Source organism: Acetoanaerobium noterae (assembly GCF_900168025.1).
Classification (GTDB): Bacteria; Bacillota; Clostridia; order Peptostreptococcales; family Filifactoraceae; genus Acetoanaerobium; species Acetoanaerobium noterae.
In genome coordinates this window covers 1-41,337 of record NZ_FUYN01000010.1, presented here as the reverse complement: position 1 = coordinate 41,337, position 41,337 = coordinate 1, and the positions used below count along the sequence as shown (strand labels likewise).

The following is a 41,337-nucleotide window of genomic DNA, read 5'->3' as shown; positions in this document are numbered from 1 at the left end:
GGGGTTCGATTCCCCTAGGGGTCACCATTAGTGGGCTCATAGCTCAGCTGGGAGAGCACCTGCCTTACAAGCAGGGGGTCACAGGTTCGAGCCCTGTTGGGCCCACCAAATTTAATATGCGGTCCGGTAGTTCAGTTGGTTAGAATGCCAGCCTGTCACGCTGGAGGTCGAGGGTTCGAGCCCCTTCCGGATCGCCATTTTAAAACTAAATAATAAGTACATGAAAAATGGTGTATGATAGTAGATAATGTGCTGGCGTGGCTCAACGGTAGAGCAGCTGACTTGTAATCAGCAGGTTGTAGGTTCGATTCCTATCGCCAGCTCCACATGCGGATGTGGCGGAATTGGCAGACGCACTAGACTTAGGATCTAGCGCCTTGTGCGTGGGGGTTCAAGTCCCTCCATCCGCACCATTTTTTTTGCGGAAGTGGCTCAGTGGTAGAGCATCGCCTTGCCAAGGCGAGGGTCGCGGGTTCGAGTCCCGTCTTCCGCTCCAGTTATGTGCCTGTAGCTCAGCTGGATAGAGCACCGCCCTTCTAAGGCGGGTGTCAGGGGTTCGACTCCCTTCAGGCACACCAATTTTTTGTTGGGGATTAGCCAAGTCGGTAAGGCACCAGACTTTGACTCTGGCATGCGTAGGTTCGAGTCCTGCATCCCCAGCCATACTCTGACCCATTAGCTCAGTCGGCAGAGCACCTGACTTTTAATCAGGGTGTCCCGCGTTCGAGTCGCGGATGGGTCACCACTTACTATTTTACATAGCTTAACATGGAGAGGTGTCCGAGCGGTTTAAGGAGCTGGTCTTGAAAACCAGTGATTCCGAAAGGGACCGTGGGTTCGAATCCCACCCTCTCCGCCATGTTAGCCCAGATAGCTCAGTCGGTAGAGCAGAGGACTGAAAATCCTCGTGTCGGTGGTTCGATTCCGCCTCTGGGCACCATTTGAGCTGATTTCAGCATTAGGGCGGCATAGCTCAGATGGCTAGAGCGTTCGGTTCATACCCGAAAGGTCACAGGTTCGACCCCTGTTGCCGCTACCAATTTAATATAGTATAATGACATTATCGAGGTGTAGCGCAGTTTGGTAGCGCACGTGGTTTGGGACCATGGGGCCGGGGGTTCGAGTCCCTCCACCTCGACCATATAGATTAAATTTTAATATGGTGGATATAGCTCAGTTGGTTAGAGCGCCAGATTGTGGCTCTGGAGGCCGTGGGTTCGAATCCCATTATTCACCCCAACAAAACGAGGCGGCATAGCCAAGTGGTAAGGCAGAGGACTGCAACTCCTTCACCCCCAGTTCAAATCTGGGTGCCGCCTCCACTATTTTTTTTTATAATGAATTATTTGTGCCCATAGCTCAGCCGGATAGAGTATTTGACTACGAATCAAAGGGTCGGGGGTTCGAATCCCTCTGGGCACACCACAGCAATATTTTCAGAGGCTATATATAGAAAAAAATATAAATTTAACAAATTTTTAACTCATATTAAAAACATTTAACCCTTTAGATTATTCTAAAGGGTTTTTTATTGCAGGGACAACAAAGCTCACCACATATTTAAGCAATACAGATAGCTTAAATATGTGGTGTTTTTGTTTAATTATAAATATTTTAAACATAAAGTTTGTATTATCATTGGGATTTGTATTATAATATAGGTTAATTGAAAATTTTACCTATTGAACTTTTAAGCTACTATTATAATGAAGAGGTGTTTATATATGAAGATAAAATTATTGACTGGAATGCTTATTTTTACACTTTTTTTATCTAATTTTGGAATAATATCATATGCAGATTCATATACAGCGACAAAGATTTTTTATCAACCGAAGATGCACAACCAAAATCATAATAAATTTTTAAACCAGCATAAGAAAACTCAAGTAGAAAAACTAATACATAGCTATCAGAATAATTTTGTGAGTGCCATAAATTCAGGAGATTTTTCGCTGGTATCATCGGATATTCTTCCAGGCAGTAAGATATGTACAGTTCAGAAATCAACTGTAAAGTCATACTCAGAAAGAGGAATAAAGGAACGTCTTATATCATATAAAATAAACTCCATGAGTGAGTTTGACAACGGAGATTTTAGAGTGGTAGTAAATGAAAAATTTTATATCCAAAAAGGTAATCAACCACTGGAATATAAGGAATTTGAAAATATATACAGAGTAGCTAAGACAAATAAAGGCTATAAGATGTCTCAGATATTATCAGTAAAAATACTAGACAGCAAAACAATAAAAAGTTGAAAGGACTAAGAGCATGACAAAAATCATCAATGTTAAAACTAGCAAGGATTCTTACCCTATATATATAGAACATGGCTTGAAGACAAATTGGGCATCATATATAAAACAGCTTTTACGAGGAGAAAAAGTTGCAATTATTACAGATAGCAATGTAGGTCCTTTATATGCGAATGAACTAAAAGCTTCGTTAGAAAATCTAAATATAAAAAGTTGTATTTTTACTATTTCTGCAGGAGAAAAAAGCAAATCTATTTCAAATTATGAAAATTTAGCAACTCAACTTATAGAATATAATATAACTAGAAGTGATTTGATAATAGCTCTTGGTGGAGGAGTAGTAGGAGATTTAACAGGTTTCGTTGCTTCAACATTACTTAGAGGAATAGATTTTATACAGATTCCAACATCTTTGCTTGCTCAAATCGACAGCAGTGTAGGTGGAAAGGTAGCAGTTAATCTTCCTATAGGGAAGAATCTTTTAGGAAGCTTTTATCATCCAAAAGCTGTACTTATTGACCCTGAAGTTTTGCAGACTTTGGATAAGAGAGTTTTATCCGATGGTATGGCAGAGGTAATAAAATATTCTTGTATAAAGAACGAAAGCTTTTTTAAGTTTTTAGAAGAATATGATTTGGATTCTATAAGTGGGCAATTTGACAAGCTGATTTCTACATGCTGCCAAATAAAAGCAGATATTGTCGAAAGAGATGAAAAGGAAAATGATGAAAGAATGTTGCTTAATTTTGGGCATACCTTTGGACATGTCATTGAAAGTAATTTTAATTATGAAGTTTATACTCATGGAGAAGCCGTGGGACTGGGAATGCTTTATATAGCAAGCTTAGGAGAAAGGCTAGGACTTACCAAGCTAGGCACTAGTGATAAAATTAAGACTCTAATGCTAAAATATAATCTTCCTATAGACTATCCTAAAATGGATATTGAGGCTGTGAAAGCGATAATTTCTCATGATAAAAAGTCACTAGGAGAAAAAATTAATACTATTTTTATAAGAAAAATAGGAGATTCGTTTATATATCCGGAAGATATAGATGCTTTAATAGAAAAATAACAGGTAGCTATTTATGATATAGAATATTGAACGAGCAAGTACTTAGATGTATTCTTGAGAAGTACCAGTATATATCATTAAAAAATTTAAATAGCTTTGTATACAGTATGAATAGAAAGGAAGTTGCAATGCCTAAAAAGACAGTAACAATTATTCCGAAAAAGCTTTCTGGAGAGATAAGTATACCACCTTCAAAAAGCATGAGTCATAGAGCTATAATAGCCGCATCCTTATCTGATGGGATGAGTAAGATAGCGAATGTGATTTTATCAGATGATATATTAGCAACGATTAATGCAATGAAGAATTTTGGAGTGGAAATAGAAGTTCAAGATAATGCAGGCCTAAGGAAAACAGTAATAATTAAAGGCAATAAAAACCTAGTTTATACAGGTAACGACATCTATTGCAATGAGTCTGGCTCTACTCTTAGATTTTTAATTCCTTTTGCAGGATTAATGGATGAAGAGGTTAAGTTTACAGGTAAAGGCAAGCTTGTAGAAAGACCTCTTGATGTATATTATGAGATTTTTGATAAACAAAATATATCCTATAGGAATGAAGAAAATAAACTGCCTCTAGTAATAAACGGAAAATTAATGGCAGGAGAATTTGAGCTTCGTGGGGATATAAGCTCTCAGTTTATAACTGGGCTTATGTTTGTGCTTCCACTATTAGATTCTGATTCAAAGATAATTATCACGACAGATTTAGAATCTAAAGGGTATGTTGATATGACAATTGATACGCTAAAAGCCTTTGGGATATTGATAGAAAATAAAGAGTATAAAGAATTTTATATAAAGGGAAATCAAGCTTACAAAGCTAGAGAATACAAAGTTGAGGGCGATTTTTCGCAAGCAGCATTTTGGATAGTAGCTGGAGCTATTGGAGATAAAATAGTATGCAATGATGTAAATCTAGAATCTCTTCAAGCAGATAAAAAAATTATAGATATAGCAAAAGCTATGGGAGCAGATATTAAAAAGCTTGAAGATGGACAACTTGAGGTAAACTCTGGGCATTTAAAATCAATGGTAATAGATGCTTCTCAGATTCCAGATATAATTCCAGCAATTTGTGTTATGGCATCTGTGAGTGAGGGAGAAACTAGAATCATCAATGCATCAAGACTTAGGATTAAGGAATCTGATAGAATCAAGTCTACAGTTAGTGAGTTATCAAAGCTAGGAGCAGATATTACAGAGCTTGAGGATTCTATTATTATAAATGGAAAAACTCAGCTTACTGGAGGAAAACTCAGTAGCTGGAATGATCATAGAATCGCTATGGCCATGGCTATAGCTTCTATAAGATGTCAATTTGAAGTAGAAATATCAGGAGCTGAAGCAGTTTCTAAATCCTATCCGCATTTTTGGGAAGACTTTAAAACGTTAGGAGCAGATATTAATGAGTACGACACTGGGAACTAAATTAAAACTTACTATATTTGGAGAATCGCATGGAGTTGCTATAGGCGGAGTAATAGATGGAATCCTGCCTGGGGTTAAGCTTGATATGAACTATATAGAAGCTGTTATGAAAAGAAGAATGCCAGGACAAAATGATATGTCCACACCTAGAAAAGAAGCTGATAAGGCTGAAATATTAAGTGGTGTTTTTAATGGAATTACAACTGGTGCTCCTATAGCTTTTGAAATTAGAAATTCAAATCAGCACTCGAGCGATTATGAAAAAACTAAAAATCTAATGAGACCAGGCCATGCAGATTATACAGGCTATATGAAATACAAAGGGTACAGTGATTATAGAGGAGGAGGACATTTCTCTGGAAGATTAACAGCTGTGCTTACTTTTGCTGGTGCTATAGCGAGCTATATACTAGAGGGAGCAAATATTTTTACTACGGCTCATGTACTAAGTATTGGAGAGGTTGTTGATGAAAATCTAAATTCCATGACAGGAAGTGCTCAGCTAAGAGATAAATTGAAGCAAATGGAACTACCAGTAATATCAGAGGAAAAAGAAATTCTCATGAGGAATCTAATTCAAGATGCAAAGGCAAACCACGATTCTATAGGAGGGGTAGTGGAGTGTGCCATAACTGGAGTGCCAGCTGGTATAGGAAGCCCATTTTTTGATTCTGTCGAGAGTAGATTATCTCATATGCTATTTTCTATTCCAGCTGTTAAAGGTATTGAATTTGGTGATGGATTTGAGATGAGTAAAGCAAGAGCATCTATGGTAAACGACGAGATGAGTATAACTGATGGGGAAGTAACACATAAATCAAATCACAATGGGGGAATTTTAGGTGGCATCACTAATGCTATGCCTATAATATTCAAAACGGCAATAAAGCCAACTCCATCTATAGCGATGAGCCAAAATACTATAGATATAAATAATTCCAGTGATGCAATAATTGAGATAAAGGGAAGACATGATCCTTGCATAGTACCTAGAGTGGTTCCTGTAATTGAGTCAGTATCAGCTTTTGTTATTTTGGATATGATGCTAGATGAAAATCCTGAGTACATCAAATCAAGGTGGAGCCTATGAAGAAAAACAATTTTGGATTAATAGGAAAAACTTTAGCTCACAGTATATCAGATGTACTTCATCAAGAGATTATGAAAGAAGCAGGTATAAAAGGTAGCTACGGCATGTTCGAAGTACAGCCTGAAAATCTAGAAAAAGTTATAGCTTCGATGAGAGTACTAAACTTAGCTGGTCTAAATGTAACTATCCCTTACAAGCAGGATATAATGAGATATCTAGATAAGATAGATCAAAAGGCAATCGAAATAGGGGCTGTAAATACAATTACTTTAAAAGAAAACAAAGCCATAGGAACAAACACAGATTACGATGGCTTTAAATTATGTCTTGATAAAGCAGGAATATCTATAAGCAAAAATGGATTTACTTTACTTGGAGCAGGAGGAGCTGCAAAGGCAGTTATAAAAGTACTGCAGGATGAAAAGGCTAGTAAGATAACACTTATAAGCAGAAATCCAGATAAAACCAAGCTGGAGTATCCAGATTTTGAAGTACTGGCTTATGAGGAAATCGATGAAATTAAGGATAAATACTGCCTTATAAACTGCACCCCAGTAGGAACCTATCCGAATATTGAAGAGTGTCCTATTAAAAAGGAAGCTATTAAAAAGTACAGCAATGTAGTTGATCTCATATACAATCCACAAAAAACCAAGCTACTTAAGCTAGCAGATGAGTATGGTATCAATAATATAAATGGGCTGTATATGTTAATAGGGCAAGCTCTAAAAGCACAGGAAATATGGGCAAGTAAGCAGAACGTGGATGTAAATGATAAAACGTCTTTAGTAGATAAAATATATGAAGATATAATCTTGAAATTCAATCTATAATTAAACGTAAATATAAATATAAACAACTCAAAATTTATAAGAAAATGACAAATAACAGTTAAACTTATAAATTGTATTTTATTTTCACCATAATTTTCTGATTATGGTGTTTTTTATTTGTATATTGGTATATATATTTATAATACTATATAAATTCGGATAAAAATTGGATTGCTCTTGCTGTGAAAAGAGGAAGTATTATGAGTAGTCAAACTATTTTATTTTTAACGGTGATTTTGCTATTGGCAGTAATAGCATATTTATTATTTAAAGCCAGTATAGAAAAGAAAAACAAAGAGCTTGAAGTAAATCAAATTATAAAGGAATTAGATAAAAAAGAGATGCAGTGCAAAACATTATTTAATAATTTATCCGAATTTGTATTCGTCATTCAAGACAATAAAATTATCCATGCTAATTTAAAGGTTATGGAGCAAACAGGATATAAAGAAAGCTTGAAAGGGCTTGAACTTGAGGAACTGGTTCATGATGAGGATATCAGCAAGCTGAAATTGATGCTGGATTCTCGCCTTATAAATGAGCTAGATAATCCAAAGATTCAGTTTAGATTTAAAAAATCTAGTGGAGAATTTATTTGGGTAGAAGCTTCGGCTGTACATCTTTTATGGGATGATAAGCCGAGCATATTGATGTTTTTATCCGATATAACAAATAGAAGAGTAACTGAAGATAAGCTATCATATATTTGCTACCATGACCAGCTCACTGGGCTTTTTAACCGAAGATTTTTTGAAGAGGAGTTAAAGCGCGTTGACACTCTTAGAAATTATCCTATAGCTATAGTCATGATAGATGTAAATGGGCTTAAGCTTATTAACGATGCTTTTGGACATGCAAGCGGAGATGAACTAATAAAAACTGTTTCAGATTTAATCCAAAAAGAGCTTAGAAGTGATGACATCGTTGCGAGAATAGGGGGAGATGAGTTTTCCTTAATAATGACAAAGGTAAATGAGCCAGATTTAATTTCTTTAAAATCCAGATTAGAGCATTCTACAAAATCGAGAACTATTCAGGACATACCTATATCAATAGCTATAGGGTACGCTCTAAAGCATGAAGAAACTATCCCTATTTCTCAAGTGCTAAACAGTGCTGATGTTATGATGTATCAAAATAAATTAGCTCAAAGAGCAGCTCTTAGAAAAGAAGCTATAGAAATTATCCTTCACAACCTAGAGAAAAAGTATCCAGAAGAACGAGAGCATGCAAAAAGAACCTCCTATATATGTAAATTACTAGGAAAACAGCTTGGCTTCTCTCAAACCCAGCTTCTTGAGCTTCTTACTCTTGGTTATTATCACGATATAGGGAAGATTGCACTTCAAGACAATATTTTAAATTACAAAGGCTCTCTAGATGCTCATCAGTGGGATAATATGAAGCGTCACCCTGAGACAGGCTATAGTATTCTTAGCTCATCTAATGAATTTGCACCTATAGCAGACTCAGTGCTTTCTCATCATGAGAGATGGGATGGAAGTGGATACCCTAAGGGACTAAGAGGGGATGAGATTCCATTTTATGCTAGGATTCTAGCCGTAGCAGAAGCCTATGATGCACTCACTAGAGATCAACCATACAGGAAGGCTGTAGATGATGAGGAAGCTCTAGAAATAATAAAAGACAATGCTGGCACGCAGTTTGATCCTAAAATAGTAAAGGCTCTAATAAGAGCTTTTATATAAGAATATATCAATAAAAAAATAGTAATATTAAGAACTCCGAGTAAAAGTATTAACAACTAGATATAATGGAGTATACTAAAATATCATCTGAATAAGATGGTATTTTTTTGCGAAAAAATCTGTAATTATTTTAAAACTTTTTAATCTTCTAATTCGTCTATTATTTAGAAGACAAAAAATAAATAAAAGGAATATTTAAAGATGAAAACAAAACTTAATCGCGATTATGTAACAAAATTCATCATAGAAAACAGGGAGGGATACTATAGATTAGCTTACACCTATGTAAAGAATCAGCAAGATTCCCTTGATATAGTCCAAGAAGCTATATGCAAAGCACTAGAATCACAGCATAAGTTGAAAAATCCAGATGGAATAAAGAGTTGGTTTTACAAAATAGTTGTTCATACTGCTTTAGATTTTTTAAGAAAATCAAATAAAATTGTTTTGACTGAGGATGAAATTCTAGAAGATATTGGAGGAAGTAGCTCTGATAATTATGAGGATACGGACTTAATGTCTGCTCTAGATAGGCTAAGCGACGAAAATAAAACTATAGTGGTTCTTAGATATTTTGAAGCCATGAAGCTTCAAGATATTGCTAGCATAATGAACATGCCTGAAAGTACAGTTAAAACTAAGCTTTATTCATCACTTAAAAAACTGCGCATAGAGCTTGAGTAGTAATAAGACTATCAAAGGAGAGATTAATAATGAATAGATTCAGAAATGAATATGAAAATATAGAGATACCAGATGAATTAGAATTTTTAGTAAGAACAACAATAAAGGAGCAGGAGAAAAAAATGAAAAGAAAAAATATAATAAATAAAAGTGTAATTGCGGCGGCTGTTGCAGGAGTTGTATTTGTAGGAAGCATAAATTTAAGCTCTGAGATTTCATATGCCTTATCAGAGGTTCCAGTTCTTGGCTCAATAGTTAGGGTACTTACATTTAAAACCTTTGAGCTGAAGGATAATAATTTTGATGCCGAGCTCAAAACTCCAGCCATTGAAGGCTTAGATTCCAACCTTGAAGCTATGCTAAATGAAAAATATTTAGATGAAAATCAAAAGCTTTATGATGATTTTATGAAGGAAATAGATGAGCTGAAGAAAGCTGATATGGAAGAGGCACATATGGGAATAGCTTCTGGATATGAAGTGAAAACTGATACTGATAAGCTTCTAGTAATAGGAAGATATGTTGTAAATACTGCAGGTTCATCATCTACTACTATAAAGTATGACACCATAGATAAACAAAATAAAGTATTGATTACCTTGCCAAGTCTATTTAAAGATGAAGCATATATAGATATAATCAGCGAGAATATAAAAGCTCAAATGAAAGAACAGATGAAGGATGAGAACAATATATACTGGCTAGAGGATGAAATGATGGGAGATGAAAATTTCTCTAAAATAGATAAAAACCAAAGCTTCTATATAACTAAAGATAATCAGCTGGTTATAGCATTTGATAAGTATGAGGTTGCCCCTGGGTATATGGGAAATCCTGAATTTATAATACCAAGTGAGCTTTTAAAGGATGTTCTTGTAAGTGATGAATATATAAAATAAGAACATTGCCCATTAAAGCAATCGGAGATTGCTTATGGGGCCCGGGAACCTTGTTGCATTCACAATAAGAACCCCACCCATTAAAGCAATCAGAGATTTTTTAATCTACAACAGAACCGTAAAAAACTGCAGATGCTTTTGGTCTGCAGTTTTTTATGTTTGAAAAATAGTTTAGGATATAGGGAAAGTTCAAAAAACTACAAGGTATTTTTTAACTTATCATAGTCTAATTTTTTCATAGGAAGAAAGACTTTTGTTATTTTGTCGACGAGCTCCTGAGAGGCATCAAACATGGCATCATCTAGAAAGTCTGGAACTATTTGCCAAGATAGACCATATTTATCTTTTAGCCATCCACATTGCTCGGCTTCCCTATCATTAGATAGCAGATTCCAATAATAATCTATTTCCTCTTGATTCTTGCATCTTACCATAAATGAAATAGCTTCATTAAAACTATAATCTACAGAATTTGCGTTATCCATAGCAGTTAGCTTCATAGAATCTAAGGCAAATTCGGCATAATTTATTTTTGCTTCTGGGGCAGAAGCTTCATTTTCATTATATCTGTTTATATAGATAGTTTCCGAGTTTGGGAACGAGTTCGTGTAAAAAGAAATAGCTTCCTCTGCTTTTCCGTTTACAGAGGATGAAAATAATAGATTAGGGGAGAGTTCTGCTTTATCAGTATCGGGATTATGAAATATCTGCCAGGATAAGCCATATTTATCTTGTAACCAGCCGTATCTTTCGCTGAAAAAATATTTATCAAGAGGCATAAGCTCTTTTCCGCCTTGTATAAGAGCTTCCCATATGGAGTTCACTTGCTCTATATTAGGAGTTTTGACCATCATAGATATGGAAGGATTAAATCTAAAATATGGTCCTCCACTTATTGCTTGAAATTCCTTGCCGCACAAATAAAAATCAATCAATTCGGCATCACCTGAAGGAGTATCTCTCAAAATTATACTTTTATTAATTTTTGAGTCAGGAAATATACTAGTGTAAAGCTCAGCAGCCTCTCTAGCTTCTTTGTCATACCATAAATGAATGAGTAGCTTATCCATAACAAAAAACCTCCTTTTCTTAAAGAATTTATTACCCAAATAATTTTGAATTAATGCATTATTTAATTTTAATTTATGGCTACGTGATATTAAATTATTATCGTGATAAAAAATTATTGCACTCTTATCTATACTCTAATATAATTTAGGTAGAACTAAATGAAATAAGAAATGCTTTCATAGAAAGGCGGATTATATGACTAGTCAAGAAATCTTAAAGCCATATATCATATTTACAAAATTTTTAGGAAATTTTCTTGGACCTAATTATGAAGTGGTGCTCCATGATGTTACGACTCCAGAAAAATCAGTAATTGCAATAGAAAATTCCCATGTTAGTGGACGAGGAATAGGAAGTCCTCTTACTGATTTATCACTCAAAATTTTACAGGACAAGCTATATTTAAAGCAGGATTATATATCAAACTACATAAGTATTACTGCTTCAGGAGACCAAGTGAAGTCTGCTACATACTTCATTAAAGATATTAATAATAATTTAATTGGTTTGCTATGCATAAACATGGATGCAAGTAAATTTTTGGATATGCAAGCGATAATAGATTCTTTTATGGGAGCTACAAGCGATTATTTTAATCTATGTGAAAAATCAAAGGAAAGAACAAATATTAAGCTAGCTGATACTGAGGCTAAGGCCAATGAAATAGAAAAAGCAAAGCCAAAAGTGATTGAAGAGAATCTTAGCACAACTACCTTAGAAGAGCTTACGACTACAATCATAAATCAAGTGCTGATTCAAACGGATATTGAGCCAGAGCGAATGTCACCCGATGAAAAAGTAGCTATAGTGGCTCAGCTACATGAAAAAGGAGTATTTCTTTTGAAGGGTAGCGTGATAGAGGTTGCAGAGCGACTAAAAACTTCAGAAGCAACTATATATAGATATCTAAAACAATTATCCAGATAATGAGGAGGATTTTTATGGAAAGCTATTGTAAACAGGATTATATCGATATTTTAAAAAAAGAGCTAGTACCAGCTATGGGATGTACTGAGCCTATAGCGCTTGCATATGCAGCGGCTAAGGCTAGAGAGGTTTTAGGAGAAGCTCCGAAGATTGTAGAAGCTTTTGTAAGCCCTAATATACTTAAAAACGGAATGGGAGTAGGCATCCCAGGAACTGGAATGATTGGCCTAGAAATTGCTACAGCTATAGGAATAGTAGGAGGAGATGCAAGTAAAGAATTAAATGTCCTTGCTGATATAACCTACGAAGATGTAAAGCAAAGTCAGCAGATGGTAGCAGAGCAAAAGATTAAAATAGGAGTAAAATCAGGTATAAATCCTGTATATATAGAAGTAAATGCAGTATCTGGAGAGTCTAATAGTAAGGTCATAATAGAAGAAAAGCATAACAATATAGTATACATAGAAAAAAATGGGCAAGAAATATTAGATAATCGTATCCAAAAGGACACTAAAGAAGAAAGTAAAGAAGTATCAGTAGAGAATAAAGCCGAATCTTCAAGCAAAGTTTCTATAAACCAAGATACAGGAAAAAGTCTTAAATTTTCCGTGGAGAGTATCTACGATTTTTCTGTAAATACGCCTCTTGAAGAGCTTAGCTTTGTTTATGATTTAACTATAACAAATAGCTTGATTTCAAATGAAGGAATGGAAAAAAACTACGGGCATAGAATTGGAAGAATAGTACAAAAAAACATAGACAATGGACTTCTAGCAGATGACTTGATGTCTTACGTAATCAAAAAATCTGCAGCAGGTGCTGATGCTAGGATGGGAGGCTGTATGCTTCCAGCAATGAGCAATTCAGGCAGTGGAAACCAAGGGATTACTTTATCTGTTCCAGTTATAGCCTGCGCTGAAAAGCTAGGGTCTGATAAAGAAAAACTAACTAGAGCTTTGGTATTAGCGAGTCTTATATCTATTTATATCAAATCTAATATGAAAAGACTATCTGCACTTTGTGGAGCTATGACTGCAGGAGCTTCAGCTTCTTGTGGAATGACTTATTTGTTAGGTGGGAATCTAGAGCAAGTTAAGTTCTCAGTTCAAAACATGATAGGAAATCTAACTGGAATAGTATGTGATGGGGCAAAGCCTAACTGTGCCATGAAGGTAGCTACTGGAGTAAGCGCGGCCGTAATATCAAGCCTTGCAGCTATGGACAACGTATCTTGTACTTCCTTAGAGGGAATAGTAGACGACAATGTTGACAAGAGCATTGCGAACCTTGGAAAAATCGCAGCTTATGGAATGGCAGATTTGGACAAAATGATGCTAGAGATAATGGTGGATAAAAAGAGAAGTTAGAATCGAATTTAAGATTTTATTTTTGCAAAAAATAGAACGCTCTGAAGCCATAATAAATTTGGTTTCGAGCGTTTTTTACTTAATTTATTCATTAGAATGTTTAGGCGCGCCTTGAATTGCCCAGATTACTTCGCAGGAGGCGTTATCTGGATTTCTATATTGGTATTTTGAGCCAGATTTTAAATAAATACTATCGCCTTCATTTAAAATATAAATAGTATCATCTAAAGAAAGCTCCATACGGCCTTTAATAACCAGAGCAATCTCGTCATAAGGATATTCATTGGATAAATAACCAAATTCACATTTTTTTTCCATTTTAACAATCAAAATTTGAAACTCATTTGATGAAACAGAGGCTAATTCATACTTAATATTTGATTTTCCAGAAATGATAATTTGATTTCTATCATCTTTTCTAAAAACTATCTCTTCCTTATTACTTTCATTTTTGCACTGCTGTAATAAATCTACAAGATGTACACCTAAAGCGTCGCATATCTTAGATAATGTTGCGAGTGTTGGGCTGTTAACATCACGCTCAATATTACTCCAAGCTGCAGGTGATAAATCTACACTTTTTGAAATATCTCGAATTGAAAGACCTTTTTCAACTCTTAGTTTTTTTAAATGTTTGCCAATATTCATTTCACACCTCATGTCCTTATAACTTTTATAGGTTGAAAACCATAATACTATACAAGCTATAAAAAAAATAGATATATTGTTAAAAAGTACTTGAAAGAGAATGATGTGTAAAGTATACTGTACAAAACTGAGAAAAACAACAACATACTAAACAAAACATTGAGTTAATTTGATAAAAATAAGGTGGTTGTTTAAATGAAATTGAACTATGTAAAAACTAGCCCGTCACAAAATATGACAATCTTAATAACGGATTATATTGACTCAAAGGATTATATTAAGGTAGCAAATTCTGTTATGCGTTATGAATCTTTATACGCAGAGCAAGTTGGATTTGTAGTACCACCAAAACACAATGATTCGTGTGTTGGTATTTGTATGGCTGGCGGAGAATTTTGTGGTAATGCACTTTTATCAGCTGCGGCCTATAGCAGATATAAAGGAATTTGCTTAGATGAAAATTTTTTTGTTAGTTCATCAGGTTCAAAAGATGCGTTAAAATGTAGGATAAATGTTTTAGACCTCCATAGATTTAAAGTATTTGGACAGGTACCAAATCCTCTAGATATACTCCCTATGGATATTAAAGTAGATAATAATATAATATCGGGTAATCTTGTAGTAATGAATGGTATCAGCCATTTTATAACTGATTATGCTGTTCGAAAAGAAGAATTTGACAAAATTATGAATCAGTTGATTAATTCAGTAGAATCAAGTGCTTTAGGAATTATTCCATTTAAATCAATTGACGAAACAAATTTTGAAATCAATCCATATGTATTTGTAAAAAATACTGGGTCTAGATATTTTGAAAGAGCATGTGGCTCTGGAAGCCTTTCTCTAGGGATTCATTTGAATAATTTTATGGGAATAAAACAGGCTAGAGTGCATCAAAGTGGTGGTATTATTGATGTCGAAATTTCTGACAAAAATTACATTTCAACTGAAGTTACAATAATTAGCGAAGGAACAGTATATATTTAGTAAAAAAATTGATCTTCTATTTTTATTAATAATATCAAAAATAGTTAAAATTGATTATTTCATAATTATTTTAATAAATTAGGGCAAAATAAAAAAGGTGCTAAAAATATATTTTTCTAGCACCTTTTTTGTCTATAATTTTCTATTAATCGCCTATTTTGTACATTTCTGGTTTCAGTTTACTAAACTTAGTAAGATAATGAATGCCTAAATCCTTTAACATCTGCTCAGCTATGTCAAAATCTGCACTTATGTGCTCATCCTTATGAGAGTCAGAGCCTAAAGTTATGATTTCTCCACCTAGCTCTTTGTAGCGTTTTAAGATGTCTCTTTGAGGATGAGTTTGATTTAATCCGTAGCGATAGCCAGAAGTGTTGATTTCTATGCCTCTCTCGCCTTTTATTATGGTTTTTAAAATCTCGTCTATTATATCAGCATAATCCTTGTAATATAGAGTTTTGTCATCGAATCCACCATATCTGTTTACATAATCCAAATGGCCAAAAACTCTATAGCAAGAGTGCATTTTAGCACATTCCAAAACATCCTCAAAATACTCTGTATAGCCTTTTACTTTGGATTTATTATCCCAAAATCTTCTTGCATATATATCGTGGCGCTTTACAGTATGGATTGAGCCAATAGCAAAATCAAAGGGATACTTAGCAAGGAGCTCCTCGATTTTAGAGCCTAAATGTGGCTGAAGCCCTATCTCTACACCAAATAAAATATTGATTTTATCTTGATATTTTTCCTTTAGAGCATAATAATCCTGTGAGTATAAATCGTAATTTACTACAAAAGGCAAATCTCTATCTGGATAATCGTAGTCTACATGATCAGTAAGAGCAATTTCTTCCATGCCTTTTTCTATTGCGGATAATACCATGGTTTCCATAGGTATAATGCAGTCATCTGAATAAGCAGTGTGAATATGATAGTCACGTTTAATCAAAATAATCGTCTCCTTAAATGGTTATTAATATATGAGTATCAATGTTGATTCATAATAAATTGAAAAATAATTTTGCATAACTAATATTATACTAGAAAATTGGAATTAGTTCTTTAAATTTATTGTAAATTGCAAGCAAACCTAAGTGTTAACTTTGATTGACACCGGTTTTGGGTTAATATATACTATTTTTAATATGAAAACTATGAGGAGGATTTGCCATGACTAAAGCAGTTGATATTAAAAAGCTTTATAGAGATACAGACGATTACATGGGAAAAGAAATCGTAATCCAAGGATGGATTAGAACACTTAGAGACTCTAAAAACTTTGGATTTATAGAAGTAAATGACGGAAGTTTTTTCAAAAACCTGCAAATTGTATTTGATGAAACTTTAGAAAATTTTAAGGATGTAGCAAAATTGCCTATAGCTACAGCTATAAAAGTAACTGGAGATTTAGTAAAAACAGAAGGAGCAAAACAGCCTTTTGAAATAAAAGCAAAATCAATAGTAGTAGAAGCGCCATCTAGCTCGGATTTTCCACTTCAAAAAAAGCGCCATACTTTTGAATACCTTAGAACTATAGCTCACCTTAGACCTAGAAGTAATGCTTTTTCTGCAGTGTTTAGAGTTCGTTCAGTAGCCGCTTATGCGATTCATAAGTTTTTCCAAGACAGAGGCTTTGTTTATGTACATACTCCAATAATAACTGGAAGTGATGCAGAAGGTGCTGGAGAAATGTTTAGAGTTACTACTTTAGACCTTAAGAATCCTCCTAAGAATGCAGATGGAAGCATTGACAATACTCAAGACTTCTTTGGAAAAGAAACTAACCTTACAGTTAGTGGACAGCTTGAGGGAGAAATATTTGCTCTTGCTTACAAAGATATCTATACCTTTGGACCAACATTTAGAGCAGAAAATTCTAACACATCTAGACATGCGGCTGAGTTTTGGATGATAGAGCCTGAGATAGCTTTTGCTGAGCTAGAGGATAACATGGAGCTAGCTGAAGACATGATTAAATACATCATCAGCTATGTACTGGAAAATGCACCTGAAGAGATGGAATTCTTCGGAAGCATAGTAGATAAAGACCTTCTTCCTAGACTACAAAATGTAGTAAGCAATGACTTTGGAAGAGTGACATATACTGAAGCTATTAAATTACTTCAGGAAAGTGGACACAATTTCGAATATCCAGTTTCATGGGGAATGGACCTTCAGACTGAGCATGAGAGATATATTACTGAGCAAATTTTCAAAAAACCAGTATTTGTTACTGATTATCCTAAAGAAATCAAAGCCTTCTATATGAGACTTAATGAAGATGAAAAAACTGTAGCAGCTATGGACTTACTAGTGCCTGGCATAGGGGAAATCATCGGAGGAAGTCAAAGGGAAGAAAGAGAAGACGTACTTGCTGGAAAAATCAGAGCAATGGGACTGAATGAAGAGGACTACTGGTGGTACCTTGAGCTTCGTAAATACGGTGGAGTAAAGCATGCTGGATATGGACTAGGATTTGAAAGAATGATAATGTATTTAACTGGTATGACAAATATCAGAGACGTTATACCTTTCCCTAGAACAGTTGGAACAGCAGAATTCTAATTAAAAAGCCTTATGAAAAGTCATTTTGTTTTGACTTCTCATAAGGCTTTTTTTAAAGACCCATAAGCAAACTTGCGGTAGAGAAATATACCATAAGTGCAAAGGTATCCACAATTGTAGTAACAAGAGGTGCTGCCATTATGGCAGGATCTAGCTTAAACTTTTTTGCGATAAGAGGAAGCATTCCTCCTACTACTTTTGCAAGCACTACTGTGGCAAATAAGCTTATGCATACTGTGAGAGAAACTATAAAATCAACTCTCTCCAGCAAATATATTCTTAGGAAATTAATAAAAGCAAGTACCAAGCCAACTACTATACTCACTCTGAATTCCTTCCATAAAATCTTAGGATAGTCAGCAATTTCGAGTTCGCCTAAAGCTAAACCACGTATGATAAGAGTGGATGACTGAGAACCTGAGTTTCCACCTGTATCCATGAGCATAGGAATAAATGAAGCAAGTATAACTACAGAGCTCAGTACACTTTCGTATTGCCTGATTATGATTCCGGTAAAAGTAGCGGATATCATCAGTACCAATAACCACATGATTCTTTGCTTAGCCAGAGAATATACAGATGAATCTAGATATTCCTCATCTGATGGTGCAAGAGCGTTCATTTTCGCAAAATCCTCTTCATTTTCCTCTTCTATTATGTCTAGTATGTCATCTATAGTTATAATTCCAACCAGCCTATTTTCACTATCAGTTACGGGCATGGAAAAATAATCGTACTTTTTAAACATAGAAGCGACATCCTCTTGGTCATCTAGGGTGTAGATATAAACGAAGCTTGTATCCATTATATCCTCGATTAAAAGGTTTTCATCGCTAAGCAGAATTTTTCTTATAGGGACTATGCCTTCTAGTTTTCTGTTTGAATCGATAACATAGAGTGTATCGATGGTTTCTTTGTCTACACCTGTTTTTCTTATGTGTGCGATAGCATCCATGACTGTCATTTCTTTTTTGATATCCACAAATTCAGTAGTCATAATACTGCCGGCAGAGTCATCTGGATAGCTAAGCAGAGAATTTATCATCTTACGCGTATCATCATCAGTGTTTTTAAGCACTTTTTTTACAATGTTTGCAGGCATCTCTTCTATGAAATCTACGGTATCGTCCATAAATAGCTTGTCTATGATTCCGGAAATTTCCTTGTCTGTTAGAGACTCTATAATATGAGCTCTATCTACCTTAGTCAGATACGAAAAGACTTCGGCCGCAGTGTCCTTTGGCAATATCCTAAAAAGGATAACTAGGTCGTCTCTATCCACGTCTTCAAGCAATGTAGCGATATCGACAACATTCATCTCAAGTAGTTCAGCTCTAGCATTTACAGGCTTTCCTGCCTTGATATAATCTAGAATTTTTTCCATTAAAAAACCTCCTTGAGCAACAGCCCAAGTAAAGATGAGTACTTGGGCCCTGCATATTCAATTTTATTTTTTGAAATAACCGTTCGGGTGACGGACTATGGTCCACAAGTACTCACCTGCCTTTTAATAGTATTTTATACCCTTAGCCATTATATACTGAAAGTGATATTCATTTCAAGAAAATGGAGTTAAAGAACTATAGAAAATTGAGATTTAAACGATATAATATATATTGAGTACATATACGAAAAAGTACAGGGAGATAATATCTATGGATATAAAAATAAAAAATTCTATTAACATAAATGGTTTTTCAGGGCCTAGCCAGAGCTATTATGAAACAAAAGAGCGATTTAAAGCAATTTTGGAAACAAAATTAAATATTCCCACTGTGGAGGTTCCTTCTTCATCGGGTGATTTAGGTGCAAATGATTTCATGATAGACTTGCTGTTTCAGCAAAGTAGAAGCCTAGGAGAGATTTCCAATTATGCTGCTCCTATTAACAACCCCTATGCAGACAAACTAGCAGAAAATGGATTAATAGCATCTTCAAATGTAAGAGAAAAAAGCAAGGTAAGTGCTTCCTACATAGATTCAAAGCTTCAAGGAACAGCTCTTGAAGGCTTAGGCTCAGCGTTTAAAAAGGCAGAAGAGGAACACGGAGTAAATGCACTCTTCCTGCTTGGGCTTGCTATTCACGAATCAAATTATGGAACTAGCAGAATAGCAAAAGATAAAAATAATCTTTTTGGTTTTCAGGCATATGACAATTCTCCATACAGTAGTGCAAAAGGCTTTAAGAGCTTTGATGAGAGCATAGATACTGTGGCAAAATACCTATCGGAAAATTATCTTCAACCAGATGGAAAATATTTTAATGGATATAGCATCAGTGCTATAGGGAAAAAATATGCTACAGACCCTAACTGGGCAAATGGCATAGAAAACAGAATAAAAAAATTAATTGGAATGTAACAAAATGCCTCCTATTTGTAAGTAATTTGTAATGCCTGAGGGTGATTCGGGAATTATAATTATGGTAGAAATCAAAATAGGAGGTGTTTTTTATGAAGAAATATAAAAAACTGATTGCACTTAGTATGATGACCGCGATGCTTACTTCACCAGCAATTTCATTTGCGGATTCAAATATGGCAGGTATGGATAACGGAGTGCTTGATTCAAAGCTCACAGTTCCAGCAGTTATAGAACAAAGAGAGCTTACAAAAAGAGATTTAGAGGCTATAGATTATGCTAAAGCCATAATGAAAGATTATTTTGGGACTGAATTAAAATCTGAGGATTATATATTGGATGTATTTTATTCTTCAGATTATAACGATGAACAGTTTCCAAAGGACAAGAACTTCAGAGAAAATATCTCTGTAAGCTTCATGCCGAAAAGTGAAAATGGAGGCGGAGGAGCTTACGTAGCTTATTATGAAGACAATAAAGAAATAATATCTGTATCAAATATGAATATAGATTATGAAGCTAAGAGAAAGATGACTAAAGAAAAAGGTCATGAAATAGCAAAGGAATTCTTAAAAGACAAGACCGACTTAGATTTATCACAGTTCACATATAAAGTATTTGAAGAATCACCATATAATCAGGAATATGTAATGGGAGATTACTACTATCAAAGAGTTCATGAAGGCATAGAGTACGATGGAGATTTCATATCAGTGACTGTTGATTTATCAACAGGAAAAGTGGTGTCTTTTTATCAGAACTATACTAAGAGCTTAAAATTTCCAGATGCTACTCCTAAGCTTACTGCAGAGGAAGCCTTAAAGATTGCTAAGGAAAAGTTTACATCTGAGCTAAAATATGTAACTTCACCTAGTGATGAAAAAAGAGCTATTCCTGTTTATATAATAGATACTGCTTTTGGAGATGCAGTAGATGCTCATACAAAGAATATATATTATTTCGGTGGACCAGTTACTATAGAAAAATTTAACATGACTCCTGATGAGGTTTCTAATCTTACTAAAGATATAAAACCTATTAAATTTAAAGCAGAAAACAAAGGTCAGGCGGTAGAGGCGGCGAATATGCTTCTTAAGGAAGTCTACGGCGTAGAGCTAACTCCTAAAGTAGAGTATAGCGAATATGACCCAAATAACGTATATGTAACCTATAAAGATACAAAGGCCAAGCTAGAATACTATGTAAGCATAAATATATCAGACAACAAAGCACTTTTCATGGGAAGAATGCCTATGTATATTGAAGGTATGCCTTATGATATGCCAACAAATCAAAAACCTGTAATAAACTATAAGCAAGCTTATGAAATGGCTATTAAGGAGCTTGCTAAAATAGCACCAGAGCAATTAAAACAAGTGGATTTTGAGCAGGTGAATTATGTTTATGACTCAAACCCTTACACTCCAGCTGAATACTACTTTACATTCCCAAGAAAAGTCGAATCAGCAGAGTTTCAAGAGCAGTTTATAGATATTAGAATCAATGGTGTTACTAAAACAGTAGAATCTATAGGAATATACTGGGATGACAAAAAAACCTTTGATTCTCTTGAAGGACTAATCAAGCCTGAGCAAGCAATGGAAAAATTCTTAAGTGACAAATCCATGCAGCTTAGATATACACTAGATTATAATCAAACTCAAAAAACAGGTGAACCTGTAATAAAACTAATATACTCACTTGTATCAAAGGATGGACATTATAGTGGAAGCTATATAGATGCAAAAACTGGAAAGTATATAGATTATCCAGTAATGTATGCAGAACCTGCTGTAGCCCCATAGAACTATAATTAAATAATATGCCTAAGACTAAAGCTATAATTTGGAAAAAGTTCAATTATTTTTACCAAATTATAGCTTTTTTTTCAAAAAAGAATTAAAATTAGATTATTACAAATCGATTAAAATTGATAATATAGAGTATTATAAATACTAACTGAGTATTATCAATATAGATACGTAATATTTAAGGATATGCTTAATATTGCAAAGGGAGTGTAGAATGAGAAAGGCAAGTCGCAGTGAAAGAAAACAGGCAGCTAGGATTCAAAGAAGAGAGAACATTAAGGAAGCTATGATTCATGGACCTAAGAAAACTAGAAGAAAATTAAGCCTAATAAATATCGTAACACTTTTTTCAATCATGCTTGTTTTTATGACTATGCTAGTACTTTCAAAAAGCGACGTGTTAAACACAGGCTCTTTTGCAGGAGCAAAAGTCGAAAAATATATGCTATACTCCTCAGAAAAAGCTTTCAAAACGGCTTATGAAGAAAAATTATTGCAGCAAAACCAAATTTATAAATACGACAAAGGCATAGAAGATGTTTTGAAATCTGGCTTGGAAATTTCATTTAAACAAAACAGTACTAAGAAAACCAATTCACTTATAGGGATATTCCAGGGAAAAGACAATCAAATAGAAAAAGTTGGTGTAATTGGAGTTTATCAAGAAGACAACGGACATTTCCCACTAGGGTTTAAAGAAAATGCAGTTTTACTTACCTCTATAGTAAATGAAATCAGCTATGAAGATGCTACAGCTTATTTGATGAGTAAGAATATAATTGACCATAACGGAAGTATAGTTTTAAAATCTGTAATATTTGAAGAAAATGGAAAAGAATATATATTTCATGTAGATGATACAAATAAATTCTTTTACACAATACAAGTTAAAAAGGCTCTGGTTGAGAATTAAGTAGAATATATATACTTTTATCTAGATGATTTATATAGTAAAATATAAATTGACATGTTCAGATAAAAAGGGTATAAATAGATTTGGACTTTGATAAAAAATAAAATTTAAAATATAGCATACAACTTTATAATAATAGATGATGTGGGACAATTAGAGTCCGGCAGGTTAAAAATGGATGAAAAAAGCGATTTATATTTGAAAAATCGAAAGGAATGAACAATTTGGCTCATATTCTAGTGAGAAAAAGCGGACCATTAAAGGGTAATGTAAAAATCAGTGGAGCAAAGAACGCAGTTCTTCCAGTAATAGCAGCTACACTTCTTGCAGACGGTGTATCTACAATTAAGGGAGTACCAGATTTAAGAGATGTGCATGTAATGAGTGATTTACTTCGTCACTTAGGTGCAAAGGTTGAGTTTAAAGATGAAACTTTGGTAGTTGATGCTACTAACATAAACAGCTATGATGCTCCATATGAGCTAGTTAGCAAAATGAGAGCTTCATTTTTGATTATGGGGCCACTACTTGCGAGATTTAACAGATCAAAAATTTCAATGCCAGGAGGATGTGCTATAGGCACAAGACCTATTGATTTACATCTAAAAGGCTTTAAAGCTATGAATGCACTTGTAGATATGGAGCATGGCTATGTAGAAGCACACACTAAAGGACTAGAGGGTCATAAGATTTATCTGGATTTCCCTTCTGTTGGAGCTACAGAAAACATAATGATGGCGGCAGCTCTTGCAGATGGCGTTACTGTTATTGAAAATGCTGCAGAAGAGCCAGAAATAGTAGATCTTTCTAACTTTATCAATGAAATGGGTGGTAAGGTTAAAGGAGCTGGAACAAAAACCATAAAAATAACTGGAGTAAAAGCCCTTCACGGCGCAGAGCATATAGTAATTCCTGACCGTATAGAAGCAGGAACCTACATGGTAGCTGCAGCTATTACCAAGGGTGATATTGTGCTGGAAAATGTTATTCCAGATCACCTTAGACCGGTAATGGCAAAGCTCATAGAAATGGGTTGCGTGGTAGAAGAAGGCGAATCTACTATAAGAGTTATTGGGCCGAAAAACATAATGCCTACAGATATCAAAACTATGCCTCATCCAGGTTTTCCTACAGATTTGCAGTCTCCATTTATGGCACTGCTTAGCATTGCTGAGGGGAATTCTATGGTTATAGAAACTGTATTTGAAAACAGATTTATGAATGTTCCTGAGCTAAACAGAATGGGAGCAGATATAAAAATAGAGGGAAAATCAGCAGTAATTCAAGGCGTAAAAAATCTTGAGGGCTCAAATGTTGTGGCTACAGATTTAAGAGCTGGAGCAGCGCTTATTCTTAGTGGAATGGTAGCAGAAGGGCAAACTAGAGTTACTGAAATTTATCATGTCGAAAGAGGATATGTAGATATAGTGAAGAAGCTTTCCTCATTAGGGGCAAATATTGAAAAAATAGAGGACTAATTCTTTCCAAATAATGTTAAAATGATTAGAGAATAATTTATTGATGAAAAGGAGAATATAGAAATGGGATTTTCGCCAGATATTGGAATAGATTTAGGTACCGCGTCAGTACTAGTATATGTAAAAGGCAAGGGTATAGTGCTTCAAGAGCCATCAGTTGTAGCTATAGACACTAGCACTAATAAGGTGCTTGCTGTTGGGGAAGAAGCTCAAAGGATGCTAGGTCGTACACCTGGAAATATAGTTGCAATTCGTCCATTAAAAGACGGAGTTATTTCTGATTACGATGTTACAGAAAAAATGCTAAAGCATTTCATAGAGAAAGTTACTGGAGGAGTAGGTCTATTTAGATTCTTCAAGCCTCAGATTATAGTTTGTGTACCATCAGGAGTAACAGAAGTTGAAAAAAGAGCAGTAATAGATGCTACTATGGAAGCAGGAGCTAGAGACGTATTCTTAATTGAAGAGCCGATAGCAGCAGCTATAGGAGCTGGAATAGAGATTTCTCAACCAAACGGAAGCATGGTAGTAGATATCGGGGGAGGAACCTCTGATGTTGCAGTTATATCTCTTGGAGGTATAGTTGTAAGTACATCTATCAAAATCGCTGGAGATAAGTTCGATGAGGCGATAGTGAAGTACATGAGAAAGAAACACAGCATATTAATCGGAGAGCGTACAGCTGAAGAAATCAAAATCAACATCGGTTCAGCTTTCCCAAGAGATAAAGAAGTAACTATGGATGTAAGAGGAAGAAACCTAGTTTCGGGACTTCCAGAAACAATCAAGGTATCTTCAGAAGAAACATTAGAAGCGCTTAGAGAAAGTGTAGCACAAATAGCTGATGCAGTTCACTATGTGCTTGAAAAAACACCACCGGAGCTATCAGCAGATATCAGTGACAAAGGAATCCTTATGACTGGTGGAGGGTCTCTTCTTTGGGGACTAGATAAGCTTATTGCTAAAAGAACGGGTATAAATGTATATATAGCAGACGATGCTATTTCTTGTGTTGCAAAAGGAACAGGAGAAGCACTTAATTCAATTAAGGTATTACAGCGTTCAACTAAAAAAAGGTACTAAAGAACTATAGGTAAATTCTATAGAAATGTCGATAAAGGTTACAGGGCTATATCCTGTAATGCATTAATCTGAATTTAATTAGATGATGTACATAAGGAGTCTATTAGCCTAGCTAATAGACTTTTTTTGTAAACTTGGAGGGAATTATGTTTAGAGGTATTTATACAGCTACAAATGGCATGAGAACGGACTCAAAAAGAATAGATGTAATTACAAGCAACATCGCAAACTCTCAAACTACGGCATTTAAAAAAGATGTTCTAGTTACGGAGTCTTTTCCAGAGCAGCTCATGGTAAAACTAAATGGAGTAGAAAATAATCTAAGACCTACTAGGCAGCTTGTAAATGTAGATCCTCCAGCAGATTTTCAGACAAACGATTCGATTGTATCAATAGAAATAACCTCGGGATATCTTAGAATGGAAGATAGACATGGCATAGGCTATCATAAATCTGCTAAAATAACTAGAGATGAGGAAGGTTATCTTAGAACAGCGCTGAGAGATTCAGACAGCAATACTCATGCGAAATTTGGAGCCTATCTTTTAGATGTAAATGGCAATCCTATTTCAGCGCCAGACGGTGCGATTACTCTACTTCCAAACGGCATACTGCAAGCAGGAGGACAAGACGTAGCTAGAATTATAACGGCTGTAAATGCTCAGGTTATAGGAACTATGAATGGTGGAGCACTAGCTGACAGGTCTATGATTAACTTTAATCAAGGTAATTTAGACCCTACAGAAAATCCTCTTCACGTAGCAATAGAGGGTAAAGGATTTTTCAAAATATTAGATATGCAGGACAATCAAGTAAAATATAGCAGAAATGGTGGCTTTTCTATTAATCCAGAAGGAATTTTAGTGGATTATAGTGGAAATGTAGTGCTTTCTGCCAGCGACAATGAAATTACAGTTCCAGAGGGAGCTTCAAAAATAGACATAGATAAATTTGGAAACATAGTGGCAACCATAGATGGCGAGCCAGAGGAAATAGATACACTTGGAGTAGTAAATATAGCAAATACTGAGAGCATGATAAAGCAAGGAGAAAGCTACCTTACCATGGCAGATGGCATCGAAGCCGATGAAACTGAGTTTGATGGACAGGTGCTCCAAGGATATTTAGAAGGCTCAAACGTAGATATCATATCAGAAATGGCTGAAATGATAAATTTGCTTAGAGGCTACGAAAGCGGTCAAAAAGTTATAAGGTCATATGATGACATAATGTCAAAAGCCGCAAATGAAATAGGTAAAATATAATATATACTTAGTATTAATGGGTTATAGTAATAAAGTTAAGGAAGTAAAATATCTATATAACTGAAAATAAATATGTATATTAGAGAGGAAGATAAATATGAGAGCACTTTGGACTGCGGCTAGTGGAATGAGAGCGCAACAGTTAAACATGGATACAATATCAAACAACCTTGCAAACGTAAATACTACAGGATTCAAAAAACAAAAAACAGAATTTAAGGATTTACTTTATACATCGATGAAAAGCGTATCAAATGACCCTGAGCTAGGAGAGCCTGTAAATCTCCAAATAGGTCATGGAGTAAGACCTGTTGCTACTTCTAGATTGTTCACAAATGGAAATCTAGAAAAAACTGAAAATCCTACAGACGTTGCTTTAGAAGGACCAGGATTTTTCGTAGTTGAGAATCCAACTGGCAATCCAGAGCAGCTGTTTACTAGAGATGGAAACTTTAAGTTTTCTGTAGACGGAGATGTTATGACTCTAGTTACTTCCCAGGGCTACACTGTACTATCTACAGACGATGACGTAATAGAAGTTGAATCTACTATGAGAAACTTCTCTATATCAGAGGAAGGCATGGTTACGGCTCAGGATGAAGCAGGAGAGATAGTAGAGCTAGGTCAGATTCAAATCGTTCAGTTTATTAATCCAGAAGGACTTCAGGCTATGGGAAACAACTTCTTCTCTCAGACTGCAAACTCAGGAGAGCCAGTAATAGAAGAAGATGAAAGTAAAGACACTAAACTATACCAAGGATTTTTAGAAACATCAAACGTTCAGCTAGTTGACGAGATGGTAAGAATGATTATGGCTCAAAGAGCTTACGAAATAAACTCAAAATCCATTCAGACAGCAGACGATATGATGCAGACAGTAAACTCACTTAAAAGATAGGAGGTAGATTATGGATATTAAGCCTTTTATACCTACTAACATCCCAGTAAGCTACAAGGATGAACAGATGAGCGAGATGGAAAAGGAAAAGCTTAAAAAGGTTGCTGGAGAGATGGAAGCGGAATTTCTAAAAATCATGCTCAAGCAGATGAAAGCCACTATTCCTGAAAATGAAGACGAAGAAAAAGCTCCAGGTAAGGATATCATGACGGATTTTATGCTAGAAAGATATGCGGAAGATGTGTCAAAAAATCAATCTATGGGTATAGCCAAAATGATATATGAGCAGTACACTAAGACCTACAAGAAATAAGAAGGATTATTAAGAATTATAAAGAAATAAGAAGAATTATTGAGAAATATAAAAAAAGAAATATAAAGAAAATTATAACAACTAAAAAAACCATTTAGATTTGTCTTTTTTATGAGATAATAATCTAAGTGGTTTTGTTTTATGTATACAAGCATTGAAATTAAAAACAGGATTATTTTCATGGTAGTAAAGATAATTTTGATTTTGTTCCTAATTTATAAAAAGTGACGGTGATAAAAATGGACTTTTGGACGATTTTTTCTCAAGTATTAGTGCTGTTTTTGCTGATATTAGTTGGATATATAGCAGGAAAACAGCAGATGATAACAAAGCATGGAGCTAAAGAAATTAGTACTCTAGTTTTATATATTACTCTTCCAGCTCTTATAATAAGAGCTATGCAGTTTGATTTTTCTATAGAGCTACTAGGTCAGAGCTTAAAGATGATAGGAATGGCTATAGCTGTTTATGCAGGTACGATTTCGCTTTCATATCTATTTGCAAAGCTACTTAGAGCAAAGGGTAAGGAAAAGGACGTATTTCAGACAGCTATGATATTTCCAAACGTAGGCTTTATGGGGTACCCTATAACCCAGGGACTTTACGGAACTCAAGGAATATTCTATACATCATTATTTAATATGCCTTTTGACCTTTTGATGTGGACAGTTGGAGTTCATATGCTGAGCAGATCATCTGATAGCTCAGCATCTAAGAAAAAAGGACTCGCAGCCTTACTTAATCCAGGAACAATAGCAGTAGCTATAGGCTTTACTTTGTTTATACTTTCAATTAAACTTCCTCCGATACTAGATAGTACGCTGTTATATTTAGCCTCAGCTACCACTCCTCTTGCCATGCTGGCAGTTGGAAGCACACTAGCTAGAACTAGAGTAGATGCAATTTTTGCAAACAAAAAACTGCTACTCACAGCAGTTATAAAAGTTGCAGTAATTCCAGCGATAATGATTGTTCTTTTTACGATATTAAAGCTAGATGGTTATTTTTTAAAGATTCCTATAATAATAACGGCTATGCCAGTAGCTGCGAATGTAGCTATATTTGCTACTCGCTATGAAAGTGACGAGCTTCTAGCATCTCAGCTTATATTTTTAACAACCTTAATGTCTCTAGTTACTATACCTCTCATAGCTCTGTTTTTAGGCTAGAGCATTATAGCGTGTGAGAGCATCATCATGATAAAGCCTGCTGTCATGTTTCCAAAAAATATGGCAGGAAGAGCATACTTCATACGGATATTTAAAATTGAAGCAAGTGCTGAGCCTGTGTAGGCTCCAGTAGAAGGCAGTGGAATAGCGACGAATACATAAATTCCGAGTATATTCGCTGCCTTTAGTTTTTTTGATTTTTTGTAGATATGGTTATTTAAAAAATCAGTAAACCATTTAAAAATGTTCTTCTCTTCCATAAATTCTAAAATTTTTCTAAAAAACAAAATGAGAAAAGGAGCAGGAAGTGTAGAGCCTGCAACAGAAACCCAGTAAGCTTCCCAAGGACTCATTCCAAGTCCTATACCTAGTGGAATAGCTCCCCTGAGCTCGATTAGAGGCACTGCTGCGAGCAAAAAAACGTAGACCTCGTGACTGAGGTTTACAAAAAAATCATTCATATATTTATCCTCCGATATACTCTAGTAGGTTTAGAGCAAGTTTTTAGTATCGCTATATTACAACATCTGTATTATATCATAGGAAGGCTAACTGAAACAGAACTGTAATCACTATGTAATTGTATCTTTTTTGCTTTTGACTTAAGATATAGTGCGAGAAGGTATAACTAAAACCATTAACAGATTTTTTGACATCAGAGTATGTCTTTTGTGTTATGAAGGAGATGTAAAACATGAAAAAACAATTTGCGGCTCTTATGCTAGCGATGCTAATGGGATTAACTCCAGCAGTATCCTTTGCAAATGTAATAGATGAATCCAGATATCAGATTCCACTAAGTCAAGGGGTAAATCTAAAAAAGGTATCTAGCTTTTACGAGTGGGGAGTCCAGAACGTAAATATACTTGAAGTAGACTTAAACAATCCATCTGTAAAGCTGGATGTCTTATTTAATAAAAGTGGCTTTATAAACAGAACAACACTTAGCAACATGGTAAATCAGGAGCAAGGCGTAGTTGCGGCGGTGAACGGTGATTTTTTCTCGATGTCTACCCCAGCATTTTCTATAGGGCCTATAGTAAAGGATGGGAAGCAGCTTTCAAGTCCTCATTATGAGCTTAATAAATACGCTTCCTTGCTAGTTGACTCTACAGGCAATGCACTTCTTGCCTACCTATATTCAAATGTTCAGGTAGAAAATAGCTCAAGAGGTATAAATGTAGATATCTCAGCAATAAATAAACCGAGTAAAGACTATGGAAACATAGTAATATACACTAAAGAATACACTCCTAACAGCCCAGGTGCTAACAAAACTTATTTTGACCTTACAGAGATAGTAGTAGAAAACGACATCGTAAGAGAGGTAAGATATGGTCAGCCTAGTGTGGCAATTCCTGAAAATGGCTACGTGATACTGGCAGCTGGAGCAAATAGCTTCGTGCTTCAAGGTGCGTTTACTCCAGGAGAAAAGGTCAAGCTAAAAACAGATATAAACTTAAATTACAACAATATAAAAACTGCAATAGGTGGGGGAACGATGCTTCTTAAAAATGGAGCAGAGACATCCATAACCCAGAGTGTAAGTGGAAAAAGCCAAAGAACAGCTCTAGGAATCACAGCAGATAAAAAAATGCTCATAGTAACTGTAGACGGCAGAAAATCTCCGTTTATAGGAATGGATGAAAAAGATATGCAAGCGTATATGAAAGCACTAGGTGCAAAGGATGCTATGATGCTAGATGGAGGAGGGTCCACACAGCTGATGGCAGACGGGAAAATTCAAAATACTATGGCATCTGCAGAAAGGTCACTTGTTAATGGGCTTACTATAAAAAATACTGCGCCAAAAGGTAGTATTTCTCAGATTGAAATTTCTGTGCTAAATGAAACTATCTTCCAAGGAGACAAGGTAGAGCTTGCTATAAGAGCTTTTGATGCTTCCAAAAATCCTATAGATATAACTACTCCTAGCTTTCAGGTTTTTGGAGAAGGCATATCAGGAAACTTTGATGGTAGATATTTCACTCCTACTTCATCAGGAAGTGGAAATATAGTAGCTTCATATGGAGGAGTTACTGGAAAAATTCCTGTAGAAATACTTAAGAAAAATGCACCTGATTCAAAAATGGTTCAGACTCTTCCCGCTTCAGGAACAGCAGCAGTATTTGGAAGCATGTCAGGTGGAGAGAGCATAATAGATCAGGCATTTAAGGCAAAGCTTGCTAGCTCAGCTAGCGCAAACCAAGCTGTAATGACTCTAGGTGCTGCGGATAACGCATTTTTAGGAGCGGTGTCAGCCCCAAAGGAAGCCTTTAATGGGGCATATAAATATAAAACCGCTGGAAACACAACATTTATTAGCGTAGACAACAGAAATGGCGGAGTATACAAGGTAAAAGGTCAATGGGACTATTTAAAAGGACTAATGTCAAAGAGTGCTGGGAATGTAGTTATAGTGCTTCAAGGCAGTGACAAGTCAGCAGATAGCATAGACCAAAATGCATTTGACAAAATCATTCAAAAAGAAGCAAAGACTAAGAATGTATATGTTGTATATTCAGGAAAGAGTTTTTCCTCTAGAGTAGATGGAAACGTAAGCTATATCAGTGTAGTAGACTATGCATCTATGCCAAAATCTAATATATATCAAGATATAAAATACCTTCAGTTTGCTGAAGCAGATGGAAAATTGGTATATGGATTCAAGCCTGTGCTTACTCCATAAAACTGATACAAAAATAGTAAAAAATATTTTTCAAAAACATATTGACATATGGTTTTCGCTAATATAAAATAAAATCCGTTGCACAATAAATGAATAAATTCTTGAACCTTATCAAGAGAGGTGGAGGGACTGGCCCTGTGAAACCCGGCAACCAGCACAGCAATGTGAGATGGTGCCAATTCCTGCGAGATATATTCTTGGCAGATGAGGTAACTTTAGTAGTTAAGCCTCTTCTGCGTATGTGTATGAAGAGGCTTTTTAATGCAAAAAAGTCTACATTATGTACGATGTGCCACCTTGGCATATACAAGTGATACGGTTTACAGCATTTAATGCTAGAGATGAGGAGGATTTATTAAATGAGAAGATTATTTACATCAGAATCTGTTACTGAGGGCCATCCAGATAAAATCTGTGACCAAATTTCAGATTCAATCCTAGACGCCCTATTAGTTCAAGACCCTAACTCACGTGTGGCGTGTGAGACAGCAGTTACTACAGGTCTTGTTATGGTAATTGGAGAAATAACTACAAACGCATACGTAGATATCCAAAAAGTAGTAAGAGAGACAGTTAAGGAAATCGGATACGATAGAGCAAAATATGGATTTGACTGCGAAACATGCGCAGTAATCAATGCTATAGACGAGCAAAGTGCAGACATCGCTATGGGTGTAGACGAAGCCCTAGAGCACAAAGAAGGAACTATGAAAGATGAAGTAGAAGCAGTAGGAGCTGGAGACCAAGGTATGATGTTTGGGTTTGCTTGTGACGAGACTCCAGAGTTCATGCCACTTCCTATTTCACTAGCTCACAAGCTAGCTAAAAGACTTTCAGATGTAAGAAAAGACAAGACTCTTGATTACTTAAGACCAGATGGAAAAACTCAAGTAACAGTAGAGTATGAAGATGACAAACCAGTAAGAATAGACACTATAGTAATCTCTACTCAGCACAACCCAGAAGTAACTAGAGAGCAAATCGAAAAAGACTTAATCGAAAACGTAATTAAGCCAATAGTAGATAGCAAGTTACTTGATGAAAACACTAAGTACCTTATCAACCCTACAGGAAGATTCGTAATCGGAGGACCTCAAGGAGATTCAGGACTTACAGGAAGAAAAATCATCGTAGATACTTACGGCGGATACGCTAGACACGGTGGAGGAGCTTTCTCAGGTAAAGACTCTACAAAGGTAGACCGCTCTGCAGCATACGCAGCTAGATGGGTTGCGAAAAACGTAGTAGCAGCAGGACTTGCTAAGAAATGCGAGATTCAGTTAGCTTATGCAATCGGTGTAGCTGAGCCTGTATCAGTACTAGTTGATACATTTGGAACAGGCATTATAGCTGATGAGAAGATTTCTGAAATCATTTCTAAAAACTTTGATCTTCGCCCAGGAGCTATAATTAGAGACCTAGGACTTAGAAGACCGATATTTAAGCAAACAGCAGCTTACGGACACTTTGGAAGAACAGATGTAAGCCTTCCTTGGGAAGAGCTAAACAAAGTAGACGACATTAAAAAAGACGCGGGACTATAAAGATATAATAAATTCAGTAATTTAAACGATAATAAGTTGTTTATGGAACTCAAAAGCTTATAAAAACAAAGGATTAGTACTCAGGGAAATCTGGATACTAATCCTTTTTTCATATCGTATGTTATAATAAATCATATTCAAAATACATTTGGAGTGTATGCTTATGCCTATAGAATTAAAAGGAAAAATTTCAGATATAATATTTCAAAACGATGAAAATGGCTACACTATAGCAAACCTAATCAGCGATGAGCTAGGAGAAGTTACAGTGGTAGGCTGTATGCCATCTGTCAGAGAGCTCGACAATATAAAGGTCAGTGGAGAGTGGAAGACTCACGATATATATGGCAGACAGTTTGGCGTTATGAGCTTTACTCATATGGCTATAGATTCGCTAGATGGAATCATAGCTTACCTAGCATCTGGAACGATAGAAGGCATAGGTCTTAAAATGGCACATAAAATCACAGATAAATTCGGGATAAAAGCTATAGAAATCCTAGAAACTAATCCTAATAGATACTTAGAAATAGAAGGCATAGGCAGAAAGAAACTCGATAAAATGATAAGCTCTCATATGGAAGGCAGACAGCTAAAATCTATAATAACAGCATTTTCGCCATATGGAATAAGTCCAGCCTACTGCATGAAAATCTATAAAAAATATGCAGATAAATCTATAGATATTGTCATGAACAATCCCTACGGTCTATGTAAGGATGTAAAAGGCATAGGGTTTAAAAAAGCTGATGAAATAGCAAAAAAATTAAATTCTGGACTTGATTCTTTAGAAAGAATAGAAGAAGGCATTAAATACCTGCTTCAAGAAGCCGCATATAGTGGACATACCTATATGCTAGCCCCTCAATTAGTATCAAAAGCCAAGGAACTTCTATTAATAGATGAAGAAGAAATTCTATCTTGCGTGAGTCAGATGGCTATAAATGGAGGAATAACTATAGAAGAAGTGGATACAGAGCAAAGAGTCTACTTGGATTCATATAACCTAGCAGAGACAAGAGCAGCTAGCAACCTAATAAAGCTAGCATATATGAACGAGCTTGGGAATCAAGAAAAAACCATAGAGCAATTAGAGCTAGAAGAAGATATGAAGCTGTCAGAGCTACAAAAAAAAGCTGTGACTATGGCACTTGAAAACAAAATGATGATATTAACTGGAGGTCCAGGAACTGGAAAAACGACTACTCTTAGCTTTATAATCAAAAGCTTTGAACAGATGAAGAAAAAAATTATCCTCTGCGCACCTACAGGAAGAGCAGCAAAGCGTATGTCTGAAGCAACCTTAAGACCAGCCTCTACGATTCATAGACTACTAGAGGCAGTATATAGTGAGGAAGCAGATGGTCTTATATTTCAAAAAGACGAAGACGACCCTATAGCTGCTGATGTAATAATAGTAGATGAGGTTTCTATGATGGATGTAATGCTCCTAGATAGCTTGCTTCTTGCTGTATCAGAGGACACTGCGGTTATATTTGTAGGAGATAAAGACCAGCTTCCATCAGTAGGAGCTGGAAGAGTCCTTCAGGATATGCTAGAGAGTAACACCATACCTAGTATAGAGCTTACAGAAGTATTCAGACAGGCAAAGCAAAGTATGATAATAGTCAATGCCCACAAAATAAATAAAGGGGAGCTTCCGATAACAGACCAAAAAAATACAGACTTCTTTTTTATGGCAAAAAAAACTCCATCTCAGATAGCAGAGCTAATAGTAGAGCTAGTTTCAGATAGACTGCCAAAGTACTATAAGCTTTCATCAAATAATATTCAGGTACTCTCACCTATGAGAAAATCAGAAGCTGGAGTACTTAATCTAAACCTGCTACTACAAGAAGCACTCAATCCAGCAAGGCAAGGAAAAAGAGAGCATAAAGCGGGAAATAGAACCTTTAGAACTGGCGATAGGGTAATGCATATAAAAAATAACTATGAAAAAACCTGGGAAAACTTAGATGAAAATATTTCTGGAGAAGGGATATTTAATGGGGATTTAGGATATATAGACTTCATAGAGCCTAGTGAAAAAAAACTCTATATTCAGTTTGACGATGGGAAAAGAGCGGAATATGACTTTACAGAGCTAGACCAGATAGAGCATGCATTTGCCACTACTGTTCATAAAAGCCAAGGCTCTGAGTTTGATTGCGTAGTCATGCCGATATCAGCTTTTCCTCCTATGCTCATGAGCAGGAAAATTCTCTACACAGCACTTACAAGAGCAAAAAAACTAGCAATACTAGTAGGGGACTCAAAATACCTAAAGGCTATGATATCCAATGTCTACGAGGAAAAAAGAAACACAGCGCTATCTGATAAGCTAAAAATTTATAAAGAAACAGGTATGCTACTGGAGGAGAATAATGGAGCTACTGTACCCTTCTAATATAAAATGCATCGGGTGTAACAGCATAATTCCAAAGACAAACATATACTCGCTTTGCAAGGCGTGTTTTCATAAAATAGATTTTTTAGATATAAACTGTATGTCATGTGGAGCCTCCTGTGATGAGGATTTTTGTGAAGCTTGCGAAGAAGAGACAAAGCTGAAGTCACCTATAGATAGAACCTATGCATGTACAGTATATGAAGGTGTAATGGAGACAATGATTCACGGTTTTAAATACAGCAGTAAAACCTATATAGCTAATGAATTTTCAGATATTCTTAAGGACAAATATAAATCTCTAAAGCTAGAGATGGGCTACATAACTACTATACCCTCCACAAAGAGAAGAATTCAAAAAAGAGGCTATAATCATACTGAGCTTCTTGCTAGTCAGCTTTCAAAAAAACTACATCTACCATACATCAAGCCTCTTATAAAAATAAAGGAAACAAAGCCTCTAGCAAGCTTAAATCCACTTGAGAGATTTTTGGAAATAAATGGTGCTTTTCAAATCGATGAGAAAACGTTAAACTTAGACTATAAAAGTATTTTACTAATTGACGATATCTTAACTACAGGAACTACAGCAGTGGAAGTAGCAAGGACTCTAAAAGAGACTTATCCTGAGTGTAAGATTTACCTATTAGTATTAGCAACTGCTAAAAAATAGAAAAGAATATATTTTGAATCTAGTGATTCTGATATTTAGAATCTGAATCAAATATAGTCTTGAAATTAATAAAATAAAAATCGTGAATCTGAAAGGAAGATAAATATGGAACTTAAAAATTGTGAAAAATGTGGGAGAAAATTTGGAGCTCTGGCCTCAGAGTCCCTATGTACAAAATGCTCAGCTGAAAACATTGAAAGCGACTTCAAAAAAGTAAGAGACTATCTATATGACAATCCTGGAGCAGACGTAAGAGAAGTATCTGAAGAAACAGGTGTATCTGAAAGGGTAATATTAAAGCTCTTAAAAGATGAAAGAATAGAAATAATAGATGATAGTAATGGACTTCTTTCTTGCGAGCGTTGCGGAGTCAGTATAAAATCTGGTAGGGTTTGCGATGATTGTAAAAATGAGCTTGCGAAAGATTTGATGGGAGCAGCAAAAACTTTAAGACCTGAAGAAAAAGCCCCTGATAAGTCACTAGATAAGAAAAAGGGAGGAAGCTTCCATATAAAGCAAAGACATTAATAGAATTAGAGTAATTGTAAAGAAACTTTAACTAAAACTCCTATTAAGACTTTGTTAATTCTTACGATATATATATTGTTAAGGCATACAAATTAAAATAAGGAGGGCTGACAATGAAGATATACAGCAGCACAGTCGTGCAAAACGTATACCAGGCATATGGTAAAAACAAAGTAGGTAAGACCCAAAAGTCTGGGGAAGTTGGCAGTCCCGGATTCGATATACAGATATCCAATCAAGGGAAAGACTACCAGCTAGCCATTGAAAAACTAAAGCAAATTCCAGATGTGAGAGCAGATAAAGTATCTGCTATAAAGCAAAGCATTGAAAATGGAACCTACACTATAGATAAGACAAAGCTTGCAAAATCTATCTATAGTGCAATAAGCACAAACGAAATAGGATAATGATAATATGACTACCTATCAAGAAATACTAGAGACATTACAAGTACAACTACAGCTAAATATTGAGCTTTTAAATCTTGCAAAAGAAAAAACTCAAATACTTAAAGACAACGACACATCCAGACTTATGGCGATTTCTCAGCAAGAAGAAAGACTAGTTAGATCAGTAATTGATGCTGAAAAAAAACGAGGTAAGCTCGTAGCAAAGCTTAACTGGGGAAAAGATAAACTTGAAAACCTAGTTGAAATGTCATTAAAGGACGCTCCTGAGCTATCTAGAGAAATTCAGATGACAGGAGAACAGTTAAAAGCTGTTCTTGAAGAGCTTGAGCTTATTAACAATTTAAATGATAAAATAATAGGATTTGTACTAGATCAAATAGAATTTACTAAAAATGTTCTATTATCAGATGATTCACCGACCACATATAAAAAAAGTAAGGGAAATTATGCATCTGAAGCTCAGAGATTAGATAAAAAGCTATTTGAAGATAAATTTTAATTTAGGAAGGACTCCTAAAATGCTTTTGATTTTCCATGACGGAGAGAAATCTCCGTTTTTTTATTGCCAAAATATAAACTTCTAGAAATTTATAATTATCAGAAGCTATACTTATTAATAAGCTTTATTTTACTCATTCTAAAACTATTTATAGAGAAATATACCTATTAAATAATTATAGGATGAATCCGATACATATATTGTGTTTACGAAATCAAAGCAAAAAATATGCTTAAAATATATGAGGTGAGATTATGAGATCTACATTTGCAGGACTTAGTATAGCAAGCTCGGGACTTTTTGCAGCGCAAAGAGCCCTAGATATAACAGGACATAATATAGCAAATACAAATACTAGAGGATATACACGACAAAGGCTAAACCAGTCCGCTCAAAATCCTATGGATATTCAAGGAGGTCAAGGACAGCTAGGATTAGGAGTAAAAATGCAATTTATCTCTCAGGTAAGAGATGAGATGCTTGATATTAAATATAGACAAGAGGTAAATACATTAGGAGAGTGGGAGGAAAAGTATAATTCTCTTACTCAAGTGGAATCTATATTCAATGAACCTAGTGACACAGGAATAAGAAAAATAATGGATGGTTTTTTTGAAGGAATAAATTCCCTTACAAAAGACCCATCAAACCCTACGAATAGATCTGTATTCTTGCAAAAGGCTATTGGATTAGCTCAGAATTTCAATGATATGTATTCAAGATTTGAAAAAATGGTTGTAGATTCAAATGAAGAAGTAGAAGCTTCTGTAAGAGCGATAAATTCTATGGCTACGCAGATTGCAAAGCTAAATAGACAAATCCTTGAGTCAGAGCTAGATGGAAGTAGAGCTAATGATTTAAGAGATGCTAGAAATTTACTTATAGATGATTTATCGAAATTAGTAGATTTAGAAGTTAAAAATGTTCCAATAAATGAGGGGAAATCTTCCACTCTTACTATATTAATTCAGGGGACTCCACTAGTTAATCACGTTGATACTAATGTTTTAGAATTAGTTCCTAAGCAGGACCATCCTATGTATACAGACGGTCAGCTTATGGACCCTCAAAGAGAAGACTTAAAAAATATAAAAGTAAGCAATATAAAATGGGCTTCAGGCTCTTCGCTTAATCAAAATAAGCTCGGAGGAACCATAGGTGGACAGCTACAACAAAGAGACGGATTTAAAGATGAGACAAAAGGAACTGCTTATTACATTAGATTTTTAAGTGAGTTTTCCAATGCTTTTGCAACAGAAATTAACAATATCCATAAAAATGGGTTTGCCTTAAATGGAGCAGGAGTGTCAGGTGAAGATTTATTTAAAGGAGATGGTACTGGATTCATAAGTGCATCTCAGATTAAAGTTAATCAAGTTTTACTAGATGATCCAACAAAATTGGCACTTGGACTTGGAGATGGATCTCCAGATAATAACAAAAATGCTCTTGAAATGCTTAATATAAGGAACAAAAAAGATTTTAAAATAGAAATGGTTTATGGGAATCCTCCTACCTCAACAGTGGTTTTAGGAGAAGGTACACCAGAGGATGTATTAAAAACTATGATAGCTTCTCTAGGTGTCGATGCTCAAGAAGCAAAGCGTATGTTTAATAATCAACAATACTTAACAGAAGAAGTAGATTCGTTTAGACTATCTGTTTCCGGAGTAAGCCAAGATGAAGAAATGTCAAACATGATTAAATTTCAGCATGCATATAATGCAGCTGCTCGTATGATAACAACAGTAGATGAGATGATAGATGTAATAATAAATAGAATGGGTAGAGTAGGCTTATAACCTAAAAAAATAAGAGGTGAGATATGAGAATAACAAACTCGATGATGATTATGAGAACTATGCGAGATCAAAATACTAACCTAAGTAAAATGAGTAAGTGGAATCATGATTTATCATCTTTAACAAACCTTCACAGACCATCAGATGACCCTATAAGAGTAGCTAGAACTCTTAGATTGGAATCGGACATAAATATGAGCCTTGAATATAAAGAAAATATTCAAGCTGCAAAGTCATGGCTTGAAAAAACTGAAACTACTATGAATGAAATAACTTCAGTTTATCAGAGAATAAGGGAACTTGCAGTTCAAGGCGCAAATGGAATATTAAAGCAAGAAGATACTCAAAAAGTAGCTGAAGAAATAAAGGAACTTAAAAATCATCTGATTCAAGTAGGAAATGACACATATATGGGAAGACAGATTTTTACTGGATTTAAAACTGATAAGAAATTGCTAAATGAAAACGGAAGCTATAATACCCCTGCAATAGATTTAAGCGCTACTGGATTGCCATCTGAGTTAATAGAATATAAAGTTGGAGATTCACAAACCCTAAGCGTAAACATAACAGGAGAGCGTATTTTTGGAGCGGAAGTTGATACAAATGCTGATGGGAACCCAGATATGCCAAAATTATTTGCAGACATAGATAAGCTTTTAGCAGCTTTAGACGCTGGAGATAACGAAGCAGCTTCATCGTCCTTAGAAGATATGGACAATCAACTAAAAACACTTCTTCAGGTAAGAGGAGAAGTAGGTGCAAAAGTTAACATGATAGATATAATGAGTGAAAGAATTACAGATGTAGGAATCAACCTTAAGGAATTACTTTCAAAGACTAAGGATACAGATGTAGCAGAAACTCAGATTCAATTAATTACAGCTGAAGCTGTTTATAAAGCGTCTTTGTCAGTTACAGCTAGAATCATTCAGCCTACACTTGTAGATTTCTTAAGATAATAGGTAACTAATCAGAGCTATATTTTCAAAAATGTAGCTCTTTTTTTAATTTTTATATTATAATCGAATTAAGTAAACCGTCTATATGGACAAAAGGGAGTGAAAATAGTGAAAATAAATACAAACTATTTTGGAGAACTAGAAGTAGATGAAAATGAAATATTAGAATTTGAAAAAGGAATGCTTGGATTTGAAGAACTAAAAAAGTTTGTAATAATAAAAGACAGCGAGATATTCATAGAGTGGCTTCAGAGCATAGAAGACACAACTTCATTTGCTATTATGGACCCATTTGTAGCGGATAACAATTACAGCTTTGAACTTCCAGAAAAAATAATGAAGCAGTTAGATATAATCGATAAAGAAGATGTGATGATTAGAACTGTAGTAATAATTCCAGAAGACATAACTAAAATAAGAACTAATCTACAAGCTCCAATAGTTATAAATGCGAAACTAAAAAAAGCTATGCAAATAATTCTTGATGACTCCTATCCCATAAGGTATGAATTTTATGATAAGGCGGGGGTGTAAAGATGCTAGTACTAAAAAGAAAAGCAGGAGAAAGTATAATAGTAGCAGACAATATTGAGATAAAAATAATAGAAGTAGAAGAAGGCAGAATAAAGATAGGAATAGATGCCCCTAAGGAAGTAAGCATAATAAGAAAAGAAGTACTAGAAGAAACAAAATCAGAAAATAAAACTGCATCTCTGAGCAAAAACATTGATAAATCAGCACTTACAAAAATACTAAAAAATAAAAAATAAAAATTTATAATTTTTTAGAAAAACTATAAAGTAATCAAAATTTACTTCGATATATGTATTGTAAGTGATAATCTAAACGGCCGAAAGATATATCACATAATCCAATTACCAAATAAAACTTAATCAGGCATGGATGCCGATTAACAAAATTTCAAGGAGGAATATAAGATGATAATTAATCACAATATGATGGCTATGAATTCACACAGAG

37 protein-coding genes, 15 tRNA genes and 1 riboswitch are annotated in these 41,337 nt (G+C 35.0%); of the genes, 47 read left to right on the top strand and 5 right to left on the bottom strand.

Going from position 1 to position 41,337, the window contains the following annotated elements; genetic code table 11:
• Positions 1-32 precede the first annotated feature (32 nt).
• From B5X47_RS13140 to B5X47_RS13030, 23 genes are all read left to right on the top strand, one after another.
• Positions 33-108: transfer RNA gene (locus tag B5X47_RS13140), tRNA-Val, on the top strand.
• A gap of 12 nt (positions 109-120) precedes the next feature.
• A tRNA-Asp gene (locus B5X47_RS13135) sits at positions 121-197 on the top strand.
• Between the two features lie 54 nt (positions 198-251).
• A tRNA-Thr gene (locus tag B5X47_RS13130) sits at positions 252-326 on the top strand.
• A 3-nt stretch (positions 327-329) separates the two neighbouring features.
• A tRNA-Leu gene (locus B5X47_RS13125) sits at positions 330-413 on the top strand.
• Positions 414-421: 8 nt separating this feature from the next.
• Positions 422-496 (top strand) — tRNA-Gly (locus B5X47_RS13120).
• A gap of 5 nt (positions 497-501) precedes the next feature.
• Positions 502-578 (top strand) — tRNA-Arg (locus B5X47_RS13115).
• 9 nt (positions 579-587) lie between these two features.
• A tRNA-Gln gene (locus tag B5X47_RS13110) sits at positions 588-663 on the top strand.
• 6 nt (positions 664-669) lie between these two features.
• Positions 670-745 (top strand) — tRNA-Lys (locus tag B5X47_RS13105).
• Positions 746-770: 25 nt separating this feature from the next.
• Positions 771-859 (top strand) — tRNA-Ser (locus tag B5X47_RS13100).
• Between the two features lie 5 nt (positions 860-864).
• Positions 865-940, top strand: a tRNA-Phe gene (locus B5X47_RS13095).
• A gap of 22 nt (positions 941-962) precedes the next feature.
• Positions 963-1,039 (top strand) — tRNA-Met (locus tag B5X47_RS13090).
• A gap of 25 nt (positions 1,040-1,064) precedes the next feature.
• Positions 1,065-1,141, top strand: a tRNA-Pro gene (locus B5X47_RS13085).
• 21 nt (positions 1,142-1,162) lie between these two features.
• Positions 1,163-1,239: transfer RNA gene (locus tag B5X47_RS13080), tRNA-His, on the top strand.
• 9 nt (positions 1,240-1,248) lie between these two features.
• Positions 1,249-1,322, top strand: a tRNA-Cys gene (locus tag B5X47_RS13075).
• A 26-nt stretch (positions 1,323-1,348) separates the two neighbouring features.
• A tRNA-Arg gene (locus B5X47_RS13070) sits at positions 1,349-1,425 on the top strand.
• A 299-nt stretch (positions 1,426-1,724) separates the two neighbouring features.
• Positions 1,725-2,261, top strand: coding sequence for a TcaA NTF2-like domain-containing protein (locus tag B5X47_RS13065; RefSeq protein WP_079590718.1), 537 nt, complete (start codon positions 1,725-1,727; stop codon positions 2,259-2,261).
• Positions 2,262-2,274: 13 nt separating this feature from the next.
• Positions 2,275-3,333, top strand: coding sequence for a 3-dehydroquinate synthase (gene aroB / locus B5X47_RS13060; RefSeq protein WP_079590716.1), 1,059 nt, complete (start codon positions 2,275-2,277; stop codon positions 3,331-3,333).
• Positions 3,334-3,359: 26 nt separating this feature from the next.
• A complete protein-coding gene (aroA, locus tag B5X47_RS13055) occupies positions 3,360-4,766 on the top strand; it encodes a 3-phosphoshikimate 1-carboxyvinyltransferase (protein ID WP_330395782.1) in 1,407 nt (468 codons plus the stop codon).
• Positions 4,744-5,856, top strand: coding sequence for a chorismate synthase (gene aroC / locus B5X47_RS13050; RefSeq protein ID WP_079590712.1), 1,113 nt, complete (start codon positions 4,744-4,746; stop codon positions 5,854-5,856). Before aroA ends, aroC begins: the two co-directional genes overlap by 23 nt.
• Positions 5,853-6,689 (top strand): shikimate dehydrogenase, encoded by an 837-nt coding sequence (gene aroE / locus B5X47_RS13045; RefSeq protein ID WP_079590710.1) that lies wholly within the window; start codon positions 5,853-5,855, stop codon positions 6,687-6,689. Before aroC ends, aroE begins: the two co-directional genes overlap by 4 nt.
• Before the next feature lie 200 nt (positions 6,690-6,889).
• A complete protein-coding gene (locus tag B5X47_RS13040; protein WP_079590708.1) occupies positions 6,890-8,398 on the top strand; it encodes an HD domain-containing phosphohydrolase in 1,509 nt (502 codons plus the stop codon).
• A 201-nt stretch (positions 8,399-8,599) separates the two neighbouring features.
• The gene (locus B5X47_RS13035) at positions 8,600-9,082 is read left to right on the top strand and encodes a sigma-70 family RNA polymerase sigma factor (RefSeq protein WP_079590706.1); all 483 of its coding nucleotides are present in this window, start codon (positions 8,600-8,602) and stop codon (positions 9,080-9,082) included.
• A gap of 29 nt (positions 9,083-9,111) precedes the next feature.
• The gene (locus B5X47_RS13030) at positions 9,112-9,981 is read left to right on the top strand and encodes an anti-sigma-V factor RsiV (protein ID WP_079590704.1); all 870 of its coding nucleotides are present in this window, start codon (positions 9,112-9,114) and stop codon (positions 9,979-9,981) included.
• Between the two features lie 197 nt (positions 9,982-10,178).
• Here the strand turns inward: B5X47_RS13030 and B5X47_RS13025 are convergent, their stop codons facing one another.
• Positions 10,179-11,051 carry a VOC family protein gene (locus B5X47_RS13025; RefSeq protein WP_079590702.1) on the bottom strand — a complete coding sequence of 291 codons (873 nt, stop codon included), beginning with the start codon at positions 11,049-11,051 and terminating at the stop codon, positions 10,179-10,181.
• Between the two features lie 196 nt (positions 11,052-11,247).
• On the opposite strand from B5X47_RS13025, the gene B5X47_RS13020 reads away from it, so the two are divergent.
• Both B5X47_RS13020 and B5X47_RS13015 read left to right on the top strand, forming a co-directional pair.
• Positions 11,248-11,979 carry a helix-turn-helix transcriptional regulator gene (locus tag B5X47_RS13020; protein WP_079590700.1) on the top strand — a complete coding sequence of 244 codons (732 nt, stop codon included), beginning with the start codon at positions 11,248-11,250 and terminating at the stop codon, positions 11,977-11,979.
• A 14-nt stretch (positions 11,980-11,993) separates the two neighbouring features.
• Positions 11,994-13,346, top strand: coding sequence for an L-cysteine desulfidase family protein (locus tag B5X47_RS13015; RefSeq protein WP_159446487.1), 1,353 nt, complete (start codon positions 11,994-11,996; stop codon positions 13,344-13,346).
• Positions 13,347-13,430: 84 nt separating this feature from the next.
• Here B5X47_RS13015 and B5X47_RS13010 read toward each other — a convergent pair whose 3' ends face one another.
• Positions 13,431-13,994, bottom strand: a complete 564-nt coding sequence (locus tag B5X47_RS13010; protein ID WP_159446486.1) for a helix-turn-helix domain-containing protein — start codon at positions 13,992-13,994, stop codon at positions 13,431-13,433.
• A 195-nt stretch (positions 13,995-14,189) separates the two neighbouring features.
• Between B5X47_RS13010 and B5X47_RS13005 the strand changes: the two genes are divergently transcribed.
• Positions 14,190-14,981: a hypothetical protein gene (locus B5X47_RS13005; RefSeq protein ID WP_079590694.1), complete on the top strand. Its 792-nt coding sequence runs from the start codon at positions 14,190-14,192 to the stop codon at positions 14,979-14,981.
• A 145-nt stretch (positions 14,982-15,126) separates the two neighbouring features.
• On the opposite strand, the gene B5X47_RS13000 is transcribed toward B5X47_RS13005, so the two are convergent.
• A complete protein-coding gene (locus tag B5X47_RS13000) occupies positions 15,127-15,936 on the bottom strand; it encodes a histidinol-phosphatase HisJ family protein (protein WP_159446485.1) in 810 nt (269 codons plus the stop codon).
• Positions 15,937-16,157: 221 nt separating this feature from the next.
• On the opposite strand from B5X47_RS13000, the gene asnS reads away from it, so the two are divergent.
• On the top strand, positions 16,158-17,552 hold the full coding sequence (asnS, locus tag B5X47_RS12995) for an asparagine--tRNA ligase (protein WP_079590690.1): 1,395 nt from the start codon (positions 16,158-16,160) through the stop codon (positions 17,550-17,552).
• A gap of 52 nt (positions 17,553-17,604) precedes the next feature.
• Here asnS and mgtE read toward each other — a convergent pair whose 3' ends face one another.
• The gene (gene mgtE, locus B5X47_RS12990) at positions 17,605-18,936 is read right to left on the bottom strand and encodes a magnesium transporter (RefSeq protein WP_079590688.1); all 1,332 of its coding nucleotides are present in this window, start codon (positions 18,934-18,936) and stop codon (positions 17,605-17,607) included.
• A 271-nt stretch (positions 18,937-19,207) separates the two neighbouring features.
• Here mgtE and B5X47_RS12985 point away from each other — a divergent pair, with 271 nt between their 5' ends.
• The 9 genes from B5X47_RS12985 to B5X47_RS12945 all read left to right on the top strand — a co-directional run bounded on the left by B5X47_RS12985 (position 19,208) and on the right by B5X47_RS12945 (position 28,842).
• A complete protein-coding gene (locus B5X47_RS12985) occupies positions 19,208-19,912 on the top strand; it encodes a glucosaminidase domain-containing protein (protein WP_079590686.1) in 705 nt (234 codons plus the stop codon).
• 92 nt (positions 19,913-20,004) lie between these two features.
• Positions 20,005-21,717 (top strand): YcdB/YcdC domain-containing protein, encoded by a 1,713-nt coding sequence (locus tag B5X47_RS12980; RefSeq protein ID WP_079590684.1) that lies wholly within the window; start codon positions 20,005-20,007, stop codon positions 21,715-21,717.
• A gap of 220 nt (positions 21,718-21,937) precedes the next feature.
• The gene (locus B5X47_RS12975; RefSeq protein WP_079590682.1) at positions 21,938-22,636 is read left to right on the top strand and encodes a hypothetical protein; all 699 of its coding nucleotides are present in this window, start codon (positions 21,938-21,940) and stop codon (positions 22,634-22,636) included.
• 224 nt (positions 22,637-22,860) lie between these two features.
• On the top strand, positions 22,861-24,114 hold the full coding sequence (murA, locus tag B5X47_RS12970) for a UDP-N-acetylglucosamine 1-carboxyvinyltransferase (RefSeq protein WP_143215832.1): 1,254 nt from the start codon (positions 22,861-22,863) through the stop codon (positions 24,112-24,114).
• A gap of 63 nt (positions 24,115-24,177) precedes the next feature.
• Positions 24,178-25,197, top strand: a complete 1,020-nt coding sequence (mreB, locus tag B5X47_RS12965) for a rod shape-determining protein (RefSeq protein ID WP_079590678.1) — start codon at positions 24,178-24,180, stop codon at positions 25,195-25,197.
• Between the two features lie 146 nt (positions 25,198-25,343).
• Positions 25,344-26,462, top strand: a complete 1,119-nt coding sequence (locus tag B5X47_RS12960; RefSeq protein WP_079590676.1) for a flagellar hook-basal body protein — start codon at positions 25,344-25,346, stop codon at positions 26,460-26,462.
• Between the two features lie 97 nt (positions 26,463-26,559).
• On the top strand, positions 26,560-27,360 hold the full coding sequence (flgG, locus tag B5X47_RS12955; RefSeq protein ID WP_079590674.1) for a flagellar basal-body rod protein FlgG: 801 nt from the start codon (positions 26,560-26,562) through the stop codon (positions 27,358-27,360).
• A 10-nt stretch (positions 27,361-27,370) separates the two neighbouring features.
• A complete protein-coding gene (locus B5X47_RS12950; RefSeq protein ID WP_079590672.1) occupies positions 27,371-27,673 on the top strand; it encodes a rod-binding protein in 303 nt (100 codons plus the stop codon).
• A 239-nt stretch (positions 27,674-27,912) separates the two neighbouring features.
• Entirely contained in the window at positions 27,913-28,842 is a 930-nt protein-coding gene (locus B5X47_RS12945; protein ID WP_013362567.1) for an AEC family transporter, read from the top strand.
• Here the strand turns inward: B5X47_RS12945 and B5X47_RS12940 are convergent.
• Positions 28,839-29,303, bottom strand: a complete 465-nt coding sequence (locus B5X47_RS12940; RefSeq protein WP_079590670.1) for a COG2426 family protein — start codon at positions 29,301-29,303, stop codon at positions 28,839-28,841. The genes B5X47_RS12945 and B5X47_RS12940 overlap by 4 nt on opposite strands.
• A gap of 233 nt (positions 29,304-29,536) precedes the next feature.
• Here B5X47_RS12940 and B5X47_RS12935 point away from each other — a divergent pair, with 233 nt between their 5' ends.
• The 11 genes from B5X47_RS12935 to csrA all read left to right on the top strand — a co-directional run bounded on the left by B5X47_RS12935 (position 29,537) and on the right by csrA (position 41,126).
• Entirely contained in the window at positions 29,537-31,531 is a 1,995-nt protein-coding gene (locus tag B5X47_RS12935; protein ID WP_079590668.1) for a phosphodiester glycosidase family protein, read from the top strand.
• 105 nt (positions 31,532-31,636) lie between these two features.
• Positions 31,637-31,742, top strand: a riboswitch (SAM riboswitch).
• 148 nt (positions 31,743-31,890) lie between these two features.
• Positions 31,891-33,075 (top strand): methionine adenosyltransferase, encoded by a 1,185-nt coding sequence (gene metK, locus B5X47_RS12930; protein WP_079590666.1) that lies wholly within the window; start codon positions 31,891-31,893, stop codon positions 33,073-33,075.
• A 163-nt stretch (positions 33,076-33,238) separates the two neighbouring features.
• Entirely contained in the window at positions 33,239-35,482 is a 2,244-nt protein-coding gene (gene recD2, locus B5X47_RS12925) for an SF1B family DNA helicase RecD2 (RefSeq protein WP_079590664.1), read from the top strand.
• Positions 35,460-36,155 carry a ComF family protein gene (locus B5X47_RS12920; protein ID WP_079590662.1) on the top strand — a complete coding sequence of 232 codons (696 nt, stop codon included), beginning with the start codon at positions 35,460-35,462 and terminating at the stop codon, positions 36,153-36,155. Before recD2 ends, B5X47_RS12920 begins: the two co-directional genes overlap by 23 nt.
• Positions 36,156-36,260: 105 nt before the next feature.
• On the top strand, positions 36,261-36,683 hold the full coding sequence (locus B5X47_RS12915) for a flagellar protein (protein WP_079590660.1): 423 nt from the start codon (positions 36,261-36,263) through the stop codon (positions 36,681-36,683).
• A 113-nt stretch (positions 36,684-36,796) separates the two neighbouring features.
• Entirely contained in the window at positions 36,797-37,090 is a 294-nt protein-coding gene (gene flgM / locus B5X47_RS12910; RefSeq protein WP_079590658.1) for a flagellar biosynthesis anti-sigma factor FlgM, read from the top strand.
• A gap of 7 nt (positions 37,091-37,097) precedes the next feature.
• Complete coding sequence (locus tag B5X47_RS12905; RefSeq protein WP_079590656.1) at positions 37,098-37,592, top strand: flagellar protein FlgN; 495 nt, start codon at positions 37,098-37,100, stop codon at positions 37,590-37,592.
• A gap of 254 nt (positions 37,593-37,846) precedes the next feature.
• Positions 37,847-39,394: a flagellar hook-associated protein FlgK gene (gene flgK / locus B5X47_RS12900; protein WP_079590654.1), complete on the top strand. Its 1,548-nt coding sequence runs from the start codon at positions 37,847-37,849 to the stop codon at positions 39,392-39,394.
• Between the two features lie 23 nt (positions 39,395-39,417).
• Positions 39,418-40,356: a flagellar hook-associated protein FlgL gene (gene flgL / locus B5X47_RS12895; RefSeq protein ID WP_079590652.1), complete on the top strand. Its 939-nt coding sequence runs from the start codon at positions 39,418-39,420 to the stop codon at positions 40,354-40,356.
• 108 nt (positions 40,357-40,464) lie between these two features.
• Complete coding sequence (fliW, locus tag B5X47_RS12890) at positions 40,465-40,890, top strand: flagellar assembly protein FliW (protein WP_079590650.1); 426 nt, start codon at positions 40,465-40,467, stop codon at positions 40,888-40,890.
• A gap of 2 nt (positions 40,891-40,892) precedes the next feature.
• On the top strand, positions 40,893-41,126 hold the full coding sequence (csrA, locus tag B5X47_RS12885; RefSeq protein WP_079590648.1) for a carbon storage regulator CsrA: 234 nt from the start codon (positions 40,893-40,895) through the stop codon (positions 41,124-41,126).
• The last annotated feature ends 211 nt before the right edge of the window (positions 41,127-41,337 follow it).

Coding starts and splice junctions, on each gene's coding strand:
- flgM (WP_079590658.1), top strand. CDS start 36,797: ATGAAGATATACAGCAGCACAGTCGTGCAAAACGTATACCAGGCATAT.
- B5X47_RS13010 (WP_159446486.1), bottom strand. CDS start 13,994: ATGAATATTGGCAAACATTTAAAAAAACTAAGAGTTGAAAAAGGTCTT.
- mreB (WP_079590678.1), top strand. CDS start 24,178: ATGGGATTTTCGCCAGATATTGGAATAGATTTAGGTACCGCGTCAGTA.
- B5X47_RS12915 (WP_079590660.1), top strand. CDS start 36,261: ATGGAACTTAAAAATTGTGAAAAATGTGGGAGAAAATTTGGAGCTCTG.
- B5X47_RS12950 (WP_079590672.1), top strand. CDS start 27,371: ATGGATATTAAGCCTTTTATACCTACTAACATCCCAGTAAGCTACAAG.
- B5X47_RS12920 (WP_079590662.1), top strand. CDS start 35,460: ATGGAGCTACTGTACCCTTCTAATATAAAATGCATCGGGTGTAACAGC.
- flgL (WP_079590652.1), top strand. CDS start 39,418: ATGAGAATAACAAACTCGATGATGATTATGAGAACTATGCGAGATCAA.
- mgtE (WP_079590688.1), bottom strand. CDS start 18,936: ATGGAAAAAATTCTAGATTATATCAAGGCAGGAAAGCCTGTAAATGCT.
- B5X47_RS12985 (WP_079590686.1), top strand. CDS start 19,208: ATGGATATAAAAATAAAAAATTCTATTAACATAAATGGTTTTTCAGGG.
- B5X47_RS12975 (WP_079590682.1), top strand. CDS start 21,938: ATGAGAAAGGCAAGTCGCAGTGAAAGAAAACAGGCAGCTAGGATTCAA.
- asnS (WP_079590690.1), top strand. CDS start 16,158: ATGACTAAAGCAGTTGATATTAAAAAGCTTTATAGAGATACAGACGAT.
- recD2 (WP_079590664.1), top strand. CDS start 33,239: ATGCCTATAGAATTAAAAGGAAAAATTTCAGATATAATATTTCAAAAC.
- aroE (WP_079590710.1), top strand. CDS start 5,853: ATGAAGAAAAACAATTTTGGATTAATAGGAAAAACTTTAGCTCACAGT.
- csrA (WP_079590648.1), top strand. CDS start 40,893: ATGCTAGTACTAAAAAGAAAAGCAGGAGAAAGTATAATAGTAGCAGAC.
- B5X47_RS12940 (WP_079590670.1), bottom strand. CDS start 29,303: ATGAATGATTTTTTTGTAAACCTCAGTCACGAGGTCTACGTTTTTTTG.
- metK (WP_079590666.1), top strand. CDS start 31,891: ATGAGAAGATTATTTACATCAGAATCTGTTACTGAGGGCCATCCAGAT.
- flgG (WP_079590674.1), top strand. CDS start 26,560: ATGAGAGCACTTTGGACTGCGGCTAGTGGAATGAGAGCGCAACAGTTA.
- B5X47_RS13035 (WP_079590706.1), top strand. CDS start 8,600: ATGAAAACAAAACTTAATCGCGATTATGTAACAAAATTCATCATAGAA.
- B5X47_RS12905 (WP_079590656.1), top strand. CDS start 37,098: ATGACTACCTATCAAGAAATACTAGAGACATTACAAGTACAACTACAG.
- B5X47_RS13040 (WP_079590708.1), top strand. CDS start 6,890: ATGAGTAGTCAAACTATTTTATTTTTAACGGTGATTTTGCTATTGGCA.
- B5X47_RS12945 (WP_013362567.1), top strand. CDS start 27,913: ATGGACTTTTGGACGATTTTTTCTCAAGTATTAGTGCTGTTTTTGCTG.
- B5X47_RS12935 (WP_079590668.1), top strand. CDS start 29,537: ATGAAAAAACAATTTGCGGCTCTTATGCTAGCGATGCTAATGGGATTA.
- aroB (WP_079590716.1), top strand. CDS start 2,275: ATGACAAAAATCATCAATGTTAAAACTAGCAAGGATTCTTACCCTATA.
- B5X47_RS13015 (WP_159446487.1), top strand. CDS start 11,994: ATGGAAAGCTATTGTAAACAGGATTATATCGATATTTTAAAAAAAGAG.
- B5X47_RS13065 (WP_079590718.1), top strand. CDS start 1,725: ATGAAGATAAAATTATTGACTGGAATGCTTATTTTTACACTTTTTTTA.
- B5X47_RS13005 (WP_079590694.1), top strand. CDS start 14,190: ATGAAATTGAACTATGTAAAAACTAGCCCGTCACAAAATATGACAATC.
- B5X47_RS12960 (WP_079590676.1), top strand. CDS start 25,344: ATGTTTAGAGGTATTTATACAGCTACAAATGGCATGAGAACGGACTCA.
- B5X47_RS13025 (WP_079590702.1), bottom strand. CDS start 11,051: ATGGATAAGCTACTCATTCATTTATGGTATGACAAAGAAGCTAGAGAG.
- aroC (WP_079590712.1), top strand. CDS start 4,744: ATGAGTACGACACTGGGAACTAAATTAAAACTTACTATATTTGGAGAA.
- B5X47_RS12980 (WP_079590684.1), top strand. CDS start 20,005: ATGAAGAAATATAAAAAACTGATTGCACTTAGTATGATGACCGCGATG.
- B5X47_RS13020 (WP_079590700.1), top strand. CDS start 11,248: ATGACTAGTCAAGAAATCTTAAAGCCATATATCATATTTACAAAATTT.
- flgK (WP_079590654.1), top strand. CDS start 37,847: ATGAGATCTACATTTGCAGGACTTAGTATAGCAAGCTCGGGACTTTTT.
- B5X47_RS13030 (WP_079590704.1), top strand. CDS start 9,112: ATGAATAGATTCAGAAATGAATATGAAAATATAGAGATACCAGATGAA.